This window comes from Streptomyces sp. NPDC051041 (assembly GCF_044456065.1).
Lineage (GTDB): Bacteria > Actinomycetota > Actinomycetes > Streptomycetales > Streptomycetaceae > Streptomyces > Streptomyces glaucus.
In genome coordinates, this window is sequence record NZ_JBITFM010000001.1 from 235,827 (window position 1) to 291,875 (window position 56,049).

50 protein-coding genes and 1 pseudogene (2 of these 51 running past the window's edge) are annotated in these 56,049 nt (G+C 74.3%); 19 read left to right on the forward strand and 32 right to left on the reverse strand.

The window, feature by feature from the left end:
• On the forward strand, nt 1-333 hold the end of the coding sequence (locus ACIBAI_RS01080; RefSeq protein WP_399030297.1) for an MFS transporter. 1,119 nt of this gene lie to the left of the window's left edge; only the last 333 of its 1,452 coding nucleotides appear in the window; its start codon lies beyond the left edge, outside the window; it ends in the stop codon at nt 331-333.
• 121 nt (nt 334-454) lie between these two features.
• On the opposite strand, the gene ACIBAI_RS01085 is transcribed toward ACIBAI_RS01080, so the two are convergent.
• From ACIBAI_RS01085 to ACIBAI_RS01100, 4 genes are all read right to left on the reverse strand, one after another.
• Nucleotides 455-4,822: an HAD-IC family P-type ATPase gene (locus ACIBAI_RS01085; protein WP_399030298.1), complete on the reverse strand. Its 4,368-nt coding sequence runs from the start codon at nt 4,820-4,822 to the stop codon at nt 455-457.
• A 231-nt stretch (nt 4,823-5,053) separates the two neighbouring features.
• A complete protein-coding gene (locus ACIBAI_RS01090; protein ID WP_399030299.1) occupies nt 5,054-5,641 on the reverse strand; it encodes a TetR/AcrR family transcriptional regulator in 588 nt (195 codons plus the stop codon).
• A 25-nt stretch (nt 5,642-5,666) separates the two neighbouring features.
• Complete coding sequence (locus ACIBAI_RS01095) at nt 5,667-6,665, reverse strand: aldo/keto reductase (RefSeq protein WP_399030301.1); 999 nt, start codon at nt 6,663-6,665, stop codon at nt 5,667-5,669.
• Nucleotides 6,666-6,861: 196 nt separating this feature from the next.
• The gene (locus tag ACIBAI_RS01100) at nt 6,862-8,244 is read right to left on the reverse strand and encodes a glycine--tRNA ligase (RefSeq protein ID WP_399030302.1); all 1,383 of its coding nucleotides are present in this window, start codon (nt 8,242-8,244) and stop codon (nt 6,862-6,864) included.
• Nucleotides 8,245-8,404: 160 nt separating this feature from the next.
• Between ACIBAI_RS01100 and ACIBAI_RS01105 the strand changes: the two genes are divergently transcribed.
• From ACIBAI_RS01105 to ACIBAI_RS01120, 4 genes are read left to right on the forward strand one after another with little or no spacing between them, the layout of a single operon-like run.
• Nucleotides 8,405-9,421 carry a zinc ABC transporter substrate-binding protein gene (locus ACIBAI_RS01105; protein WP_399030304.1) on the forward strand — a complete coding sequence of 339 codons (1,017 nt, stop codon included), beginning with the start codon at nt 8,405-8,407 and terminating at the stop codon, nt 9,419-9,421.
• 19 nt (nt 9,422-9,440) lie between these two features.
• On the forward strand, nt 9,441-10,208 hold the full coding sequence (locus ACIBAI_RS01110; protein WP_399030305.1) for a metal ABC transporter ATP-binding protein: 768 nt from the start codon (nt 9,441-9,443) through the stop codon (nt 10,206-10,208).
• Nucleotides 10,208-11,110: a metal ABC transporter permease gene (locus tag ACIBAI_RS01115; RefSeq protein WP_399030306.1), complete on the forward strand. Its 903-nt coding sequence runs from the start codon at nt 10,208-10,210 to the stop codon at nt 11,108-11,110. The genes ACIBAI_RS01110 and ACIBAI_RS01115 overlap by 1 nt, the downstream gene beginning before the upstream one ends.
• A gap of 49 nt (nt 11,111-11,159) precedes the next feature.
• Complete coding sequence (locus ACIBAI_RS01120) at nt 11,160-11,573, forward strand: Fur family transcriptional regulator (RefSeq protein ID WP_344601927.1); 414 nt, start codon at nt 11,160-11,162, stop codon at nt 11,571-11,573.
• Nucleotides 11,574-11,621: 48 nt separating this feature from the next.
• Here ACIBAI_RS01120 and ACIBAI_RS01125 read toward each other — a convergent pair whose 3' ends face one another.
• The 4 genes from ACIBAI_RS01125 to ACIBAI_RS01140 all read right to left on the reverse strand — a co-directional run bounded on the left by ACIBAI_RS01125 (nt 11,622) and on the right by ACIBAI_RS01140 (nt 13,727).
• Nucleotides 11,622-12,455 (reverse strand): isoprenyl transferase, encoded by an 834-nt coding sequence (locus ACIBAI_RS01125; protein ID WP_344601929.1) that lies wholly within the window; start codon nt 12,453-12,455, stop codon nt 11,622-11,624.
• Nucleotides 12,456-12,480: 25 nt separating this feature from the next.
• Nucleotides 12,481-13,227 carry a DNA repair protein RecO gene (gene recO, locus ACIBAI_RS01130; protein WP_344601931.1) on the reverse strand — a complete coding sequence of 249 codons (747 nt, stop codon included), beginning with the start codon at nt 13,225-13,227 and terminating at the stop codon, nt 12,481-12,483.
• An 81-nt stretch (nt 13,228-13,308) separates the two neighbouring features.
• Nucleotides 13,309-13,524: a hypothetical protein gene (locus ACIBAI_RS01135; RefSeq protein ID WP_344601933.1), complete on the reverse strand. Its 216-nt coding sequence runs from the start codon at nt 13,522-13,524 to the stop codon at nt 13,309-13,311.
• Complete coding sequence (locus ACIBAI_RS01140) at nt 13,521-13,727, reverse strand: hypothetical protein (RefSeq protein ID WP_399030307.1); 207 nt, start codon at nt 13,725-13,727, stop codon at nt 13,521-13,523. The genes ACIBAI_RS01135 and ACIBAI_RS01140 overlap by 4 nt, the downstream gene beginning before the upstream one ends.
• A 115-nt stretch (nt 13,728-13,842) precedes the next feature.
• Here ACIBAI_RS01140 and ACIBAI_RS01145 point away from each other — a divergent pair, with 115 nt between their 5' ends.
• Both ACIBAI_RS01145 and ACIBAI_RS01150 read left to right on the forward strand, forming a co-directional pair.
• Complete coding sequence (locus ACIBAI_RS01145) at nt 13,843-14,460, forward strand: Scr1 family TA system antitoxin-like transcriptional regulator (RefSeq protein ID WP_399030308.1); 618 nt, start codon at nt 13,843-13,845, stop codon at nt 14,458-14,460.
• 91 nt (nt 14,461-14,551) lie between these two features.
• Nucleotides 14,552-14,830: pseudogene (locus tag ACIBAI_RS01150) on the forward strand (DUF397 domain-containing protein); the annotation flags it as partial.
• 198 nt (nt 14,831-15,028) lie between these two features.
• On the opposite strand, the gene ACIBAI_RS01155 reads toward ACIBAI_RS01150, so the two are convergent.
• Entirely contained in the window at nt 15,029-15,967 is a 939-nt protein-coding gene (locus tag ACIBAI_RS01155; RefSeq protein ID WP_399030309.1) for a calcium-binding protein, read from the reverse strand.
• A gap of 573 nt (nt 15,968-16,540) precedes the next feature.
• Here ACIBAI_RS01155 and ACIBAI_RS01160 point away from each other — a divergent pair.
• On the forward strand, nt 16,541-18,037 hold the full coding sequence (locus ACIBAI_RS01160) for an alpha/beta hydrolase (RefSeq protein ID WP_399030310.1): 1,497 nt from the start codon (nt 16,541-16,543) through the stop codon (nt 18,035-18,037).
• Between the two features lie 236 nt (nt 18,038-18,273).
• Here ACIBAI_RS01160 and ACIBAI_RS01165 read toward each other — a convergent pair whose 3' ends face one another.
• Nucleotides 18,274-18,993, reverse strand: a complete 720-nt coding sequence (locus tag ACIBAI_RS01165; protein WP_399030714.1) for a FadR/GntR family transcriptional regulator — start codon at nt 18,991-18,993, stop codon at nt 18,274-18,276.
• A gap of 267 nt (nt 18,994-19,260) precedes the next feature.
• On the opposite strand from ACIBAI_RS01165, the gene ACIBAI_RS01170 reads away from it, so the two are divergent.
• From ACIBAI_RS01170 to ACIBAI_RS01190, 5 genes are read left to right on the forward strand one after another with little or no spacing between them, the layout of a single operon-like run.
• A complete protein-coding gene (locus ACIBAI_RS01170) occupies nt 19,261-20,889 on the forward strand; it encodes an ABC transporter substrate-binding protein (protein ID WP_399030311.1) in 1,629 nt (542 codons plus the stop codon).
• A 10-nt stretch (nt 20,890-20,899) separates the two neighbouring features.
• A complete protein-coding gene (locus ACIBAI_RS01175; RefSeq protein ID WP_399030313.1) occupies nt 20,900-21,862 on the forward strand; it encodes an ABC transporter permease in 963 nt (320 codons plus the stop codon).
• Complete coding sequence (locus ACIBAI_RS01180; protein ID WP_399030314.1) at nt 21,859-23,832, forward strand: dipeptide/oligopeptide/nickel ABC transporter permease/ATP-binding protein; 1,974 nt, start codon at nt 21,859-21,861, stop codon at nt 23,830-23,832. Before ACIBAI_RS01175 ends, ACIBAI_RS01180 begins: the two co-directional genes overlap by 4 nt.
• The gene (locus tag ACIBAI_RS01185) at nt 23,829-24,881 is read left to right on the forward strand and encodes an oligopeptide/dipeptide ABC transporter ATP-binding protein (protein ID WP_399030315.1); all 1,053 of its coding nucleotides are present in this window, start codon (nt 23,829-23,831) and stop codon (nt 24,879-24,881) included. The genes ACIBAI_RS01180 and ACIBAI_RS01185 overlap by 4 nt, the downstream gene beginning before the upstream one ends.
• Nucleotides 24,881-25,816 carry a dihydrodipicolinate synthase family protein gene (locus ACIBAI_RS01190; RefSeq protein ID WP_399030316.1) on the forward strand — a complete coding sequence of 312 codons (936 nt, stop codon included), beginning with the start codon at nt 24,881-24,883 and terminating at the stop codon, nt 25,814-25,816. The genes ACIBAI_RS01185 and ACIBAI_RS01190 overlap by 1 nt, the downstream gene beginning before the upstream one ends.
• Nucleotides 25,817-25,918: 102 nt before the next feature.
• Here ACIBAI_RS01190 and ACIBAI_RS01195 read toward each other — a convergent pair whose 3' ends face one another.
• The 3 genes from ACIBAI_RS01195 to leuA all read right to left on the reverse strand — a co-directional run bounded on the left by ACIBAI_RS01195 (nt 25,919) and on the right by leuA (nt 29,842).
• Nucleotides 25,919-27,124, reverse strand: a complete 1,206-nt coding sequence (locus ACIBAI_RS01195) for an exo-alpha-sialidase (protein ID WP_399030317.1) — start codon at nt 27,122-27,124, stop codon at nt 25,919-25,921.
• Nucleotides 27,125-27,241: 117 nt separating this feature from the next.
• Nucleotides 27,242-27,937, reverse strand: a complete 696-nt coding sequence (locus tag ACIBAI_RS01200) for a TerB family tellurite resistance protein (protein WP_399030319.1) — start codon at nt 27,935-27,937, stop codon at nt 27,242-27,244.
• Between the two features lie 183 nt (nt 27,938-28,120).
• Nucleotides 28,121-29,842, reverse strand: a complete 1,722-nt coding sequence (gene leuA / locus ACIBAI_RS01205) for a 2-isopropylmalate synthase (RefSeq protein WP_399030320.1) — start codon at nt 29,840-29,842, stop codon at nt 28,121-28,123.
• Nucleotides 29,843-30,179: 337 nt separating this feature from the next.
• Here leuA and ACIBAI_RS01210 point away from each other — a divergent pair, with 337 nt between their 5' ends.
• Both ACIBAI_RS01210 and ACIBAI_RS01215 read left to right on the forward strand, forming a co-directional pair.
• Nucleotides 30,180-31,247 (forward strand): M4 family metallopeptidase, encoded by a 1,068-nt coding sequence (locus ACIBAI_RS01210; RefSeq protein ID WP_399030321.1) that lies wholly within the window; start codon nt 30,180-30,182, stop codon nt 31,245-31,247.
• Nucleotides 31,248-31,268: 21 nt separating this feature from the next.
• Entirely contained in the window at nt 31,269-31,535 is a 267-nt protein-coding gene (locus ACIBAI_RS01215) for a protealysin inhibitor emfourin (protein WP_399030322.1), read from the forward strand.
• 124 nt (nt 31,536-31,659) lie between these two features.
• Here ACIBAI_RS01215 and era read toward each other — a convergent pair whose 3' ends face one another.
• The 10 genes from era to ACIBAI_RS01265 all read right to left on the reverse strand — a co-directional run bounded on the left by era (nt 31,660) and on the right by ACIBAI_RS01265 (nt 41,586).
• Nucleotides 31,660-32,613, reverse strand: a complete 954-nt coding sequence (era, locus tag ACIBAI_RS01220) for a GTPase Era (RefSeq protein WP_399030323.1) — start codon at nt 32,611-32,613, stop codon at nt 31,660-31,662.
• 85 nt (nt 32,614-32,698) lie between these two features.
• On the reverse strand, nt 32,699-33,052 hold the full coding sequence (locus ACIBAI_RS01225) for a cytidine deaminase (protein ID WP_344601965.1): 354 nt from the start codon (nt 33,050-33,052) through the stop codon (nt 32,699-32,701).
• Between the two features lie 26 nt (nt 33,053-33,078).
• Entirely contained in the window at nt 33,079-33,438 is a 360-nt protein-coding gene (locus tag ACIBAI_RS01230; RefSeq protein WP_399030325.1) for an MmcQ/YjbR family DNA-binding protein, read from the reverse strand.
• Nucleotides 33,435-34,742 carry a hemolysin family protein gene (locus ACIBAI_RS01235; RefSeq protein WP_399030326.1) on the reverse strand — a complete coding sequence of 436 codons (1,308 nt, stop codon included), beginning with the start codon at nt 34,740-34,742 and terminating at the stop codon, nt 33,435-33,437. The genes ACIBAI_RS01230 and ACIBAI_RS01235 overlap by 4 nt, the downstream gene beginning before the upstream one ends.
• Complete coding sequence (ybeY, locus tag ACIBAI_RS01240; protein ID WP_344601971.1) at nt 34,739-35,236, reverse strand: rRNA maturation RNase YbeY; 498 nt, start codon at nt 35,234-35,236, stop codon at nt 34,739-34,741. The genes ACIBAI_RS01235 and ybeY overlap by 4 nt, the downstream gene beginning before the upstream one ends.
• A gap of 13 nt (nt 35,237-35,249) precedes the next feature.
• On the reverse strand, nt 35,250-36,320 hold the full coding sequence (locus ACIBAI_RS01245; RefSeq protein ID WP_399030327.1) for a PhoH family protein: 1,071 nt from the start codon (nt 36,318-36,320) through the stop codon (nt 35,250-35,252).
• Between the two features lie 257 nt (nt 36,321-36,577).
• Nucleotides 36,578-37,729, reverse strand: a complete 1,152-nt coding sequence (locus ACIBAI_RS01250) for a carbohydrate kinase family protein (protein WP_399030328.1) — start codon at nt 37,727-37,729, stop codon at nt 36,578-36,580.
• A 102-nt stretch (nt 37,730-37,831) separates the two neighbouring features.
• Complete coding sequence (locus tag ACIBAI_RS01255; protein ID WP_399030329.1) at nt 37,832-39,235, reverse strand: MFS transporter; 1,404 nt, start codon at nt 39,233-39,235, stop codon at nt 37,832-37,834.
• 78 nt (nt 39,236-39,313) lie between these two features.
• Nucleotides 39,314-40,648 carry a glucarate dehydratase family protein gene (locus ACIBAI_RS01260; protein ID WP_399030330.1) on the reverse strand — a complete coding sequence of 445 codons (1,335 nt, stop codon included), beginning with the start codon at nt 40,646-40,648 and terminating at the stop codon, nt 39,314-39,316.
• Nucleotides 40,645-41,586 carry a 5-dehydro-4-deoxyglucarate dehydratase gene (locus tag ACIBAI_RS01265; protein ID WP_399030331.1) on the reverse strand — a complete coding sequence of 314 codons (942 nt, stop codon included), beginning with the start codon at nt 41,584-41,586 and terminating at the stop codon, nt 40,645-40,647. The genes ACIBAI_RS01260 and ACIBAI_RS01265 overlap by 4 nt, the downstream gene beginning before the upstream one ends.
• 103 nt (nt 41,587-41,689) lie before the next feature.
• Here ACIBAI_RS01265 and ACIBAI_RS01270 point away from each other — a divergent pair, with 103 nt between their 5' ends.
• Nucleotides 41,690-42,496, forward strand: coding sequence for an IclR family transcriptional regulator (locus tag ACIBAI_RS01270; protein ID WP_399030332.1), 807 nt, complete (start codon nt 41,690-41,692; stop codon nt 42,494-42,496).
• Nucleotides 42,497-42,675: 179 nt separating this feature from the next.
• Complete coding sequence (locus ACIBAI_RS01275; protein ID WP_399030333.1) at nt 42,676-43,896, forward strand: MFS transporter; 1,221 nt, start codon at nt 42,676-42,678, stop codon at nt 43,894-43,896.
• 32 nt (nt 43,897-43,928) lie between these two features.
• On the opposite strand, the gene ACIBAI_RS01280 is transcribed toward ACIBAI_RS01275, so the two are convergent.
• From ACIBAI_RS01280 to hrcA, 9 genes are all read right to left on the reverse strand, one after another.
• Nucleotides 43,929-44,921 carry an adenosine deaminase gene (locus ACIBAI_RS01280; protein WP_399030334.1) on the reverse strand — a complete coding sequence of 331 codons (993 nt, stop codon included), beginning with the start codon at nt 44,919-44,921 and terminating at the stop codon, nt 43,929-43,931.
• A 20-nt stretch (nt 44,922-44,941) separates the two neighbouring features.
• The gene (locus ACIBAI_RS01285; RefSeq protein ID WP_399030335.1) at nt 44,942-45,847 is read right to left on the reverse strand and encodes a ribonuclease Z; all 906 of its coding nucleotides are present in this window, start codon (nt 45,845-45,847) and stop codon (nt 44,942-44,944) included.
• A 6-nt stretch (nt 45,848-45,853) separates the two neighbouring features.
• Nucleotides 45,854-46,207, reverse strand: coding sequence for a histidine triad nucleotide-binding protein (locus ACIBAI_RS01290; protein ID WP_399030336.1), 354 nt, complete (start codon nt 46,205-46,207; stop codon nt 45,854-45,856).
• Nucleotides 46,208-46,284: 77 nt separating this feature from the next.
• Nucleotides 46,285-49,524 (reverse strand): S41 family peptidase, encoded by a 3,240-nt coding sequence (locus tag ACIBAI_RS01295; protein ID WP_399030337.1) that lies wholly within the window; start codon nt 49,522-49,524, stop codon nt 46,285-46,287.
• A gap of 85 nt (nt 49,525-49,609) precedes the next feature.
• Nucleotides 49,610-50,161, reverse strand: a complete 552-nt coding sequence (locus tag ACIBAI_RS01300) for a hypothetical protein (RefSeq protein ID WP_399030338.1) — start codon at nt 50,159-50,161, stop codon at nt 49,610-49,612.
• A gap of 117 nt (nt 50,162-50,278) precedes the next feature.
• A complete protein-coding gene (locus ACIBAI_RS01305; protein ID WP_399030339.1) occupies nt 50,279-51,019 on the reverse strand; it encodes a 16S rRNA (uracil(1498)-N(3))-methyltransferase in 741 nt (246 codons plus the stop codon).
• Nucleotides 51,016-52,146: a nitronate monooxygenase gene (locus ACIBAI_RS01310; protein ID WP_399030340.1), complete on the reverse strand. Its 1,131-nt coding sequence runs from the start codon at nt 52,144-52,146 to the stop codon at nt 51,016-51,018. Before ACIBAI_RS01310 ends, ACIBAI_RS01305 begins: the two co-directional genes overlap by 4 nt.
• Before the next feature lie 99 nt (nt 52,147-52,245).
• The gene (gene dnaJ, locus ACIBAI_RS01315; RefSeq protein ID WP_399030341.1) at nt 52,246-53,382 is read right to left on the reverse strand and encodes a molecular chaperone DnaJ; all 1,137 of its coding nucleotides are present in this window, start codon (nt 53,380-53,382) and stop codon (nt 52,246-52,248) included.
• Nucleotides 53,383-54,399, reverse strand: a complete 1,017-nt coding sequence (gene hrcA, locus ACIBAI_RS01320; RefSeq protein ID WP_399030342.1) for a heat-inducible transcriptional repressor HrcA — start codon at nt 54,397-54,399, stop codon at nt 53,383-53,385.
• A 174-nt stretch (nt 54,400-54,573) separates the two neighbouring features.
• Between hrcA and ACIBAI_RS01325 the strand changes: the two genes are divergently transcribed.
• Together ACIBAI_RS01325 and ACIBAI_RS01330 are read left to right on the forward strand one after the other, a co-directional pair.
• Nucleotides 54,574-55,305, forward strand: coding sequence for an MBL fold metallo-hydrolase (locus tag ACIBAI_RS01325; protein WP_399030343.1), 732 nt, complete (start codon nt 54,574-54,576; stop codon nt 55,303-55,305).
• A gap of 31 nt (nt 55,306-55,336) precedes the next feature.
• Nucleotides 55,337-56,049, forward strand: the 5' portion of a protein-coding gene (locus tag ACIBAI_RS01330) for a DUF3097 domain-containing protein (protein ID WP_399030345.1). It continues 94 nt past the right edge of the window; the window shows 713 of its 807 coding nt (coding positions 1-713); the start codon lies at nt 55,337-55,339; the stop codon falls past the right edge of the window.

The window sequence follows — 56,049 nt, forward strand, 5'->3', positions numbered from 1 at the left end:
CCCGTCACCGACACCGCCGTCTCCGGCATGCCCCGCGCGCAGGCCGGGGTCGCCGCCGCCGTCGCCTCCACCAGCCGCCAGCTCGGCCAGACCCTCGGCGTCGCGGTGGTCGGCGCGGTGCTGGCGGCGGGGGTCGGCTCGTCCTCCTACCGGGACGTCTTCGTCGCCGCCGCCCGCCCCGGCTGGTGGATCCTCGCCGGGTGCGGCCTGGCCGTCCTCGTCCTGGGCGTCCTGACGACCGGCCCGTGGGCCCGCCGCACCGCGGAGCGCGCCGCCGAGCGCCTGCGGCCGGCGGAGGTGCGCGAGGCGGCGGGCGCAGGCTCCTCCTCCTGACCCGTACGGCGGCTTCCCGGCCCGTACGGCGGACTCCCGGCCCCACGGCGGGCTCCCGGCCCCACGACGGAGGGGAGGACCGGCGGTCCGGTCCTCCCCTCGGTTCCGTCCGCCCCGGAGGTCACCGCCCCGGCACGGGCATCGCGTCGGCCACCTTCGGCCAGCGCTTCATGACGGCTCCCTCCACGTACGGCAGGGCCCGCTGGCCGGCCAGGGCCAGGGCGATGGCCGCGGCCACGCCCACCCAGGCGAGGGGGCCGAGCGGGGTGCAGCCGAACAGGCGGCTCGCCCCGGGCGTCTGCACCAGGGCGACCAGCGCGGCGGCCGAGCCCAGCGAGGTGGCCCGCACCAGGTTGCTGCCGCGGCGGTCGGCGAGCGTCTGGGCGAGCTGCGTGCCGACCACGGCGCACAGGGCCATCGTCGTCGAGCGGCGTGCCGTGCCGGGCGTGAACCGGCCGAACAGCCAGGCGGCGGTCGCGCCGAGGCAGGTCGTCAGCGCCCGGTGCCGGATCTGCCGGATCAGCGGCTCGCCCAGGACCGCCGTGCCCAGGGGTTCGTCCGTGCCGGCGGCCGCCGTGCTCTCGCCGTCCTCCGTCTCCCCGGCCTCCTGGGGCGTCACCGCCACCGCCATCGCCGGGAACAGGTCCGTGAACAGGTTCACCAGCAGCATCTGCCGGGTGGACAGCGGCGCGGCGCCGGACAGCACGGTGCCGACGATGCCGAAGCCGACCTCGCCCGCGTTGCCGCCGATCAGGATGGCGATGGCGTCGGCGACGCTGTGCCACAGGGCGCGGCCCTCCTGGACCGCGTCCACCAGCACCAGCAGGTCGTCCCCGGTGACGACGAGGTCGGCGGCGTTGCGCGCGGCGGCCGAGCCGCGGGCGTGGATGCCGACGCCGATGTCGGCGGCGCGGATGGCCGCGGCGTCGTTGGCGCCGTCGCCCACCATGCCGACCACCCGGCCCGCGTCCCGCAGCGACTCCACGACCTGGAGCTTCTGCTCGGGCGCGACCCGGGCGACGACGTCGGCGTCGCGCAGCATCCGGGAGCGCGCCGACCGGTCCGCGGCGGCGAGTTCGTCGCCGGTGACCACGTTCGCGTCCTCCGGCCAGCCCAGCTCGGCGGCGATGGCGCGGGCGGTCTGCGGGTGGTCGCCGGTCAGCACCACCGGCCGCACGCCCGCCTCGCGCAGTCCGCGCACCAGGTCCGGGGACGTCTCCCGGGCCACGTCCGCCAGCGCGAGCAGCCCGGCGAACCCCAGCTCCAGCTCCTCCAGGGGCCGTTCCAGGACCTCCGCCGGGTTCTCGTCCGGCCGCAGCGGGCGCTCGGCCACCGCGAGCACGCGCAGGCCGTCGGCGGCCAGCGCGTGCGCCGTGTCGGAGGCGTGGGAGGGCAGGCCGGCGCAGGCGGGCAGCACCGTCTCCGGGGCCCCCTTGACCACGAGGACCGGGGAGCCGTCCCCGGCGCGGCCCACGGCGGCGGCGTACCCGCGGGAGGTCTCGAACGGCAGGCCCTCGTCCTGGGTCCACCGCGGGTCGGGTCCGGCGGCGTCCAGCACCGCCTCGTCGGTGGCGTGCGTCGGCCGGGTGGCGGAGTCGCCGTTCAGCCGCGGGCAGGCGCGCGCCGCGGCCCGTACGACGTCGGCGATCTCGGGGGCGTCCACCGGGTGGACCGTGCCCCCGGTGTCGGAGACCCGCACCAGGCGCAGCCGGTTCTCGGTGAGGGTGCCGGTCTTGTCGAAGCAGATGGTGTCCATGCGGCCCAGCGCCTCCAGGGTGCGCGGGGTGCGCACCAGGGCGCCGCGGCGGCCGAGCCGGCGGGCCGCCGCGAGCTGCGCCACCGTCGCCACCAGCGGCAGTCCCTCGGGGACGGCGGCCACCGCGACCGCCACGCCGCCGCTGACCGCCTCCCGGATGGGCGTGCCGCGCAGCAGCGAGATCCCGGTCACCGCGGCCCCGCCCGCCAGGGTCAGCGGCAGTGCCTTGCGGGTGAGCTCCTGGAGCCTGGCCTGGACCCCGGCGGCCGACGGCGTGCGCGCGGCGAGGGAGACGGCGCGGGCGGCCTCGGTGCGCTCGCCGGTGTCCACGACGACGGCCCGGGCGCGGCCGGCGACCACGGTCGTGCCCTCGAAGACCATGCAGTGCCGCTCGGCCACGGGCGCGGACGGCGTCGGGTCGGTGCACTTGTCCACCGGCAGGGACTCGCCGGTCAGCGCGGACTCGTCGACCTCCAGGCCGTCCTCCCACAGCAGCCGGGCGTCGGCGGGCACGACGTCGTCCGTCTTCAGCTCGATGATGTCGCCGGGGCTGAGCTTGGCGGCGTCCACGAGGTGCGGCTCGCCGGGGGCGTCCGGCGCCGCCTCGTCGGTGACCCGGGCCTTCTGCTTCTGCTGGGCCAGCAGCCCGGCCAGCGCCCGCTCGGCCCGCAGCCGTTGCACGCCGCCGACCAGCGCGTTCAGGTCGAGCGCGCCGACCACCAGCAGGGCGTCCACGACGGAGCCGAGGATGGCCTCCGCGGCCGAGCCGACCGCGAGGACCGGGGTGAGCGGGTCGTCGAGTTCGTTGCGCACGGCCCGCGCCAGGTCGACCGCGCCCTTGACCGGTTTCAGCGCGGGCACCCGGCCGGCCCGGCCGGCCAGCGCGCGCAGCCGCGCGGTCGCCTGCTCGGCGTAGGACGGCTCGTGCTCCTGCGCCGTCTCGTGGGCCAGTCGCTCGCGCACGTCCTCGGGGTCCAGCTCGTGCCAGGCCACCCGGGCCCGGGGGTGCGGGGGGCGGGCGAACGCCACGCCGAGGGCCGCGCGCGCCCCGGACAGCAGGGCCGCCGCGGCGGCCACGTCGACCGGCGCGTGCCGCAGCCCGGGCAGCGGTGTGCCGTCGCGCCGCCGGGACTCGCCGACGGCCACGAGCAGTCCGGACAGCGCGGCGCCCGAGCGGGCCAGGACCTGCGACCGGCGTCCGACCCCGCGGGCCGCCGGCACCGCCCGCAGCAGCCGCCACACGTCGGCCAGGCCGTTCGGCGCGAGCACGTCCGCGCTCCACGCCACCGGGCAGGTCCCGTCGGCCAGGGCGATGGCCACGTCGCCGGCGAGCAGCCCGGACAGCGTCTCGCCGTCGTCGCCCGGCAGGGGCCGTACGACGGTGACGACGCCGCCGCCCTCCTCGCGCAGCTCGCGCACCACCTCGGCGAGCGGCCGGTCCGCGCCGGCCATCTGGTCGGCGAGCCCGCTGAAGTCGGCCAGTGCCGGGTCCTCCACCATCACCACGCGCAGCCCGGCGCGGCGCGCCGCGTCCAGGACGGGCTCGGCCCACGGGTCGGCGCCCGCGCCGGGGGTGCGCAGCGCGCTCGGGTGCAGGACGACGGTGCCGGCCATCTCCAGCTGCCGCAGCCGTTCCGGGGCGCGCACCAGCATGCCCGTGCGGGACAGCGCGCCGCTGAGGACGGCGTGGAAGGCGGCGGGCCCGTACCGGGCGGCCTTGGGCGAGCCGGCGAGCACCGCCTCGGCCGCCTCGGCCACCTCGTGCTTGACGAGCAGCGTCGCCACCGCGCCCAGCACACTGCCGGTCGAGGCGTGGGCGGCGTACTCCTGTGCGGGGGAGGTGCGCAGCGGCGGGCGCAGGGCGGGGTCGCCGGCCAGGCTGTCCCGGTCCGGTGCGCACAGCCGGTCGTGCACCACTTCGAACTCGGCCGAACGGGCCACCGCGTCCGCCAGCTGGCAGGTGCGCAGGGCCGCGTCCAGCACCAGCGAGGTCGGGCTCTGCCCGGCGCCGTGCACGACCGCGTTGGCGGCGGCCAGCACCAGTTCCATCCGGGTGTCGCCGAGCCGGGCGCGCAGCCAGGCCCGGAAGGCGGGGTTCTCCCGCAGCAGCGTCACCACGGCGGTCACCAGCCGCGGCGTCGCCGGCAGGCGCAGCGCGGACGCGGCCGTCGCCGCCGCGGTGCCCAGCGCGTCGGCCGCGAACGCCGCCACGGCCGTGCGCACCGCGGTCGGGTCGCCCGGGTGGACGAGTCCCTCGACGTCGTCGGCCGCGTCGGCCCGCACCAGCCCGTGCCGTTCGGCCAGCGCGGTGGCCCGCTCCACCACCCGGTCGCCGAGCGCCTCCTCGGTCGCGGTCACCACCAGCCGGGACAGTCCGCTGTCCCAGTACGCGAGCGCCACGTCCGGGTGTTCGGCCAGCGCCGCCGCCACCCGCCGCGCCGTCTTCTCCAGCCCGTCCGCGCCCCGTGCCCGGTCGTTCCCGGCGGCCGGCCCGAGGGCGAGGTGGGCCCGCGCCCCGGCCCGCCAGTCCCGGGTGCCGCCCGGCAGCGCGGCGCGGGCGACCCGCGCCGCGCGCGCCGCGAAGTCCGCGCCGCGCACTCCGGCCCGCGCCGTCCCGGCCACCGCCCCGGCGGCCATGCCCGCCGCGGGCGCGGCGCCGCGTGCGAGCAGCCGGGGCCCGGCCAGCACGAACCCGGCCGCGGAGTCCCGCGTCAGCGTCAGAAGTCCGCCCATCTCTCGCCCTCAGCCTGTCTTCCGGGAACCTCACCCTGCGGAGCACCACTCTCCGGAAGGTTCGTGTTCCCGCACCGGGGAGGGTCATCCCGCCGATGCGGCAGTCCTTTCCGACGCGATCGCGCGCGGCCGCCGCAGCCGTTCCCCGGTCCCCTCGTCGGCCGGCGCGTACGTCGCCGTCCGCGGGCCCGCCCCGGGCGACGGGCCGGGGCCGGCGGGCGGGGGCGCCCCCTACGCCCGCAGCCCCCGCACGATCAGGTCCACCACGGCCGCGAACTCCGCCTCGGCCGCCGGCCGCTCCCACTCCCGCGCGTGGCAGGGGTCGTGGAAGCGGACGGTGGCCTGGAAGACCGCGCCGGCCGCGGCGGCCGGGTCGGCGGCGGCGAAGGTGCCGTCCGCCGTGCCCGCCTCGATGATCCGGGTCAGCTGCGCGGTCAGGTCGGCGAGGTGCTCGCCGACCGCCGTGCCGCTCTCGGCGGTCAGCACCGAGTAGGTGGCGAACAGCTCCGGGTCGTCGCCCGCCTTGCGGCGCTTGGCGTCGAACAGGGCGGCGAGCCAGTCCCGCAGCCGGCTCTCCGCGTCGCGGTCCGCGGCGGCGATCCCGGACAGCGCCTCGGAGGTCCGGTCCAGCCACCGTTTGGTGACCGCCTCCCGCAGCGCCGCCTTCGTGCGGAAGTGCCGGTAGACGCTGCCGTGGCTGACGCCGAGCGCGCGGGCCACGTCCACCACGGTGGCCTTGGCCGGTCCGTGGCGGCGCAGCACCTCCTCGGTCGCTTCGAGGATGCGCTCGGCGGTCAGGGTCTCGGAGGTCGGTGCCATGCCAAGACCGTACCCAACGGCCGGATCAGCGTTCGACCTGCGCCAGCTGGGCGGCGGCGTAGCGCTCGCCGGCCGCTGCGCCGGGCGGCACGGCCTCCTCGACGGCGGCGAGGTCGGCCTCGTCCAGCGTCACGTCCAGCGCGCCCAGCGCCTCGGCGAGCCGGTCGCGGCGCCGGGCGCCCACGAGCGGCACGATGTCCTCGCCGCGCGACAGCACCCAGGCGATGGCGATCTGCGCGACGGTGACGCCCTTGCCCTCGGCGACCTTGCGCAGCGCCTCGACGAGGCTCAGGTTGTGCCGCAGGTTCTCGCCCTGGAAGCGCGGCGAGTGGGCCCGGAAGTCGTTCGGCGCGAGCTGCCGGTCCTGGGCGAAGTGCCCGGAGATCAGCCCGCGGGACAGGACGCCGTACGCGGTGATGCCGATGCCCAGTTCGCGGGTGGCCGGCAGGATCTCGTCCTCGATGCCGCGGGAGATCAGGCTGTACTCGATCTGGAGGTCGGCGATCGGGGCGGTGGCGGCGGCCCGGCGGATCGTCCGCGCGCCGACCTCGCTCAGGCCGATGTGGCGCACGTACCCCTTCTCGACCAGTTCCGCGATCGCGCCGACCGTCTCCTCGATCGGCACGTCGGGGTCGAGCCGGGCGAGCCGGTAGACGTCGATGTGGTCCACGCCCAGGCGCTGGAGCGAGTAGGCGGCGAAGTTCTTCACCGCGGCGGGGCGGCCGTCGTATCCCGACCAGCCGCCGTCCGGGTCGCGCAGGGCGCCGAACTTCACGCTGACCAGGGCCTGTTCGCGGCGGGCGGCGGGCGCGGTGCGCAGGGCCTCGCCGATCAGCAGTTCGTTGTGGCCCATGGCGTAGAAGTCGCCGGTGTCGAGCAGGGTGACGCCGGCCTCCAGCGCGGCGTGGACGGTGGCGATCGACTCGGCGCGGTCCGCCTCGCCGTACAGCGCGGACATGCCCATGCAGCCGAGGCCGAGGGCGGAGACCTGGGGGCCGGTGGTTCCGAGGGAACGGGTTTGCATGAGGACTCCTGGGGATGCCGTGAAGGTGACCTGCTTCCCAGCCTGGCACGACAGCTGACAGATTTCAATATCTGTCAGCTGTTACTTGTCATCCCTCGTCCGCGGTCCGCCGCCGCGCCGTTCCCGGACGCGCGAAGGCCCCCGGCGCGGATCCACGGGGTGGGTCCGTACCGGGGGCCTGTCGGCGCGGGACCGGCTAGCAGCCGATCAGGCGGCTGGCGAGGTAGCCCTCGATCTGGTCCAGCGACACGCGCTCCTGCTTCATCGAGTCCCGCTCGCGCACGGTCACGGCGTTGTCGTCCAGCGTGTCGAAGTCGACGGTCACGCAGTACGGCGTGCCGATCTCGTCCTGGCGGCGGTAGCGGCGGCCGATCGCGCCGGCGTCGTCGAACTCGATGTTCCAGTGCTGGCGCAGGGCCTGCGCGAGGCCCTTGGCCTTCGGCGACAGCTCCGCGTTGCGGGACAGCGGGAGCACCGCGACCTTCACCGGGGCGAGGCGGTGGTCGAGCCGCAGCACGGTCCGCTTCTCCAGCTTGCCCTTGGCGTTGGGCGCCTCGTCCTCGACGTAGGCGTCGAGCAGGAAGGCGAGCATGGTGCGGCCGACACCGGCCGCGGGCTCGATGACGTACGGAGTCCAGCGCTCGCCGGCCTCCTGGTCGAAGTAGGACAGGTCCTGGCCGGAGGCCTTGGCGTGGGACGACAGGTCGTAGTCGGTGCGGTTGGCGACGCCCTCCAGCTCGCCCCACTCGCTGCCGCCGAACTGGAAGCGGTACTCGATGTCGGCGGTGCGCTTGGAGTAGTGGGAGAGCTTCTCCTTGGGGTGCTCGTACCAGCGCATGTTCTCCTCACGGAGACCCAGGCCGGTGTACCAGTTCCAGCGCTGCTCCATCCAGTACTCGTGCCACTTCTCGTCCTCGCCCGGCTTGACGAAGAACTCCATCTCCATCTGCTCGAACTCGCGGGTGCGGAAGATGAAGTTGCCGGGCGTGATCTCGTTGCGGAACGACTTGCCCATCTGGGCGATGCCGAACGGCGGCTTGCGGCGCGAGGTGGTCTGCACCTGGGCGAAGTTGGTGAAGATGCCCTGCGCGGTCTCGGGGCGCAGGTAGGCGATGGAGCCGGAGTCCTGCGTCGGGCCGAGGTGGGTGGACAGCAGGCCGGAGAACTGCTTGGGCTCGGTGAACTGGCCCTTGGTGCCGCAGTTGGGGCAGTTGATGTCGGCCAGGCCGTGCTCGGGGGCGCGGCCCTTCTTCTCCTCGTAGGCCTCTTCCAGGTGGTCGGCGCGGAACCGCTTGTGGCAGGAGGTGCACTCGGTGAGCGGGTCGGTGAAGGTGGCGACGTGGCCGGAGGCGACCCAGACCTCGGGGGCCAGGATCACGGACGAGTCGATACCGACCACGTCCTCGCGCGACGTCACCATGTAGCGCCACCACTGGCGCTTGATGTTCTCCTTGAGCTCGACACCCAGCGGACCGTAGTCCCAGGCGGCGCGCTGACCGCCGTAGATCTCACTACAGGGGAATACGAAGCCACGGCGCTTGCTCAGGCTGACGATGGTGTCGATCTTGTCGGCGGCCACGGTGCTCTCTTCATTACGACGACGGGCGTTGAAGCGAGACGCTTCACAGCGAATGCCTCAGCGTACCGGCGGGAACTGGCCCGCTTCCAAATCGGTCCGCCCCATGGGCCCCCGGGCCCTTTGTTGACAACGGTTTCCACATTTGTTGAAAATGACTGTCATGAACGTACGACGACGCCAGATATCCGGCATAGCGGTCACCGCCGCCGCCACCCTCGCCCTCGGAACCCTCACCGCCTGCTCCGGCGACAGCTCGGCGGCGGGCGGCGCGGGCAACACGGACAAGTTCGACGTCGTCGCGTCGTTCTACCCGATGCAGTTCCTCGCCGAGCGGATCGGCGGGGACCACGTGCACGTCACCACCCTCACCGAACCCGGCCAGGAGCCGCACGACCTGGAGCTGAGCACCAGGCAGACCGCCGAACTCGGCGAGGCCGACGCGGTGCTGTACCTCAAGAGCCTCCAGCCGGCCGTCGACGAGGCCGTCGCCCAGTCCGGGGTCGGGACGAAGATCGACGCCGCCGCCCTGACCACCCTGGAGGACCACGGCGACGTCGAGCACAGCCACGAGGGCGAGGAGGCCCACGCCGAGGAGGGGCACGCCGAGGAGCACTCCGAGGAGGCCCACGCCGAGGAGCACTCCGAGGAGGAGCACGCCCTCGACCCGCACGTCTGGCTCGACCCGGTGAAGTACGCCGAGATCGCCGAGGGCGTCGCCGAGGCCTTCCAGAAGGCCGACCCGGACCACGCCGCGGACTACCGGAAGAACGCCGCCGCCCTCACCCGCGAGCTGGACGAGCTCGACACCCGCTACGCGGACGGCCTGAAGAACACGAAGACCAAGGTCTTCTTCACCAACCACGCCGCCTTCGGCTACCTCGCCGAGCGCTACGGCCTGACCCAGGAGGCCATCTCCGGCCTCGACCCGGAGAGCGAGCCCAGCCCGGCCCGGATCAAGGAGCTCCAGGAGGAGGCCAGGGCCGACGGCGTCACCACCGTCTTCTACGAGACACTGGTGTCCGACAAGACCGCGAAGACCCTCGCCCGGGACGCGGACCTGAAGACGGATGTCCTCGACCCGCTGGAGGGCATCACCGACAAGTCCGAGGGCGACGACTACTTCCAGGTCATGGAATCGAACCTCGAGGCGCTCCAGCAGGCCCTGGGAGCCAAGTGACCGACCATCGGAGGGCGGCATGACCGAGCCCGTCATATCCCTGCGCGGCGTCCGCGCCGAGCTGGGTTCGCGCCCCGTCCTGCGCGGCATCGACCTCACCGTGCACCGCGGCGAGGTCGTCGCGCTGCTCGGCGCGAACGGCTCCGGCAAGTCGACGGCCGTGCGCAGCGTCATCGGGCAGGTGCCGGTCAGCGCCGGCGAGATCGAGTTGTTCGGCACGCCCCGCAGGCGCTTTCGCGACTGGGCGCGCGTGGGCTACGTCCCGCAGCGCACCACCGCCGCGGGCGGCGTGCCCGCCACGGTGAACGAGGTGGTCTCCTCGGGCCGCCTCTCGCGCACCCGCTTCGGCGTCTTCCGCAAGGCCGACCGCGCGGCCGTGCGCCGCGCCCTGGACCTGGTCGGCATGGCGGACCGGGCGAAGGACTCGGTGGGCGCCCTGTCCGGCGGCCAGCACCAGCGTGTGCTGATCGCCCGCGCGCTCGCCCCCGAGCCCGAGCTGCTGATCATGGACGAGCCGATGGCGGGCGTCGACCTGGCCAGCCAGGAGGTGCTCGCGGACACCCTGCGCGAGCAGGTCGCCCAGGGCGCGACCGTCCTGCTGGTCCTGCACGAGCTGGGTCCCCTGGAGCCCCTGATCGACCGGGCGGTCGTCCTGCGCGACGGCTGCGTGCTGCACGACGGCCCGCCCCCGAAGGCCGTCGGCCAGCACGCGCTGCCCGGCCACGACCACGTGCACCCGCACGCACCGGCGGGCGCCGAACCGATCCGCACGGGACTGCTGAGCTGATGGAGATCCTGAACTACGCCTTCATGCAGCGGGCCCTGCTCGCCGCCGTCCTGGTCGGCGTCACGGCCCCCGCCGTCGGCGTCTACCTGGTCCAGCGCCGCCAGGCCCTGATGGGCGACGGCATCGGCCATGTGGCGATGACCGGCGTCGGCCTCGGCTTCCTGCTGTCCTGGTCCCCGGTGTGGATGGCGACGCTGGTCTCCGTCCTCGGCGCGGTCCTCATGGAGCTGATCCGCTGGTACGGCCGCACCCGCGGCGACATCGCCCTCGCGATGCTCTTCTACGGCGGCATGGCCGGCGGCGTGATGTTCATCAACCTGGCGCCCACCGGCTCCAACGCGAACCTCACGTCGTACCTGTTCGGCTCCCTGTCGACGGTGAGCGAGTCGGACGTGACGGCGATCTGCCTGCTGGCCGCCTTCGTGGTCCTGGTCACCCTGGGCCTGCGCCGCCAGCTGTTCGCGGTCAGCCAGGACGAGGAGTTCGCGCGGGTGACCGGCCTGCCGGTGCGCGCCCTGAACCTGCTGACGGCGGTGACGGCGGCGGTGACGGTGACGGTCGCGATGCGCGTCGTCGGCCTGCTGCTGGTCTCGGCGCTGATGGTGGTCCCGGTGGCGGCGGCCCAGCAGCTGAGCCGCAGCTTCGCGGCCACGTTCGCGATCGCCGTCGCCATCGGCGTGACCGTGACCCTCAGCGGCACGATCACCTCGTACTACCAGGACGTGCCGCCCGGTGCGACGATCGTGCTGCTGACCATCGGCGCCTTCGTCCTGCTGACCGCGCTGGCCGCCCCGCTGGCCCGCCGGCGCGCGCGGGCGCTGGCCGCCGCCCAGCCCCCCGGCGACCCCGCGGAGTGCGCGATTCCGGCCAGCCGCGGGGCCGAGCGCGGGGCCGGTGTCTGACCGGGCTGGCACAATGGCCCGGCAGGACGCAGACGTGAGGAGGCAACCGGTGACGACCGCTGGACCGTCCGTGAAGGGCCGCGCCACCCGGCAGCGCGCCGCCGTGGCGGCGGCCCTCGAAGAGGTCGACGAGTTCCGCAGCGCGCAGGAACTCCACGACATGCTCAAGCACAAGGGCGACGCGGTCGGGCTCACCACCGTCTACCGCACGCTCCAGTCCCTCGCCGAGGCCGGCGAGGTCGACGTCCTGCGCACCTCCGACGGCGAGTCCGTCTACCGCCGCTGCTCCACCGGCGAGCACCACCACCACCTGGTCTGCCGCGGCTGCGGCAAGGCGGTCGAGGTGGCGGGCCCGGCCGTGGAGAAGTGGGCCGAGGCCATCGCCGCCGAGCACGGGTACGTGAACGTGGCGCACACGGTGGAGATCTTCGGCACGTGCGCGGAGTGCGCGGCGAAGTCGTAGCGCCCGGCGGACGCCGGGGGGCGCGGGCCCCCCGGGGTTCCCCTCCCCCTACTGCTGCCTGCCCTCCATCGCCAGCAACTCCTCGTTCGGGACGGCCCCGCCGAACCGCCGGTCGCGGGAGGCGAACTCGACACAGGCCCGCCACAGGTCGCGCCGGTCGAAGTCGGGCCACAGCACGTCCTGGAAGACCATCTCGGCGTACGCGCTCTGCCACAGCAGGTAGTTCGAGGTGCGCTGCTCCCCGCTCGGCCGCAGGAACAGGTCCACGTCCGGCATGTCCGGGTAGTACAGGTACTTGGCGAAGGTCTTCTCCGTGACCTTCGACGGGTCGAGCCGCCCCGCCCGCACGTCCTCGGCGATGGCCTGCGCGGCGTCCGCGATCTCCGCCCGGCCGCCGTAGTTCATGCAGAAGTACAGGGTGAGCCGGTCGTTGTCCTTGGTCTGCTCCTGGGCGACCTGGAGCTCCTTGGCCACCGACTTCCACAGCTTGGGCATCCGCCCCACCCAGCGCACCCGCACGCCCAGCTCGTCAAGCTGGTCGCGGGTCTTGCGGATGAAGTCCCGGTTGAAGTTCATCAGGAAGCGCACCTCGTCCGGGGACCGCTTCCAGTTCTCGGTGGAGAAGGCGTACAGGGAGATCGCCCCGACGCCCATCTCGATCGCGCCCTGCAGCACGTCCAGCACCCGCTCGGCGCCGACCTTGTGCCCCTCGGTGCGCGGCAGCCCGCGCTCCTTGGCCCACCGTCCGTTGCCGTCCATGACGATCGCCACATGGCTCGGGATCAGCTCCCCGGGGAGCTTCGGGGGCCGCGCGCCGGACGGGTGCGGCTCCGGCGTCCTGTACTCCCGGCGCTGACGCCCCAGGAACCCGCGTACGGCCATGTGCTTCTCGTCTCCTCAGACTCGCTTACTTTTCCACGTACCGAAGGGAGCGCAGACCGCGCTCCAGGTGCCAGTGCAGGTAGGCGGACACCAGCCCGCTGCCCTCCCGGACGTACCGCGGCTCGCACGCGTCCGCGGTCTCCCAGTCTCCCGTCAGCAGCGCCCCGAGCAGTTCCAGGGCCTGCGGCGACGGCACGACGCTGCCGGGCACCCGGCAGTCGACGCAGACCGAGCCGCCGGACGCCACCGAGAAGAACCGATTCGGCCCCGGCATGCCGCACCGGGCGCAGTCACCGAAGCTCGGGGCGTACCCGTTGACGGCGAGGGAGCGCAGCAGGAAGGCGTCCAGGACGAGGTGCGGGGCGTGCTCGCCGCGGGCGAGCGTGCGCAGCGCCCCGACCAGCAGCAGGTACTGCTGGACCGCCGGCTCCCCCTCGTGGTCGGTGAACCGCTCGGCGGTCTCCAGCATGGCCGTCCCGGCGGTGTAGCGGGCGTAGTCGGTCACGATCCCGCCCCCGTACGGGGCGATGGTCTCGCTCTGCGTGCACAGCGGCAGCCCGCGCCCGACCAGTTCGCTGCCCTTGGCGAAGAACTGCACGTCGACGTGGGAGAAGGGCTCCAGTCGCGCCCCGAACTTCGACTTGGTGCGCCGCACGCCCCGCGCCACGGCGCGTACCCGTCCGTGACCGCGGGTGAGCAGCGTGATGATCCGGTCCGCCTCGCCCAGCTTCTGGGTGCGCAGCACGATGCCGTCGTCGCGGAACAGACTCATGGCCCCATTCTCCCGCACGCCGGGCGTGCGCCGGGCCGCGCCCCGGGGACGGGCCCGGGGCGCGCGGCCTCGGCGCGGGAATCACGGGACCTCACCGCGGCTGCGGGCGTTCTCGTAGGCCGTCGCCGCGCTGAGCCGCTCGGCGAGGGTGGCGCGGCGCACGGCGCGCGGCTCCGCGTCCCACTCCTTTCCGCCTCCGTGCGGACGCAATTGCACATAGGGCCCCTCGTGGCCCATGACGATGCCGACCCGGCCCGTACACGTGTCCACGACGTACGCTCCGACGGGCGGCCTCATCGCAGCACCGCCGCGAGCCGCCGGGCGGTGTCCACCGAGCACCGGCCCAATTCGACGAGCGGACAGGGCGCCTCCCGCGCAAGACTCACCGGGTCCAACCCGAGCGACGGCAGAGTAATTCCGGCCTTCGCCAACGCTGTCCGCAATTCTTTCACCGTTTCCTCCGCTTCTTCGACGCGGTGCACCGAGTGCTGTGCCGTCACCGTGCTCCCCTTCCTTTTCCATTCTCATTCTTCCCGCCCCTGGAGTGCCGTCTCACTTCTACACTCAGCAGGCGCCCGCGCCCTACAAGTGCAAAGTTCAACAAGGGAGTTGCCCATGGCCAACGCTTCACGAATGGCGGCGTGGGAGCTCTTCGGAACGGAACCGAAACGCCGGCGCGAGAATGCGGGACTCGCCCGGGCCGGGCCAGGAGCACGGGTATTCGCGCCCGGCGGCCGCATCGGCCATTTCGAACAGGCGATTCGGAAGCCTCGGGTGGATGCGGCGCAGCGGATCGACGGGATACAGCAAACCGACGGTATTTTCGAGCGGCTGCGCCGCAAGCCGATTGTCGACCGGCGATACGCGGATTACTTCGCTCCGACGGCGAAGCCGGAGCGACTCGCGGTCAGGATCGGCGAGTTCGCGCCCGCGCTGATTCCCGGACCGCTGCGGACGGATACGTATGCGAGAGCCGCCACGGCGGCGATGAACCCGTGCGCGCCGGACGGGTCCGCCGAGGACGAGGTGTCCGGCCGCCCGGAGCGCGCGGACGTCCTCGAGGACGCTGCACGCCCCGTGCATCGGGTGTTCCTGCGCGAGGACGTACCGCGCATCCCGGTCGGCGGTCCGGCCGTCACGGCCGGGCGGTCGCAGCACGTCGCGGCACCGGCCAGGGAGCGGACGGTGTCGGCGCGGGCGCTGCCGTACGCGGCGGGGCGTCCTCCGGCATGACCGGTGACCTGCGGATCACGGGATTCGAGACGCGCCGCCAACGGCCCCCGCGGAAGCGGTGTATTCGGGGAATCCGCTGGACGATCCGACCGTGGGGGGCGCGGGCACGGTCGGCATACGATCCGCCCCGGGCCGCCGCGCCGTCGCCGGAGGCGTCCCTGGCCCCGGCCGGGTCGGCGGCGGAGGACTTCAGACGACGCGCGCGTACGCCCTGAGCAGCGCTCGCCGGCGCAGGAGCACCTACGGCGACGGAAACGGCGGCAACTGCGTCGAGGTCGCCGCCGGAGTCCCCGGCGCCGTCCCGGTCCGGGGCGGCAAGGCGGCCGCCGGTCCGGTGCCGGTGACCGGACCGGCGGCCCGGACGGAGTTCGTACGCGCCGTCGGCGCCCCCGTCCGCCGAGCGGTGGCTCGGGGCGGGGGCGGACGGTATGCCCCCACCCCGTCGGAGCGGTCCGGCCTGCCCGGAAGGCGCGGACGCGGTCCGGTGGGCGGACGCCGCGCTCCCGCGGAGAACGCCCCGGAGCCACCGGACGGCTCCTCCGCCGGCCGCCGGGCGGCCGGCTCGCCGTCAGTCCTGGCGGACGACGTTCGTGCCGGGGCCGCCGGAGAGGGTGTCCGTGCCGGGCCCCCCGTACAGCTCGTCGTTGCCGCTGTTGCCGTAGATCGTGTCGTTGCCGCTGTTGCCGTACAGGACGTCGTTGCCCGTGCCGCCGTAGAGGAAGTCGTTGCCCCGGCCGCCGTACAGGCGGTCGTCGTCGGCCTCGCCGTAGATCGTGTCGCTGCCGTCGCCGCCGGACAGGTCCTGGTCCCCCGCGCCGCCGTGGATCACGTCGTCGTCGGCGCCGCCGTCGACGGAGCCGCCCTCGCCGTCCGAGAAGATCACGTCGTCGCCGTCGCCGCCCTGCGCGATGGTGCCGTCGGCGGCGTGGATCATGTCGACGCCTTCGTCGCCGTACACGACTCCGGCGCTGCCGACCGTCAGATCGTCGTCGCCCGCCCCGCCCGAGACGGTGTTGCCGTCGGTGCTGCCGGCGTGGGTCGCCGTGTCGTTGCCGTCGCCCAGTTCGATCCGGGCGTGGTAGTAGGTCTGGCCGGTGGCGTTGCGGTAGGCGAGGGTGTCGTCGCCGTCGCCGAGTATCACGTCTAAGGTCGGGTACGGGTCCTGGCTCTCCGGGGTGGCGATCGTGCAGGAGACCTTGGTGCGGTCCGCGTCGTCCGGGTGGGCGCAGCCGTCCCCCGCGTCGATCGGCACCTCGTCGTCGATCACGTAGGTGATCTCGGTGCGTCCCTCGCTCGCCGACGCGTCGACGGTCACCTTGTTGGCCTGGCCCGGGGCGGCCGTGTAGACGATCGCCTGATCGTACGGGCGCAGAGCGGCGGTCGCCGACGGCGTCCCGGCGCCGGCCTGGCCCGCCAGGACGAGCGGAACGGCCAGCCCCGCGCCGAGAGCGAGCGTCAGCGCCGCCGCGGTACGGGATCCCCGGCGGCTGGCGTGGTGGGAGAACATGACACGGCCTCCATGAGGTGAACGGGTTCCTTACACCCGCATGTGACTGCCGGAGCGGACCGTCGGTTGCGTTCCGGCTCACCCGGGAACACGGCGGCGGCCCCCCGGCGCGGACCGCGGCGAAAGCGCTGACTAGGGGTGTTGACCCGGCCCTGCACGATGCGCCATCCGCCCGCAAGACGCCGTTCGACGTGAATTCACCGGAATGGGACGGATGTTCACCGAGGAGGGTCCGGAGTCGTGAGCGGCCGGCGCGCCGGGCGGGGAGAGGACCGGCGCGGCGCTGTTTCCGGGGCCCCTGGTCGTGGCGGTCCGTGCGCGGGACACGCACGGAGGGGGACACGTACGGAGGGGGACGGGCGCGGAGGGGGACGGGCGCGGGTGGGGACGGGCTGCGCGACGGTCCGGGGCGCGCGGAACCCGCCCGGGAGGGGGCGGCCGCGTCACCGGCAGGAGCGGAGCGGGCCCGGATCCGTGGTCCCCACCCCTACGGGACCCCTGTGGGGCAGACCCCCGCCCGGCACGGCCGCCGGCCGGATGGGCCCGGCCCCGGCGGTCCGGGAGGCTCCTCCCATGAAGCCGATCACGAGAACCGTCGCCCTCGCCTCCGCCTCCGCCGCCTTACTCGCCCTCGCCGCACCCCTGAACGCCTCCGGCGCGCCCGGCCCGTCCCGAGCCGCCGCCGCACCGCCCCTGTCCTGGGGGGCCTGCGAAGGCTCCGGCCTCGACCCCCGGCAGCGGTGCGCCACCGTCGAGGTGCCCCTGGACCACGCCCACCCGGACGGGCGGACCGTCGGCATCGCCGTCTCCCGGATCCCCGCCGAGAATCCCGGCGCCCGCCGCGGCGCGCTGCTGCTGATCCCCGGCGGTCCCGGCGGCAGCAGTCTGAACGACCCGTCGGGCAAGGGGCGGAAGCTGCCGCAGGAGGTGCGGGACGCCTACGACCTGATCGGGTTCGCGCCCCGCGGCAACGCCCCGTCCACCCCCGTCGACTGCGGGCTCGACCGCGCCGACCTCGCCCTGTCCAAGCTGCGGCCCTGGCCCGCCCCGGACGGGTCCGTCGACGAGAACATGGCCGTCGCCCGGCGCGTGTCCGCGGCCTGCGCGCGCAACGGCGGTGAGCTGGTCAAGCACATCAGCACCCCGGTCAACGCCCGCGACATCGACCGCATCCGGGCCGCCCTCGGCGAGCGGAGGATCTCCGCGTGGGGCGTGTCGTACGGCACGTACGTCGGCGCCGTCTACGCCCAGCTGTTCCCGCACCGCACCGACCGCATCGTGCTGGACAGCAACGACAACCCCGACCCGGTGCGGGTGCAGCGCGCCTGGCTCGCCGCGTACGAGACCGGTGTCGAGGACGTCTTCCCCCACTTCGCCGCCTGGGCGTCGGCGCCCGGCAACCCGGACCGGATCGCCGGGACGGCCGCCGAGGTCCGGCCGCTGTTCCTGGACCTCGCCGCCCGCCTGGACCGCGAGCCGATCCCCTGGCCGGGCGCCAACCCCGAGGAGCTGAACGGCAACGTGCTGCGCCAGACCATGCTGGACAGCCTGTACCGGCCCAGCGGCTACCCCACCCTGGCGAAACTGATCCGGGCGGCCCGCAGGGGCACCGTGCCGCCCGCCCCCCAGACCCCGCCGGAGGCGGCCCTGCAGAACGTCACCGCGGTCAGCGTCGCCACCGTCTGCAACGACGCCGCGTGGCCCGCGTCGGCCGCCGCCTACGAGCAGGACGTCGCCAGGAGCCGGGTCACCCACCCGCTCACCGCGGGCATGCCCCGCAACGCCCTGGTCTGCGCCGCCTGGCCGTACCCGCCGAAGGAGACGCCCGTGCGGATCACCGACCGGGGGCCGTCCGACGTCCTGCTCGTCCAGAACGAGCGGGACGTGGCCACCCCGCTGAGCGGCGCCCGGAAACTCCGCGCGGCGCTCGGCCGGCGTGCCGTCATGGTGACCGTGGACTCCACCGGCCACGGCGCCTACCTCGCCCACGGCAACGCCTGCGGCGACCGCGCCGTCTCCCGCTTCCTGGCCACCGGCGAGCGGCCCGCCGCGGACGTCCGCTGCCGCTGAGCGACGCTCCGTGACCGGACCGCGGCGCGCCCGCCGGCCCGCTCGTCCCCGTCGCCCGGCGAGGACGGGGCCGCGCGGGCGGGCGCGGTGGAAATCGCGCAACAGGGCGATCCCGGCGCCGTGGTGCGGCCCCCCCCGGTCGGCCCACCGCACGATGCCGGCGAACGGCTCCCCCGGGTCGCTGCCGTGCGGGCGGGTGCGGTACCCCACGGCGTCCAGCGCGGCGTCGTCGACGCTCAGCAGCGCCTTCCGCCGGGCCGCGGCCCCCGCGCCGCCCGCGCCGCGATCCCGCGGAAGTGGACCGCCATCGCGCGCTGGGCCGCCTCGACGTCCCGGGCGCGCAGGGCGCCGACGATGGCGCGGTGACGGCGGACGGTGACCTCGGCGGGCGGGTCGGGCCGGCCGCGGGTGCCGGCGACCCGGCGGAAGACGGCCCAGAACGCGCCGAGCAGCTGCGGCACCAGCGCGTTGCCGAGCGGCGCGTACAGCAACTCGTGGAACTCCCGGTCCAGTTCGGGAAAGGGCCGGCCGGTGCGGCCCGCCCGCTCCATGCGGTCCACCACCGCCTCCAGCCGGTCGAGGTCGGCGTCGGTGAGGACGCGCGCGCTCCGCCGGATCAGGCCCTCCTCCAGCACCTCCCGGACCTGGAGGATCTCGGCGAGGGCGGCGGTGTCGTCGTCGTGCCGGGCCAGGGCGCGGAAGGTCAGGCCGTCGACGAGCGGGGTCAGCGAGGCCTGGCCGACGTAGGTGCCGTAGCCGTGCCGGATGTCGACGATGTCGAGGGCCTGGAGCGCCTTGAGGGCCTCGCGGACGGAGTTGCGGCTGGCGCCGAAGGCCGCCATCAGCTCCGTCTCCGTGGGCAGCGGGGCGCCGGCGCCGAGCCTGCGGTCGAGGATGAGCTGCACGACCTGGCGCTGTATCCGGCTGCTCCGGGGCTCCTCGGCCATGCGCCGCATCGTACGCGCCCGGGACGTCGGACGTCCCACCTCCGACCGCATCCGGGAGAGCGCCGGGACCGGCGGGGCGCCGATTCGGCCATCGGGCTGCGTCATTGGTCCGACCTGTGGCGGTTGCGCCATTCGTGCGCGATCCCTTGACCGCCCCCACGGCCCCTCCTATGGTCGCGCTGTCCGCAGGACGTAGGACGTCGTACCTCCTCTCTCACCGCGTGCTCCGCCTTCCCACGAGTTCTCTGCCCGCCCCCTCTCCCCGCAGGAGGAACCGTGCGCGACGTGATCCGTGACGTGCCGGCGCCGCGCCGCCGGACGTTCCTGAAGCACACCGGCGCGCTGGGCGCGGCGGCCGCCGTGACGGCGTCGCTGGGGGCCTGCGGCGGGCCGGAGTCCACCAACGACACCGGCGGCGGGGAGGGCGGCCCGGACCGGACGCTGACGGCGGTCATCGGGTACGGCAACGACGGCAGCTGGGACCCGACGCAGACCGCGTCCGCGTTCTGCATGGCCGCCAACCACCACATCTACGAGGGGCTGCTCGACACCGACCCGATCTCCCGCGAGCCGTACGCGGCGCTGGCGACGCGGGTGCCCGAGAACCCGGACGGCACCTCGTGGCGGTTCACGCTGCGGGCGGGCGCGACGTTCCACGACGGCAAGCCGGTCACCGCCGACGACGTGGTGTTCGTCTTCGACCGGATCCTCGACCCGGACACCCAGACCCTCGCCAAGGGGTTCTTCGCGAGCTGGCTGGAGGAGGTCCGGAAGGTCGACGCGCGGACCGTGGAGCTGGTGCTGAAGTTCCCCTTCCCGGACGGGCTGTCGCGGCTGACGCTGGCGAAGATCATGCCGAAGCACGTGTTCTCCCGGCCGGGCGCGTGGAACGAGGCGATCAAGGGGCTGGCGGTCGGCTCGGGGCCGTACCGGCAGACCGCGCACCACCCGAAGTCCAACACCACCTTCGAGGCGTTCGACGGCTACAACGGCCCGCGCAAGCCCGCCTTCAAGCGGATGAACTGGCTGACGATCGTGGACGCCGCGCCGCGCGTCGCGAAGATCTCCGGGGGCGGGGCGGACGCGCAGATCGCCGACAACATCCCGTACGCCAACATCGGCCGGCTGGAGAGCAGCGGGCTGACGGTCGCGGGCGGGGCCGGGATGAACAACCTGTTCCTGATGTTCAACACCCGGCGCAAGCCCTTCGACGACGTGCGGGTGCGGCAGGCGCTGCGCTACGCCATCGACACCGAGAAGATGGTCGAGGTGGCGCTCAAGGGGCACGGGACGCCGTCCACGTCGTTCCTGGACGAGGCCAACCCCTGCCACCGGCGGGCGAAGACCGTCTACGACCACGACCCCGAGCGGGCGAAGGCGCTGCTGCGCCAGGCCGGGGTCAGCGGGCTGGAGATCGACCTCCTCGCGGTGAACGTGAGCTGGATCGCCGACTGCCTGCCGACCGTCAAGTCCTCCTGGGACGCGATCGGCGTGCGCACCACCCTGTCGCCGCAGGAGACCACGGCCGTCTTCACCAAACTGGACCAGAAGCAGGACTACCAGGTCGTCGCCGCCGCCTCCAACCCCAACCAGTTCGGCCTGGACGCCGACCTGATCATGCGTTACAATTATGGGCCCGGCAACCTGTGGATGCAGTACACGCGCTGGGCCGGGCACCCCGTCGCCGAGCGGCTGTTCCGGGACATGGACGCCGCGACCCGGGAGGCGGACCCGGAGCGGAAGAAGGCGATGATCCAGGACTACATCGACGTCGTCGCCGAGCAGGCCGTGCTCTACCCGGTCGTCCACAACGAGCTGATGACGGCCTGGGACCCCGACCAGCTCACCGGGATAAGGGCCCAGCCCTACCCCGGCATCAACCTCCTCCAGGCCAAGTGGGCCTGAGGGGTCCCCGGTGATCGCCGTCGCCCGGATCCTGCTCCGCCGCCTCGCCCTGCTGGTGCCGCTGCTGCTCGGCATCGTGCTGTTCGTGTTCCTGGTGATGCGGTTCTCGGACGTAGACCCGGCGTCCGCGTTCTTCCAGGGCGCCAACCCGACGCCCGAGCAGCTGCACGACTTCCGCGAGGAGCACGGCCTGCTCGACCCGCTCCCCGTCCGCTACCTGCACTTCGTCGGCGACCTGCTCCACGGCGACCTGGGCACCAGCGCCCTGACCCGCGCCCCGGTCGTCGACCAGGTCACCACCGCGCTGCCGCTCACCCTCCAGCTGACCTTCCTCGGGCTCGGCATCGCGGTGGTGCTGGCGCTGGCCGGCGGGGTGACGGCCGCGATCCACCGGGACCGGCTGCCCGACCAGATCATCCGCGTGGTGTCGCTGACCGGGGTCGCCGCGCCCGGTTTCTGGCTGGCGCTGCTGATGATCCAGTACCTGGCGGTGGACCTGGGCTGGTTCCCCACGGGCGGCTACGTCAACCCGGCGGACTCCGTCACGGGCTGGCTGCGGACGATGACGCTGCCCGCCCTGGCCCTGTCGCTGCCCGTCGCCGCCCAGCTCACCCGGATCGTGCGGACGGCGGTGGTGGAGGAGCTGGACAAGGACTACGTCCGCACGGCGATCGGCAGCGGGCTGCCGCCGCACGTGGTGGTGGGGCGGAACGTGCTGCGGAACGCGCTGATCAACCCGCTCACCGTGCTCGGCCTGCGCGTCGGCTACCTGCTGGGCGGCGCGGTCGTCATCGAGACGATCTTCTCCCTGCCCGGCATGGGCAAGCTGATGATCGACGCCGTGAAGAACGGCGACCCGGCCGTCGTCCAGGGCGTCGTGCTGACCACGGCGGCCGGCTTCGTCGTCGTCAACCTCGTCATCGACATCCTCCACCTGCTGGTCAACCCACGACTGAGGGACACGACCGCATGATCACGCGCAACAGGCTCACCGAGGCGCTCGCCCGGCCCGGCATCCGGCTGCGCGGTCCGCGCCGGCTGCCGCCGCTGTCGAAGGCCGCCGTCTGCTTCCTCGCCGTCGTCGTCCTCATGGCGCTGCTGGCGCCGCTGCTCGCGCCGCACGACCCGCTCGACCAGCAGCCGCCGGTCGACGGCACCGGACGCCCCTCGGCGGAGCACTGGATGGGGCAGGACAGCCTCGGCCGGGACATCCTCAGCCGGCTGATGTACGGGGCCCGCTGGTCCCTGGCCATCGGGCTCGGCGCCACCGCGCTCGCCCTCGTCGCCGGCGCCCTGCTCGGCGCGGTCGCGGCCACCTCCCGCAAGGCGGTCGACGAGACGCTGATGCGCTGCCTGGACGTGGTGATGGCGTTCCCCGGCATCGCGCTGGCGGCCGTCCTGGTCGCCGTGTTCGGCGGCGGGATCACCGTGCTGATCTGCGCGATCGCCTTCCTGTTCACCCCGCCGGTGGCCCGCGTCGTCCGGGCGAACGTGCTCGACCAGTACGGCGAGGACTACGTGACGGCGGAACGGGTGATCGGCGCGCGGACGCCGTACATCGTCGTCCGGCACGTGGCGGTCAACTGCGCCGCGCCGGTGCTGGTGTTCTGCACCGTCCAGGTCGCCGAGGCTGTCGTCTTCGAGGCGTCGCTGTCCTTCATCGGGGCCGGGGTCCGGCCGCCCGACCCCTCCTGGGGCAGCGTCATCGCGGACGGCAAGAACATGGTGCTGACCGGCGGCTGGTGGGCGACCGTCTTCCCCGGGCTGCTGATGCTGCTCACCGTGCTGTCGCTGAACGTCCTGTCCGAGGGCGTCTCCGACGCGTGGGCGGCGCCCTCGGCGCGCGAGGTCGACGTCCGCGACGGCGACCGGCTGGAGGCGCCCGAGCCGGGCAGCGGCCGGGTGCTGCCGCTGCCCGGCCTCGCGGCGGCGGCCCGGCGGCTGCGCTCCCGGGCCCGCGCGGTGCCCCGCGACGGGCAGCCGGTGCTGGCGGTGGAGAACCTCGCCATCGGCTTCGACCACCGCCACGGCGGCGTGGACGTCGTCGACGGCATCGGCTTCGAGGTGCACCCCGGGGAGGTCGTCGGACTGGTCGGCGAGTCGGGCTGCGGCAAGTCGCTGACCGCGCTCGCGATCATGGGCCTGGAGCCGAAGGGGGCGCGGGTGCGCGGGCAGGTCCGCTTCGGCGGGCGGGACCTGCTGGCCGAGCCGATGCGCGTGCGCCGCCGGCTCCTCGGCCACGAGATGGCGATGATCTACCAGGACGCCCTGTCGTCGCTGAACCCGGCCATGACCATCCAGGCCCAGCTCAGGCAGGTCGTGCGGCGCGGGGGCCGGCGCAGCCCGCACGAGCTGCTGGCGATGGTCGGCCTGGACCCCGCGCGCACCCTGCGCAGCTACCCGCACGAGCTGTCCGGCGGGCAGCGCCAGCGCGTCCTGATCGCCATGGCGCTCTCCCGCGACCCGCGGCTGATCGTCGCCGACGAGCCGACGACCGCGCTGGACGTGACCGTGCAGGCGCAGGTGATGGAGCTGCTGCTGAGGCTGCGGGAGGAGCTGGGCTTCGCGCTGATCCTGGTCTCGCACGACCTGGCGCTGGTCGCGGACGTCACCGACCGGGTGGTGGTGATGTACGGCGGGCAGATCGTGGAGACCGGCGTGACCGCCGACCTGGTGGCGGCGCCCGCCCACCACTACACGCGCGGCCTGCTCGGCAGCGTGCTGTCGCTGGAGTCGGCCGCGGAGCGGATGACGCAGATCAAGGGGGTCGTGCCGGCCCCCGCCGACTTCCCGGCCGGCTGCCGGTTCGCCGACCGGTGCCCGCTGGCGAGCGAGGTCTGCCGCACGACCGCGCCCGGCCCGCGGGGCACCCCGGCGCACACGGCGGCCTGTCACCACCCGGCCGTCGACCTGGCCGCGACCGGAAGCGAGGTGGTCCCGTGACCGCGCCGGCGGACCCGCAGCGGGGCGGCGCCGCGCCCGCGCTGGTGGAACTGGTGGACGCGCACGTCGTGCACAGGGCCCGCAGCGGCGGCCTGTTCACCCGGGACCGGGTGTACGCCCTCACCGGCGCCGATCTCGCGATCGCGCCCGGCGAGACGGTCGGCGTGGTCGGCGAGTCCGGCTGCGGCAAGTCCACGCTGGCGAAGGTGCTGGTGGGCGTGGAGCGGCCGACGTCCGGGCGGGTGCTGTTCCGGGGCCGCGACCTGTGGGCGATGCCGGCGGCCGAACGCCGCGCGGCCGTCGGCGGCAGCACCGGCATGATCTTCCAGGACCCGTCGACGGCCCTGAACCGCCGGCTGACCGTCCGCCGGATCCTGCGCGACCCGCTGGACGTGCACGGCCGGGGCACGACGGCGCAGCGGGAGGAGCGGGTGCGGGAACTGATGTCCCTGGTCGGCCTCCCCCGCGCCCTCGCCGACGCGCTGCCCGGCCGGCTGTCGGGCGGCCAGCGCCAGCGCGTCGCCATCGCCCGCGCGCTGGCGCTCGACCCGGACCTGGTGGTGGCGGACGAGCCGACCAGCGCCCTGGACGTGTCCGTGCGGGCCCAGATCCTCAACCTCCTGCTGGACCTGAAGGAGCGCCTCGGCCTGGCCCTGGTCTTCGTCTCGCACGACATCCAGACCGTGCGGCGGATGAGCGACCGCGTGATCACCATGTACCTCGGCCGGATCGTCGAGGAGACCCCGGCCGGCCGGGTCACCGACCGGTCCCGGCACCCGTACACCCGCGCCCTGTTCTCCGCCACGCCCGGCCTGCTCGACCCGATCGAGCCGATCCCGCTCACCGGCCCCGTGCCCTCGGCGACGCGCCCGCCGAGCGGCTGCCCCTTCCGCACCCGCTGCTGGAAGGCGGACGGCGTGTGCGCCGACACGATGCCCGGGTTCTCCGCCGCGTCCACGCCGGAGCACCGCTTCCGCTGCCACCATCCTGTGCAGGAGGACGAGTCGACCCGCGACCTCGTACGCCAGAGCAGACCGATGGAGCCCTGATGACGATCCCCGCCCCGCTCACCGGTGTCGTTCCGCCCGTGTGCACGCCCCTGACACCGGAGGGCGAGGTGGACGTCCCCTCGCTGCTCGGCCTGCTCGACCACCTGGTGGCGGGCGGGGTGCACGGTCTGTTCGTGCTCGGTTCGACCTCGGAGGCCGCCCACCTGACGGACCGGCAGCGCCGGCTGGTCGTGGAGACCACCGCGGCCCACCTCGGCGGTCAGCTCCCGGTCCTGGCGGGCGCGATCGACATGACGACGCCCCGGGTGCTGGAGCACGCCGCGTCCGCCGCCGCGGCGGGCGCGGACGCCGTCGTCGTCACCGCCCCGTTCTACGTCCGCACCCACCCGGCCGAGATCGCCCGCCACTACCGGCGGATCGCCGCCGCCTGCCCGGTCCCGGTCCTCGCCTACGACATCCCGTCCGCCGTGCACACCAAGCTGCCCGCCGGCCTGGTGCTGGAGCTGGCCGCCGACGGGGTGCTGGCCGGGCTGAAGGACTCCAGCGGCGACCTGGGCGGCTTCCGCGAGGTCGTCACCGGCGTCCGCGCCCGCCCCGGCGTCACCGGCTTCAGCGTCCTGACCGGCTCGGAGCTGATCGTCGACGCGGCGCTCGCGGTCGGCGCCGACGGGGCGGTGCCCGGCCTCGCCAACGTCGACCCGCACGGCTACGTCCGCCTGGACCGCCTGCACCGGTCCGGCGACCGGGACGGGGCGCGGGCCGAGCAGGAACGGCTGTGCGCCCTGTTCGGCCTGGTGGACGTCGGCGACCCGGCCCGGATGGGCGGCGCGTCCTCGGCAATCGGCGCCTTCAAGGCCGCGCTGCACCTGCGGGGCGTCATCGCCTGCCCGGCCACGGCCGAACCGCAGGTGCCGCTGTCGCCGGACGAGGTGGCGCGGGTGGGCAAGTACCTCGCCGGGGCGGGGCTGCTGTAGGGCCCTTCGCCGGATCCCCGTGGCGTCGCGGGGCCCGGCCCGCACGGCCGGCGCACGCGCCGGGCGCCGCTCCTTCCGCCACGGGGATCCGCCCGGGGGGTCCTAACGCGCGCCGAGTTCGCCGGCCGGCACCCGGCGGAACTCGATCGTCTCGTACGCCCCGGCCGTCCCCGTCTCGTACAGGATCCCGACCGTGTCCCGGCCGGCCGGCACCAGGTCGGAGTAGGCGGCCCGCCGCTCGGACAGCGTCAGCGCCTTGGTGAAGGTGGCCCCGCCGTCCGTGCTGCGCCAGATCGCCATCGCCCGGCGGGCGGTGGGCACCGACGGCCCGGAGAACAGCAGCGGGCCGCCGCGGCCCGGTGACTGCAGGACGCTGCCCTGGACGACCGGCACGTCGTTCAGCGCGGGCTGCACGGCGTAGGGGCGCTCCAGGCTCTCGCCGCCGTCGCGGGAGCGGGTGTCGAGGCGGTTGCCGGGGCTGCTGCCGTGCTGGTCGCGGGCGTTGAAGTAGAGGGTTCCGTCGGGCAGTTGGGCGGCGGTGGACTCGTTGGCGTTGTCGTGGCCGTCGTAGGAGTCGTCGGTGAAGCCGATCCGCCAGGTGCGGCCGCCGTCGTCGCTGAGCAGGGCGTGGGCGCCGTAGTACCGGGGTTCCTGGCCGGTGTCGGGGGAACCGGCGGGCGGGGCGGCCGAGTGGTTGGCGGGAATCACCAGCCGGCCCCGGTGCGGGCCGTGGGTGAGGGCGACCGCGTGGCCGGGGCCGGTGGCGTACCAGCGCCAGCCGGGCCGCTTCACCGCGGCGGTGATCTCGCGCGGGGGCGTGAAGCGCCGGCCGTCGTCCCGGCTGCGCTGCACGAACACCCGGCGGCTCTGCTCCGCCGTGACCTCGCCGCGCATGATCTGCGCCTCCGTCACCCGGCCGCTGTTGTAGGAGGTGACGAGCACGACCGCGCCGGTGCGCGGGTCGACGACGGGGGCCGGGTTGCCCCGGGTGTCGCCGTTCCCGGCGGCGACGACGGCGATCGGGCCCCAGGTGCAGCCGCCGTCGGCGGAGCGTCTGAGGACGACGTCGATGTCGCCGGAGTCGCCCGCGCCGGCCCGCCGGCCCTCGGCGAAGGCGAGGATCGTACCGGCGCGGGTGCGGACCGCGGCGGGGATGCGGTAGGTGTCGTAGCCGCCCTCGCCCGAGACGTACGGCACGGAGGAGACGCAGCCGGGGGCGGCGAAGGCGGGGGCGGCGGCCGGCGGGCCGAGGAGCACGGCGGCGGCGAGGAGGACCGGTACGAGAAGGGCGCGGCTCGGAGGTGTCATCCCTCTCCCTGGGGGCGGCGGCCGGTGTCGGTCACGTGCCCGCCGGAGTCGACGGCGCCGGCCGGTGCGCCGTGACGGGCGGCTGCGCGGTCACCGGGCGGCCCGCGGCGGCCCGTCCTACGAGGGCGTCCGCGCCGCCTCCAGCAGCCGCTTCACGTCCTGGGCGCAGATGGTCAGCGCCGCCCCCACGGTCGCGAGGACGTCCCGCTCGGCGGGCGTGTAGGGGCCGTCGGCCAGGGCGATGCGGGCGCCCCGGAGGAGGACCGCCTCCCGGCCGGCGGGGGCGAGGTGCGGGGCCAGCGGGTCCAGCGCCTCGTGCAGCTCTATGGCCAGGCCCGCCCCGCAGGGCTCGCCGTGGACCCGTCCGGTGTCCGCCGCCAGCGCCTCGACCAGGGCGGCCAGCTGCTCCTCGGTGCAGCCGTCGAACCCGGCCGCGCGCACGGCGGCCGCGGCCGTCTCCAGCGCCGCGCGGGAGCAGGTGTCGCCGGCGGCCAGCACCGCGAGGGCGACGGTGTGGACGGCGTCGCGGAGCATCGCGGAGAAGCGGACGGTGGTCGGATGGTCGAGGACGTCGGTGCCGAAGTGGCGGCGGCAGGCCGCGCACTCGACGACCGGCCCGGTCCCGCCGCGCGGCAGCACCGGCACGCCGACGAGGGTGAGGCGGCGGCGGCCGGTGAGGCGCTGGTAGTTGCGGTCACCCCCGCAGCCGGGGCAGAAGAACTCGCCGTCGCCGACGCACGTCCACGCGGTGCGGACGCCCAGAACGCGCGCAAGCCCGGCGGCACGGCCGTTTCGTCCCCGTACTGGCAGCACGTCGCACCTCCGTAACCCCGCGGCATCATCGCCGCGTGGCGTGATGTTAGCCACATCACGCAGGCGGAGTCAGTACCCGGGAGGAGACCTTTCCGTGACCTGGCCGAGGAATGGCCGGTATGTGACGGGGCCCCGCCCGCCGGGGCGCGGCGGGCGGGGCCCGGAAAGACCCGTTCGGGCTGGTCAGCGGGATGCCCGGTTGACGGCGGAGACGACCGCCTTCAGCGAGGCGCGGGTGGTGTTCGCGTCGATCCCGATGCCCCACAGGACCTTGTCGCCGACGGCGCACTCGATGTAGGAGGCGGCCTGCGCCGAGGCGCCCTCGCTCATCGTGTGCTCCTGGTAGTCCAGCAGGCGCACGTCGACGCCGATGGACTGCAGCGCGTCGAAGAAGGCCGAGATGGGGCCGTTGCCGCTGCCGGTGAGGACGGTGTCCGCGCCGTCGACGGTGGCCTCGACGGTGAGCGTGTCCACGCCGTCGCGGTCGGTCGTCGACTGGCCGTTCCTCACCTGGATGCGGCCCCAGGGGTTGTCCGGGTTGGGCAGGTACTCGTCCTGGAAGACCTCCCAGATCTCCTTCGGCGTGATCTCGCCGCCCTCGGCGTCCGTCTTCGCCTGGATGATCCGGGAGAACTCGATCTGCATCCGCCGCGGCAGGTCCAGCTTGTGGTCGTTCTTCAGGACGTAGGCGATGCCGCCCTTGCCGGACTGCGAGTTGACGCGGATGACGGCCTCGTAGGACCGGCCGACGTCCTTGGGGTCGATCGGCAGGTACGGCACCGCCCACTCCAGGTCGTCGACCGTGACGCCCCGGGCGGCCGCGTCGGCCTCCATCGCGTCGAAGCCCTTCTTGATGGCGTCCTGGTGGGAGCCGGAGAAGGACGTGTAGACCAGGTCGCCCACGTACGGGTGGCGCGGGTGGACCTCCATCTGGTTGCAGTACTCCCAGGTACGGCGGATCTCGTCGATGTCGGAGAAGTCGATCTGCGGGTCGACGCCCTGGGAGAACAGGTTCATGCCCAGGGTGACCAGGTCGACGTTGCCGGTGCGCTCGCCCTGCCCGAACAGGCAGCCCTCGACGCGGTCGGCGCCGGCCATCAGCGCCAGCTCGGCCGCCGCGACGGCCGTGCCGCGGTCGTTGTGCGGGTGGACGGACAGGCAGACGTACTCGCGGCGGGACAGGTGACGGCCCATCCACTCGAAGCGGTCGGCGTGCGTGGACGGCGTCGAACGCTCCACGGTGGCGGGCAGGTTGAGGATGATCTCGCGGTCCGGGCCGGGCTGCCAGACGTCCATCACCGACTCGCAGACCTCCAGCGCGAAGTCCAGCTCGGTGTCGGTGAAGATCTCGGGGCTGTACTGGTAGCCGAACTCGGTCTCGTCGCCCAGCAGTTTCTCCGCGTACTCCATCACCAGGCGGGTGCCGTCGACGGCGATCTGCCGGATGTCGTCCCTCGAACCGCGGAAGACGACCCGGCGGAAGACCGGGGCGGTGGCGTTGTAGAGGTGGACCGTGGCGCGGCGGGCGCCGCGCAGGGACTCCACCGTGCGCTCGATCAGGTCCTCGCGGGCCTGGGTGAGGACGGAGATCGTGACGTCCTCGGGGATCGCGCCCTCCTCCTCGATGATGGAGCGCACGAAGTCGTAGTCGGTCTGCCCGGAGGCCGGGAAGCCGATCTCGATCTCCTTGTAGCCCATCTTGACCAGCAGGTCGAACATCGCGCGCTTGCGCGCGGGCGACATCGGGTCGATCAGGGCCTGGTTGCCGTCGCGCAGGTCGGTGGAGAGCCAGCGGGGGGCCTTGGTGATCCGCCGGTTCGGCCAGGTGCGGTCGGGGAGGTCGACCTGCTCGTACCCGCGGTACTTGTGGATCGGCAGGGAACTGGGCTGCTGGCGGTTGACCATGGTCGCGTGGGCTCCTAAGGGTGTCCGCGATGTCCGCGTGTGCGGGGATACGGCCGACGACGCAACACCAAGCTCCGCGGGGAGGGGGTCGGCCTCGACTACAGGCCCTCGCCGCGGCAGCTAAGGAGAAGCAGCCCGAAATGCATGATGCTCCGCAGCCTAGCCGAGCCACGCCGGACGCGCGGGCCTGTTCCAGTATGCGGGACCGTGGAGAAATACTGGACAAAGAGTGCCGTATACCACTTCGTGCACGGCAGCAGGCCTCTCTGTCACGGTATTTCACCGATGGCGGTGGCTGATGGTGACATCGAGGTGACACAGTGCAAGGGTTCCGGACATGACCATCCACGGGGGCTTCGAGCCCGTCTTCTGCACCATCGTGCCGCCCCACGTCCTCGACGCACTCGCCCGGTCCGGGGACCCGGCCCTCGCCCGCCCCGCGCGCCGCACCCTGGAGCGCGACGCCTTCGAGCGCACCCACCGCCGGCTGACCACGGTCCTCGGCGCCCCGGCCGCGGCCCGGCCCGCCGCCGGGCCCGGCACGCCGCACCGCACCGTCTACGACGCCCGGCACGGCACCGACCTGCCCGGCCACAAGGTGCGCGGCGAGGGCGACGACCCCGGCCAGGACGCCTCCGTCAACCGCGCCTACGCCGGCCTCGGCGCCACCTTCGAGCTGTTCCTCACGGCGTACGGGCGCGACTCCATCGACGGCGCCGGGCTGCCGCTGGACGCGACGGTGCACTACGACCGGGATTACAACAACGCCTTCTGGAACGGCGAGCAGATGGTCTTCGGCGACGGGGACGGGGAGATCTTCCTCGACTTCACCCTCCCCGTCGACGTCATCGGCCACGAACTCGCCCACGGCGTCACGCAGTACACCGCCAACCTGACCTACTTCGGCCAGTCCGGCGCCCTCAACGAGTCGGTGTCGGACGTCTTCGGCGCCCTCATCAAGCAGTACACGCTGGGTCAGACCGCCGCCGAGGCCGACTGGCTGATCGGCGCCGGCCTGCTCGCCCCGCGCGTCACCGGCAAGGCGCTGCGCTCGATGAAGGAGCCGGGCACGGCCTACGACGACGACGTCCTCGGCAAGGACCCGCAGCCGGCGACGATGGACGACTACGTCCGCACCGGCAGCGACAACGGCGGCGTGCACATCAACTCCGGCATCCCCAACCGCGCCTTCTACCTCGCGGCCACCGCGCTGGGCGGCCACGCCTGGGAGCGCGCCGGGCAGATCTGGTACGACGTGCTGACCGGCGGCGAACTCGAACAGGACGCCCGGTTCACGGACTTCGCGACGCTCACGGTGTCGGCGGCGCGGGCGCGTTACGGGGACGGCGAGGAGCGCGAGGCGGTGGCGAAGGCCTGGCAGCAGGTCGGGGTGCGCACCCGGTAGTTCCGTACTAGACAGGGAGCCATGCGTATTCAGGTGAGGTGCACGGGCGGGTTCGCGGGCATCGAGCGCCGTGCCGAGGTGGACACGTCGGGGCGCGCGGACGCGCACGAGTGGCGTGCCCTGGCCGAGCGGGCGGTCGCCGCCGGCCGGGGCACGCCGCCGGCCGGGGTGCCGGACGGGTTCGGCTACCAGATCACCGTGGACGGCAGGACGGTGTACTGCGCGGACCCCCGGCTGACGGACGAACAGCGCGAGCTGATCTCGCGGGTGCTGAAGGAGGGCGCGTGACCCCCGTGCCGGTGCGGGGGATCGGCGTCGGCCGCCGCCCGCGCGGACGGTCCGCGTCCCGCGGTTCCCGGCCGGCTTCCGGCGGGCGTGCCGGCCCCGGCGCACCGGGCCGGGGGCGGCCGGGCTAGAAGCCCAGCCGGCGCAGCTGCTTGGGGTCCCGCTGCCAGTCCTTGGCCACCTTCACGTGCAGGTCCAGGAAGACCGGGGTCCCCAGCAGGGCCTCGATCTGCTTGCGGGACTTGATGCCGACCTCCTTCAGGCGCCTGCCCTTGGGGCCGATGATGATGCCCTTCTGGCTGGGGCGCTCGATGTAGACGTTGGCGTGGATGTCGAGGAGGGGCTTGTCGGCGGGGCGGTCCTCGCGCGGCAGCATCTCCTCCACGACCACCGCGATGGAGTGCGGGAGCTCGTCCCGTACGCCCTCCAGCGCCGCCTCGCGGATCAGTTCCGCGACCATGACCTGCTCGGGCTCGTCGGTCAGGTCGCCCTCCGGGTAGAGGGCCGGGCCCTCGGGCAGCAGCGGGATCAGCAGGTCCGCCAGCAGGTCCACCTGCTTGTTCGCGGTCGCCGACACCGGCACGATCTCCGCCCAGGTGATGCCGAGCTCCTTGCCGAGCTGGTCCACCGCGATCAGCTGCTCCGCCAGGGCCTTGGAGTCGACCAGGTCCGTCTTGGTGACGACGGCGACCTTAGGGGTGCGCTTGATCCCGGCCAGCTCCTTGGCGATGAAGCGGTCGCCGGGGCCGATCTTCTGGTCCGCGGGCAGGCAGAAGCCGATCACGTCGACCTCGGCCCAGGTGGTGCGGACCACGTCGTTCAGCCGCTCGCCGAGCAGCGTGCGCGGCTTGTGCAGCCCCGGGGTGTCGACCAGGATCAGCTGGGCGTCCGGGCGGTGCACGATGCCGCGCACGGTGTGCCGGGTGGTCTGCGGCCGGTTGGAGGTGATCGCCACCTTCTGCCCGACCAGAGCGTTCGTGAGGGTGGACTTGCCCGCGTTGGGCCGCCCGACGAAGCAGGCGAAACCGGCCCGGTGCAGGGCCTCGACCGGTTGCTCGGATGACTGGGTACGAACGCTCATGCCGCCCATTCTCCCTGATCCCCGAAGCCGTGCCGCACCATCGGGCGTGCCCCGCGGGCCGGGGCGGCACCGGCTCCGTACGCCGTCAGCCCGCCGGGACCGTCAGCCGGACCTCGCCGTCCGTCCCGGCCACCAGCACCGGCGTGTCCGGCCCGCCCAGGTCCCGCACGGCGGCCCGGTCCTCGTCCGCGACCTCCTCGGCCTCGGTCACCACGGCCGCCGCCTCCAGGGACTTCGCCCCGGACGCCACCGCCATCGCCACCGCCGTCCGCAGGGCGCTGAGCTGCAGCGAGTCGAGGGCGACGGTCCCGGCGACGTACGTACGGCCCGTCTCGTCGCGTACGGCGGCACCCTCGGGCACGCCGTTGCGGGCCCGCGCGGAACGGGCCAGGGTGACGATCTTGCGGTCCTCGGGGGTGAGCGCGCTGGTGTCGGTCATGATCCGAGCATACGAGGCGGTGCTCGTCACGGGCGGTCCAGGCGGAGCCGGTCGGCGCGCGGCAGGCCGGCGACGACCAGGTCGTAGGAGTCCTCGACGAGTTCCCGGACCAGGCGGTCCGGGAGGCCGCCGTCGGCGGTGACCGTGTTCCAGTGCCTCTTGTTCATGTGGTAGCCGGGGACGATCAGGCCCGGGTGCCGCGCGCGGAGCCGCAGGGCGTCCTCCGGGTCGCACTTGAGGTTGACCGTGAGCGGGCGGGCGTCCAGGTCCACCAGGGCGAACATCTTGCCCAGGACCTTGAAGACCGAGGTCCGGGGGTCGAAGGGGAAGTCCTCCACCGCGGCGTTGAAGGACAGGCAGTACGCGCGCAGCTCCTTCGGGCTCACTCCGGCTCCTTCTCCTCCTCCGGGGGCCTGGCCGGGCCCACCGGCTCCGCCAGCACGGTCACGATCTTGTTCCGGCGGCCGGCGGCGGCCTCCGCGGTCAGCCGCAACTCCCGCCCGTCCGGCAGCTCCACCACGGACGACGCGCCGGCGATCGGGACCCGGCCGAGCGCCTTCGCGAGCAGGCCGCCGACGGTCTCCACGTCCTCGTCGTCGTAGGACTCCAGGCCGTACAGCTCGCCGAGGTCGCCGATGCCGAGGCGGGCGGTGACCCGGTAGCGGTCCTCGCCCAGTTCCTCGACGGGCGGGAGTTCCCGGTCGTACTCGTCGGTGATCTCGCCGACGATCTCCTCCAGGATGTCCTCGATGGTGACGATGCCCGCCGTGCCGCCGTACTCGTCGATGACGACGGCGACGTGGTTGCGCTCCTTCTGCATCTCGCGCAGCAGGTCGCCGGCGTTCTTGGTGTCGGGCACGAAGAAGGCGGGCCGCATGGCGGTGGAGACCAGCTCGCTCTCCGCGTCGCGGCTGATGTGCGTCTTGCGGGCCAGGTCCTTCAGGTACACGATCCCGACGATGTCGTCCTCGCTCTCGCCGGTCACCGGGATGCGGGAGAAACCGGAGCGCAGCGCGAGGGTGAGGGCCTGGCGGATCGTCTTGAAGCGCTCGATGACCACCAGGTCGGTGCGCGGGACCATGACCTCCCGGACGAGGGTGTCGCCCAGCTCGAAGACCGAGTGCACCATGCGGCGCTCCTCCGCCTCGATCAGCGACTCCTTCTCCGCGAGGTCGACCAGCGCGCGCAGCTCCGCCTCGGAGGCGAAGGGGCCGCGGCGGAAGCCCTTGCCGGGGGTGAGCGCGTTGCCGATGAGGATCAGCAGGGAGGGGACGGGGCCCATGATCCTGGCCAGCGGCACCAGGGCGTACGCCGCCGCCGTCGCCGTGTTCAGCGGGTGCTGGCGGCCGATGGTGCGCGGGGAGACGCCGACGGCGACGTACGACACGAGGACCATGACCGCGATGGCGATCGCCAGGGCCTCGCCGGTGTGGTCGAACTCCCGCAGGCAGGCGTGGGTGACCAGCGCGGCGGCGGCCATCTCGCAGGCGACGCGGACCAGCAGCGCCACGTTGAGGTAGCGGGTCGGGTCGGCGGCGACCTGGGCGAGCTTGGCGCTGCCGCGCCGCCCGGAACGCACGGCTTCCTCGGCGCGGAAGCTGGAGACGCGCGCCAGACCCGCCTCCGCGCAGGCGGCGAGCCAGGCGACGACGACCAGGGCGACGGCGCCGGAGACGAGCGGGAGGCTCATGACACGGTCGGAGCCGGGGACGGGCCGGTCAGGCCCCTCTCCGCGCGCCAGCCGTCCACGATGGCCGCCTGCAGGCCGAACATCTCGGCCTTCTCGTCGGGTTCCTCGTGGTCGTAGCCGAGCAGGTGCAGCACACCGTGGACGGTGAGCAGCTGCAGCTCCTCGTCCATGGTGTGCCGCGTCGGCGCCTCGGCGCCCTGCCGGGCGGCGACCTCGGGGCACAGCACGATGTCGCCGAGCAGCCCCTGCGGCGGTTCGTCGTCGTCCTTCGACGGCGGGCGCAGCTCGTCCATCGGGAAGGACATCACGTCCGTCGGGCCCGGCAGGTCCATCCACTGGACGTGGAGCTGCTCCATGGCGTCGGCGTCCACGATGATCACCGAGAGTTCGGAGAGCGGGTGGATGCGCATCCGGGCCAGCGCGTAGCGGGCGATGTCGAGGATCGCCTGCTCGTCGACCTCGGTTCCGGACTCGTTGTTGACGTCGATCGACATGTGTGGCGCTTGTCTACTTCCCCTTGTGCCCGGACTTGCCCCGGCCGCCCTTGTGGGCGCCGTTCTCGGTGCCGTGCTTGCTGTCGTACTGCTCGTACGCGTCGACGATACGGCCCACCAGCTTGTGCCGGACGACGTCGTGCGAGGACAGCCGGGAGAAGTGGACGTCCTCGACGCCCTCCAGGATCTCCTGGACCTGGCGCAGTCCGGACTTCTGGCCGTCGGGGAGGTCGACCTGCGTCACGTCACCCGTGATCACGATCTTCGAGTCGAAGCCGAGGCGGGTGAGGAACATCTTCATCTGCTCGGGGCTCGTGTTCTGGGCCTCGTCGAGGATGATGAAGGCGTCGTTGAGCGTGCGGCCCCGCATGTAGGCGAGCGGCGCGACCTCGATCGTGCCCGCGGCCATGAGCCTCGGGATCGAGTCGGGGTCGAGCATGTCGTGCAGCGCGTCGTACAGCGGGCGCAGGTACGGGTCGATCTTCTCGTACAGCGTGCCGGGCAGGAAGCCGAGGCGTTCGCCCGCCTCGACCGCCGGGCGGGTCAGGATGATGCGGTTGACCTGCTTGGACTGCAGGGCCTGCACCGCCTTGGCCATCGCCAGGTACGTCTTGCCGGTACCGGCGGGGCCGATGCCGAAGACGATCGTGTGCTTGTCGATCGCGTCCACGTACCGCTTCTGGTTGAGGGTCTTGGGACGGATCGTGCGGCCGCGCGAGGACAGGATGTTCTGGGTGAGCACCTGGGCCGGGGTCTCCGGTCCGTCGCTCTCCCCGCTTCCGCTCGCCTTCAGCATGGCGATCGAACGTTCCACGGCGTCCTCCGTCATCGGCTGCCCGGTGCGGAGCACGAGCATCATCTCCTCGAACACGCGCGAGACGAGGGCGACCTCCGCCGGATCGCCGACCGCGCTGATCTCGTTGCCCCGGACGTGGATGTCGGCCGCCGGGAAGGCCTTCTCGATCACACGCAGGAGGGAGTCCCCGGAACCCAGAACGGTCACCATGGGGTGCTGGGCGGGAACGGTGAACTGCACTTTCGCCTGCCCCTGCGCGGGGGTGTGAGCTGTGGGTGTCTCAGTCATGGGCCGGCGCTTAAGGCCTGCGGTTCCTCCTCGTCACGGCCGCGTAGCTGAGGGCGGCCTCGCGCTACCAAGGGTACGACGGGGGCGTGACAACACCGTAGGACTTTTCGGGGCCGGGGTTCCGCGGAGGCCGGGCGGGCCGGACGGGCCGGGAGCGCCGGCGGGAGCCGCCCGGCGTGTCCCGGCCGGGGGCGCCGTGCCCGGACCGGTGCCGCGTCGCGCCGGGCGGGGCCGCACCGGACCCCGGCGGGGCCGTGTCACGCCGGGCGGCGGAAGCCGATCGTCGGGACCGCCCGCCGCAGCGGCCACGGCCTGATCGGGTCGTCCGGGACCAGGTCCGCCAGGAACGCGTACCGCCGCAGGGCCGCCGGGTCCTGGCCCGCCACCGACCGGACCCTGCGCCACCATCCCGCGATCTCCGACCAGCCCGGCGCCGACAGCGACCCGCCGAACTCCTGGACCGAGAGCGCGGCCGTCAGGCCCGCGAAGGCGAGGCGGTCGGCCAGCGGCCAGCCGGCCAGCGTGCCGGTGACGAAGCCGGCGACGAAGACGTCCCCGGCGCCGGTCGGGTCGAGGGCCTCGACGGCGATGGCGGGCACCTCGGCGGTCTCCCCCGTGCGCCGGTCCACGGCGTACGCGCCCTCCGCGCCCAGGGTGACCACGGCGAGCGGCACGTGCTCGGTGAGCGCGTGCGCGGCGGCGCGCGGGCAGGTGGCGCCGGTGTAGCGCATGGCCTCCTCGGCGTTCGGCAGGAACGCCTCGCAGTGGGCCAGGTCGGCGAGGCCCGCCAGGTCCCACGCGCCGGTGTCGTCCCAGCCGACGTCGGCGAAGACGCGGGTGCCCCGGGCGGCGGCCTGCGCGATCCAGGGGGCCCGCCTGCCGGGCGTGAGGGAGGCGATGGCGGCACGCGCGCGGGGCGGGCGGTCGGGGGCGGGTTCCTCCGGGGGCGGTTCGTGGCCGTGGGAGACCATCGTGCGCTCCCCCTCGTAGGCCATCGAGACCGTCACCGGCGAGTGCCAGCCGGGCACCCTGCGCGACGGGGTCAGGTCGATGCCCTCGCCCTGCTCCAGGGCGTCCCAGCAGTAGTCGCCGTAGTGGTCGTCGCCGAACGCGGCGGCGAGGGAGGTCCGCAGGCCGAGGCGAGCCAGCGCGGTCGCCATGTTCGCCACGCCGCCCGGGCTCGATCCCATTCCGCGCGCCCAGGACTCGGTCCCGCGCACCGGGGCGGAGTCGAGCCCGGTGAAGACGATGTCGAGGAAGACGGTGCCCGTGAGGTAGACGTCCCAGGGCGGGTCGCCGGGCGCGCGCAGGGCGGCGAGCGGGTCGACCTGCGTCCGGCGGTGCTGTCCCTCTCCGGTGCGGTGCCGTCCCTCTCCGGTGGGGACGACGGAGGCGGTGGACGGTGTCACGGTGCGCTCCCTGACATGGTGCGGATCAGGCCAGTGTGCACCACGGCACCGGCATCGCGGCGGCCGTCACGCCGTCACCGCCCCGGGTGGCGCCGCCTGCCGTCAGGCCGTCGCGGACCCGGGGAGCGCGGTGCGGGCCGTGCCCGGTGCCGCCTCCGGCCCGGTGGCGTCGGGGGCCTTGGCCGGGCGCGCGCGGACCCGGTCGTTGCGTCCGCCGCCGCGCACCAGCAGCACGCTCAGCGCGGCGAGGAAGCCGACGACGGTCAGCCCGACCAGACCGCCCCTGGTGGAGCCGGTGGCGTCCTCGATGAGCCCGAAGGCGGTGGGGGCGACGAATCCGCCGAGGTTGCCGATGGAGTTGATCAGCGCGATGCCGGGGGCGGCGGCGCGGGCGTCGAGATAGCTCTGCGGGATCGTCCAGAACACCGGGGAGGCGGGCTTGAAGCCCATCGCGGCCAGGCACAGCGCGCCCAGGCCCGCCCAGGGCGAGACGAAGACGGCGAGCAGCGTGCCGCAGCCGCCGAGCACCAGCAGGACGGCCAGGACCGGGCGCCGCTTGCCGAGGCGGTCCGAGACCCGCCCGCTGACGTACACGGCGGCGATCGCGCACAGCCACGGCACCGAGGTCAGCAGTCCCACCTGGAAGTCGCCGAGTCCGCCGATGTCGTCCACGATCGACGGCAGCCAGAAGGTGACCGCGTACAGGGCGACGTTGATCGCGAAGTAGATCCACAGGAAGAGCAGCATCTGCGGGTCGGCGAGCAGCCTCCAGCGGGAGGCGTGGGCGCCGGTGCCGCGCCGGGCGTCGCGTTCCTCCTGCTCGGCGTCGATGACCGCGACGAGACCGGTCTTCTCCTCCTCGGTGAGCCAGTCGGCGGTCTCGACGCCGGAGTCGAGGAAGCGGTAGACGACGAAGCCGAGCACGACGGAGAAGACGCCCTCGATGAAGAACATCCACTGCCAGCCGGCGTGGCCCCACACGCCGTGCATCTCCATCAGCGCCCCGGAGACCGGGCCGACGATGACGGTGGCGGTGCCGGAGCCCATCAGGAAGACCGAGGTGGCCCGGCCGCGGTGGGAGTCGGGCAGCCAGCGGGAGAAGTAGTAGATGACGGCCGGGAAGAAGCCCGCTTCCGCGACGCCGAGCAGGAAGCGCAGGGCGTAGAACATCTCCACGCTGTTCACGAAGGCCATGGCGGTGGCGACGACACCCCAGCTGATCATGATGCGGGTGAGCCACACCTTCGGCCCGTAGCGCTCCATCAGGATGTTGGAGGGGACCTCGAAGAGGGCGTACGCGATGAAGAAGATGCCGGCCCCGAGGCCGAAGGCGGCGGCGGACAGGCCGACGTCGGCACGGAGTTCGTCCTGGGCGAAGCCCAGGTTCACGCGGTCCATGTAGTTCGCGACGAACATGACGAAGAACAGCGGGACCACCCGGCGGAAGATCTTGCGGACGGCCGACTGGACGGCGGGCGAGTGCGCTTCGGGGGGGACTGCGGACACGAGCGGCTCCGATCGTGGCAGGTGGAGGGAGGGGGAGGCGCGGGGCCGGGCGGCACTGGCTCCCGGCCCCGCGCGCGGTCACCAGCGCGGGACCGCCGGTGTGACCCACGCGGGGTCGGCGACGCGCATCGCCGCCGCGTCGTCGCGGTCGCGGAGCGCGCCGTCGTCGTCGAGCCACCGCCGGTGCAGGCGGTCCAGCCGGTCGCGGTCGAGTTCGACGCCGAGGCCGGGCGCGTCGGGGACCCGTACGGTGCCGCCGTCGAAGGCGATCCGCTCGGTGAGGACGTCCTCGGACTGCCAGGGGTAGTGGGAGTCGCAGGCGTGGTGGAGGTCGGGGACGGTGGCCGCGACGTGGGTCATGGCGGCGAGGCTGATGCCCAGGTGGGTGTTGGAGTGCATGGACACCCCGACGCCGAAGGCGCGGCAGATCGCGGCGAGGTGCTGGGTGTTGCGCAGCCCGCCCCAGTAGTGGTGGTCGGAGAGGACGACCTGCACGGCGCCCCGGGTGAACGCCTCCTCGATCTCGGCGAAGGTCGTCACGCACATGTTGGTGGCGAGCGGCACGCCCGCCCGCCGCCCGCCGGCGCCCCGGCCCGGGGCGTCCCGCAGCCGGGCGGCGACCTCGGCCATGGCGGGCGTGCCCAGCGCCGGGTCCTCCAGGTACTCCAGGACGTCCCCGAGTTCCTCCGCCACCCTCAGCGAGGTCTCCACGGACCAGGCGCCGTTGGGGTCCAGCCGCAGGGGGTGCCCGGGGAACGCCTCGGCCAGGGCGCGTACGGCGGCGATCTCCTCGTCCGGCGGGAAGACCCCGCCCTTGAGCTTGAAGGAGCCGAAGCCGTACCGCTCCTTGAAGACGCGGGCCTGCGCCACGATCCCGGCCGGGTCGAGGGCGGCGCCCCAGTCGTCCTTCTCGGCCGGCACGCCCTCGGGGTGGCCGGCCCACTTGTAGAACAGGTAGGCGCTGTACTCGACGGCGTCCCGCACCTTCCCGCCGAGCAGCGCGTGCACGGGCAGGCCGAGCGCCCTGCCGAGGGCGTCCAGGCAGGCGACCTCGAAGGCGGAGACCACGGACAGGCGCAGCTTGTCGGCGGTCTGCACGCCCCGCAGCCCGCCGACGTCGACCTGGCCGGAGACCCGGGAGGCGTCGACGGCGACCTCCTGCGCGACCGTGAACAGCCCGTTCAGGTCGCTCACCCGGCGGCCCACCAGCCGGTCGGCGAAGGGCCGGGCCAGTTCCAGGTACTTGGTGTCGCCGTAGGTCTCGCCGAGGCCGGTCGTGCCGTCGGCCGTCACCACCTCCACGATCAGGCGGGGCGTGTACGGCTGGTGGACGCCCTGGGTGTTGAGCAGCGGCGGGTCGGCGACGAGGATCGGCGTCAGCCGGACCTCGGCGATGGTCAGGTCACGGGTCACAGGGCGGCTCCTACGAGGTCGAGTCCGGTGGCGAGCAGGGTCTTCAGGGCGGCCAGGTCGGCGGCCGAGGGGTCGGTGAGCGGGGCGCGCACGGGTCCCACCGGGCGGCCGCGCAGCCGGGCCGCCGCCTTCACCAGCGACACGGCGTATCCGGGGACGCGGTCGCGCAGTTCGACGAGGGGGAGGTAGAAGCCGCGCAGCAGCGTGGCGGCCGCGGCCTCGTCGCCGTCGCGCAGGGCGGCGAAGAAGGCGTCCGCGATCTCGGGGGCGAAGGCGTGGACGGCGGAGGAGTAGGCGGGGACGCCGACGGCGGCGTAGGCGCGGGCCTGGATCTCGGCGGTGGCGGCGCCGTTGAAGAACAGGAAGCCCTCGGGGGCGGCGAGGGTGAGGCGCTGGAGGCGGTCGAGGTCGCTGTGGCCGTCCTTGAGGCCGATGACGCCGGGGATCCGCGTGACGCGCCGGAACGCCTCGGCGCCGAAGGCGACCTGGCCGCGCTGGTAGGCGATGAGCGGCAGCCGGGTGCGGGCGGCGATCTCCTCCAGCTGGGCGACCAGGCCGTCCTGCGGGGCGGCGACGAGGTAGTGCGGCAGGACGAGCAGGGCGTCGGCGCCCGCGTCCTCGGCGATGCGGGCGAAGCGGACGGCCTGCGCCCAGCCGTAGCCGACGCCGGCCACGACCGGCGTCCGCCCGGCCGCCTCCTGGACGGCGATCGTGACGACGCGCCGGTACTCGTCCTCGTCCAGGGAGAAGAACTCGCCGGTGCCGCAGGCGGGGAAGAGGGCGCCGGGGCCGGTGGCGAGCTGGGCGGCGACGTAGTCGCGGTAGCCGTCGGGGTCGAGGGACCCGTCGGCGCGGAAGCTGGTCAGCGGGAACGACAGCACGCCGTTCGCCATGCCCTTCGCGAGCCGTGCCGCCACGGTGCCGGTGTCGAGACTCACCCTCGCCATCTCCCTATGTAGACGTCATCCATGTATGGAGATGGAGGTTAGATACGCGAACACGGCCCGTCAATGGTCCGGAGCCGGCGATTACGATCGGCTCATGCCGGGGACGGGGAGCGGGACAGGGAGCGCGGCGGGCGGCGTCCGCGAGGTGAAGTCCGCGGCGCGCACGGTGGAGCTGCTGGAGCTGCTGGCCGCGCGCGGGGACCGCCCGGCACGGCTGCAGGAGCTCGCGGACGAGCTGGGCGTGCCGCGCAGTTCGATGTACGCGCTGCTGCAGACGCTGATCTCGCGCGGCTGGGTGCGCACCGACGTCACCGGCTCCCTGTACGGCATCGGCATCCACGCCCTGCTCACCGGCACCAGCTATCTCGACTCCGACCCCCGGGTGCGGGCGGTGCGGCCGTACCTCGACGAGGCGTCGGAGGCGCTCGGCGAGACGATCCACCTGGGGCGGCTGGACGGCCGGGACGTGGCCTACCTGGCGACGCGGGAGTCGCACGAGTACCTCAGGACGATCAGCCGCGTGGGGCGCCGGCTGCCGGCGCACGCGGGCGCGCTGGGCAAGGCGCTGCTGGCGGAGCGGCCCGACGAGCAGGTGCCCGAGGGGCCGTACGAGGCGCTGACGCCCCACACGCACACCGGCCGGGAGTCCCTGCTGGCCGATCTGGCGCGGGTGCGGGAGCGCGGCTACTCCGTGGACCGGGAGGAGGGCGTGCTCGGCATCGTCGGGTTCGGGTTCGCGCTGCGGTACGACACGCCCGCGCAGGACGCGATCAGCTGCTCGGTGCCGGTGGCGCGGCTGACGCCGGAGCACGAGCGGCGGATCGTCGCGGTGATGCGGGAGATCCGGACGAAGGCGGAGGCGTCGGTCCCGGCCGGGGGCGGGTCCGTCCACTGGCGGTGACGCGCTCTTCTACCCGGCTTCTCCCGCCGCAAACACCCACGTGCTCAGCATCACACCCGCGCGCCTCCCTCGGCCCTGCCCTCGCTTGATACAAATTGCCCGCGCGTTCCTGTCCGTCGACGGGCGTCGCTCTCTCCCCCTCCGCCGAGCCGCTCCTTCCGCACGCCCTGGGAACGCCCGTGTCCGCCCCCCGCACCACCCCCCGGTCCCTCGTCGCCCTGTTCACGGCCGGGTACCTCGCCTCGTATCTGCTCCCCACCACCGTCGGCAGACTCGACGCCGGCCTTCCGCTCACCGCCACGCAGGCCGGTGCCGTCGGCAGCGCCCTGCTGCTGAGTTCGGCGTCGGCGGGTTTCCTGCTCGCCTCCCGGGTCGACCGGATCGGGCCGCGCGTCCTGGCGCGGCTCGGCCTCGGCCTCGCGGTCCTCGGCTACGGCGGCGCCGCGCTCACCACCGCCGTCCCGGCCGTCGTGGCCGGCGCGGTCGTCGGCGGCTTCGGCTCCGGCACCGCCACGACGGTCGCCGCGAGCGGCATCGCCGCGCAGCGGGACCCGCACCGCGCCTCCGCGCTGGGCCTGCTGACGGTCTCCGCGCTGGCGGGCACGGTGTACCTGACCGTCCCGCACCTCGGCCCGGGACACGGGCTGCCGCTGGCCGCGATCGCGCTCACCGCGCTCGCCGTGTGGCCGCTGACCGGCCGGCTGCCCGCCGCCGCGCCCGCCGCCCGCCACCGGGGCCCCGGCGCCCCGCTCCCCCACCGCCGCCGCGGGCTGGTCCTCGCCGCCGCGATGCTCGGCTGGGCCCTCGCCCAGAACTCCCTGTGGGGCGTCAGCAGCCGGATCGGGCTGACCCAGGCGCATCTGACCGAGGCCGCCCTCGGGGTGGTCCTCGCCGCGGCGCTCGGCGCGGGCCTGCTCGGGGTGCTCGGCGCGGGCGCGCTGGGGCCGCGGTTCGGGCGGGCGGTGCCGATCGGGGCGGGGACGGCGGTCATCGCCGGCTGCGTCGCGCTGAGCGCGTCCGCGACCGGCCCGGCGGGCTTCGCGGCCGGCGAGATCGCCTGGAACGCGCTCTACCCGGTCGTGCTGTCGTACGTGATCGGCCTCGCCGCCTCGCTGGACGCGCGCGGCCGGTGGGCCGTGCTGGTGGGCTCGGCGTCCTCGCTGGGCACGGCGGCGGGGCCGCTGGCCGGCAGCGTGCTGTCCGCGCGGGCCGGCTTCCCGGCCATGGGCGCGGTCCTCGGCCTCGTCCTGCTGGCGGTCGCCGTGCCGATGACCGCCGTCGCCCTGCGCGCCGACCGGCGCCGGCCGCCGGTCGTCGAGATCCCCGTGGACACCCCGGCCCTCCCCGCCCGCCGCGCCTACGACACGGCGGCGGCCGGCCCGGCCCCCGGGACCGGCTGACGGCCGGCGGCGGCCCGCAGGCGTGCGCCCCGCTACCCGAAGGCGTACGCCTCCACCTCGGCCAGGTACCGCGCCCGCCGCTCCTCGTCGTGCTCCAGGAAGGAGGCGAGGAAGGAGTTGCGGGCGAGTTCCCGCAGCCGCTCCTCGGTCAGGCCGAGCGTGTCGCGGACGGCGTCGAAGTTGTCCCCCGCGTAGCCGCCGAAGTAGGCCGGGTCGTCGGAGTTGACCGTGCACAGCAGGCCCGCGTCCAGCATCGCGGGCAGCGGGTGGTCGGCGAGGGTGTCCACCGTGCGCAGCCGCACGTTCGACAGCGGGCACAGCGTCAGCGGCACCCGCTCGCGCACCAGCCGCTCCACCAGGGCGGGGTCCTCCAGGCACCGCAGCCCGTGGTCGATCCGCTCGACGCCCAGCACGTCCAGGGCCTCGGCGATGTACTCCGGCGGCCCCTCCTCACCGGCGTGCGCCACCCGGCGCAGCCCGAGGGCGGCGGCGGCCTCGTAGACCCGGCGGAACTTCGCCGGCGGGTGTCCGACCTCGGCGGAGTCCAGGCCGACGCCCGTGATCCGGTCGAGGTACGGCTCGGCGGCCCGCAGCGTCCCGAGCGCCGCCTCGGCGGACTCGTCCCGCAGGAAGCACAGGATCAGCTGCGTGGACACGCCGTGGTTCTGCTCGCTCTTGCCCAGCGCCCGCCACAGCCCCTCGACGACCGTGCCCATGCCGACGCCGCGCGCCAGGTGCGCCTGCGGGTCGAAGAAGATCTCCGCGTGCCGCACGCCCTGCGCGGCGGCGCGGGCGAGGTAGGCGTTCGCGAGGTCCTCGAAGTCCTGCTCGGTGCGCAGGACGGTCATGAGCTCGTAGTACAGGTCCAGGAAGGACTGCAGATCCTCGAACCGGTACGCCGCGCGCAGCGCGTCGGTGTCGGCGTACGGCAGCTCGACGCCGTTGCGCGCGGCCAGGGCGAAGGCCAGCTCGGGCTCCAGCGTGCCTTCGATGTGAAGGTGCAGTTCGGCTTTGGGGAGGGGCATCGAAGTATCGTACGGGTGTTTCACCGACGCTTCGGGACCGGCACCCGCTGCAGGTCCTGCGCCACGGTCAGCTCCCCCTCGAACCCGGCGGCCCGCGCCTGCCGTTCGAACTCGTCCGGGTCCGGGTAGCGCTGGCTGAAGTGGGTGAGCACCAGGTGCCGTACGCCCGCGTCCCGCGCCGCCCGGGCCGCCTGCCCGGCGGTGAGGTGACCGTGCTCGGCGGCGAGCGCGGCGTCCTCGTCGAGGAAGGTGGACTCGATGACGAGCAGGTCGCAGTCCTCGGCGAGCGCGTGCACCCCGTCGCAGAGCCGGGTGTCCATGACGAACGCGAACCGCTGGCCGCGCCGCACCTCGCTGACGGCCTCCAGCGGGACGCCGTCCAGCACGCCCTCGTGCTGGATCCGGCCCACGTCCGGGCCCTTGATGCCGTGCGCGGCCAGCCGCTCGGGCAGCATCCGCCGCCCGTCGGGCTCGACCAGGCGGTAGCCGTACGACTCGACCGGGTGGGACAGCCGGTGCGCCTGCAGCGTGTAGGCGGGGGTGGCGGCGAGGACGCCGTCGGCGGCGACCGGCGCCTCGGTCAGCCGGACCGTCTCCCGGTAGGCGGTGGCGTACCGCAGCCGGTCGAAGAAACGCTGCCCGGAACGCGGGTAGTGCGCGGTGACGTCGTGCGGCACCCGGTCGAGGTTGATGCGCTGGATCACTCCGGCCAGGCCCAGGCAGTGGTCGCCGTGGAAGTGCGTGACGCAGATCCGGTTCAGGTCGTGCGCGGCGACCCCGGCGCGCAGCATCTGGCGCTGCGTGCCCTCGCCGGGGTCGAACAGGATGCCCTCGCCGTCCCAGCGCAGCAGGTAGCCGTTGTGGTTGCGGTGCCGGGTGGGAACCTGGCTGGCGGTGCCGAGGACGACCAGTTCACGTACGGACACGGCCGCTCACCCCGGGGGCCACTGCAGGCCGCGGCCGCCGAGGACGTGGGCGTGGGTGTGGAAGACGGTCTGGCCGGCGCCGGTGCCCGTGTTGAACACGATGCGGTAGCTCTCCAGCTTCTCCTCCTCCGCGACGGCCCCGGTCTCGCGCAGGACGTCCGCCGCGAGCTCCGGCGCGGCGGCGGCGAGGGCGGCGGCGTCCGGGTAGTGCGCCTTGGGGATCACCAGGACGTGGGTGGGCGCCTGGGGGTTGATGTCCCGGAACGCCACGGTCGTCTCCGTCTCGCGGACGATCGTCGCCGGGATCGTGCCCGCGACGATCTTGCAGAACAGGCAGTCGTCCTGCGGTTCCCCTGCCATGCGGTCTCCTCGGGAGGTGATCGGGTACGGGGGCATCGTAGCGAGCGGCGCGCGCCGGGCGTCCGGCGCGCCCGCGGTCACGGCAGCCGCGGCGGCGTCCTGGCGGGGGTGGTCTCCAGGGCCTGGAGGGCCAGCCGGATCGCCTCGTCCAGCTGGGTGTCGCGGCCCGCCGCGTGGTCCTGGGGCCGCTGGACCACCTCGACGTCGGGGTCGACGCCGTGGTTCTCCACGCCCCACTCGTGGCCCTCCAGCCAGAACGCGTACTTCGGCTGGGTGACCAGCGTGCCGTCGACCAGGCGGTAGCGGCTGTCGATGCCGATGACGCCGCCCCAGGTGCGGGTGCCGACCACCGGGCCGAGGCCGAGCGCCTTGATCGCCGCGTTGACGATGTCGCCGTCGGAGCCGGAGAACTCGTTGGCGACCGCCACGACCGGGCCGCGCGGCGCGTCCTGCGGGTAGCTGTAGGGCCGCATGCCGCGCGGCACGCCCCAGCCGACGACGCGCCGCGCCAGCTTCTCCACGACCAGCTGGGAGGTGTGCCCGCCGCGGTTCTCCCGCAGGTCCACGACCAGGCCCTCCCGGGCGACCTCCACCCGCAGGTCGCGATGGATCTGGGCCCAGCCGGGCGCCTGCATGTCGGGCACGTGCAGATAGCCGAGCCGGCCGCCGGACCGCTCGTGGACGTGGGCCCGCCGGCCGGCGACCCAGGCGTGGTAGCGCAGCGGCTCCTCGTCGGCGACGGGGACGACCACGACGTGCCGCGGTTCGCCGCCGCCGGCCGGGAGGACCGTCAGCTCCACCGGTCTGCCCGCGGTGCCGACCAGCAGCGGGCCGGGCCCGGTGACCGGGTCGACGGGCCGCCCGGCGACCGCGACGATCGCGTCGCCGGGCCGCACCGCGACGCCGGGCGCGGCGAGCGGGGAGCGGGCGTCCGGGTCGGAGGTCTCCGAGGGCAGGATCCGGTCGACGCGCCAGCCGCCGTCCGCGTGGCGGGACAGGTCGGCGCCGAGCAACCCCTGCCGGGCGCCGCCGTGCCCGCCGCGCGGTACGACGTACGCGTGCGAGGTGCCGAGCTCGCCCTGCACCTCCCACAGCAGGTCCACCAGGTCGTCGTGGGTGGCGACGCGGTCCAGGACGGGCCGGTAGCGGTCCAGGACGCCGTCCCAGTCGACGCCGTTCATGTCGGGCCGCCAGAAGTGGTCCCGCATGACGCGGCCGGCCTCCTCGTACATCTGCCGCCACTCCGCCGCCGGGTCGACGGTCTGCCGTACGCGGCCGAGGTCGACGGTGACGTTGGTGTCGCTGTCGTCGTCGTTCGAGGCGCGCCGGTCGCTGGGGACCACCTTCAGCCGGCCGTCGGTCCACAGCAGGACCCGCTTGCCGTCGCCGCTGACCTCGAAGTGGTCGGCGTCGGCGGCCAGGTGCTCGACGCGCTGCTGGGCGAGGTCGTAGCGCTCCAGCTCGCTGCCGGGGTCGGGGGCGTCGGGCGCGGCCCGGGAGGCGCCGAGCACGCCGGTCACCGGGTGGCGCAGCCACAGCACGCCGTCCTTCGCGGCCCGCAGGCCGGAGTAGCGGGCGGCCTCGACGGGGAAGGGCACGATCCGGTCGGCGAGCCCCTCGAGGTCGATCCGGGTGGCGGGGACGCCCTCGCCGTCGGGGGTCTCGTCCCGGTCGGGCGTCTCGAAGGGGCGGCCGTGCCGCTGCGGCCCGAAGGGGGACGGGGTGGTCGCGGCGAGCGTGATCAGGTGCGGGCGGGCGCCCTCGACGAAGGCCAGGTCGAAGACGTGCTCGTCGTAGACGGGGTCGAAGGCGCGGGTGGACAGGAACGCGAGGTGCTTGCCGTCGAGGGTGAACGCCGGGGCGTAGTCCTGGAACCTGAGCGGGGTCGCCTCGGTGACCGACAGGTCGGTGGTGTGGGCGAGCTTCAGCTGGCTCAGGGGGCGCGGGCCGGGGTGCGACCAGGCGAGCCAGGCGGAGTCGGGCGAGAAGACCAGTCCGGACACCTCCCCGTCCGCGCTGCGGTCCACCTCCCGGACCTCGCCCGTCTCCCGCTCGACGAGCAGCAGCCGCCCGTCGTGCGCGGCGACCGCGGCACGGCTGCCGTCGGGCGCCATGGCGAGTTCCAGCACCCGGCCGAGCCGCCCGGCGGCCAGGCGGCGCGGGGTGGCGCCGGGCGCCAGGCCGGTGGCGGGCGCGAACTCCAGCGCGTCGGCGCCCTCGGCGTCCGTCACCCACACCGCCCACTCCTCGCCGTCCACGCGGAAGGCGCGCGGCAGCCGGGCCCGTACGCCGGGCTCGGCGGCCAGCGCGCGGGCCGGCCCGGAGCGGTGGGTGACCCAGTGCACCGCGCCGCGGACGCCGACGGCGCTGCCGCGCGCGGTGTGGTCGGGGGCGGCGGAGCCCAGCCAGCGGGCGGCGTTCACCGGGTAGGGCTGGAGGTCGACGCGCGGCCCGCCGAGCCGGATGCCGAGGCGGCGCGGCTCGGCGCCGTCCAGGTCGTCCAGCAGCCACAGCTCACCGGCCGAGGAGTACACGACGCGGGTGCCGTCGGTGGCGGCGTGCCGGGCGTAGAAACCGTCGATCGGGGTGTGCCGGCGCAGGTCGGAGCCGTCGGCGAGGGAGGAGTACAGCGCTCCGGTGCCCTCGTGGTCGGAGAGGAAGGCGATGCGCTCCCCCACCCAGCACGGACACTCGATGTTGCCGTCGATTCCCTCGTGGAGCCGTACGAACTCCCCGGCGTCCCCGGCGCCCGCCCCGTCGCGGGCGCCCCGGTCGATCCACAGCTTGCCCGCCGTGCCGCCCCGGTACCGCTTCCACCAGGCGGCCTCGCGGCTCATCGTCGCGGACAGCAGCACCGTGGCCGGTCCGAACGCCACGTCGCCGACGGGCCCGTGGGGCAGGGTGTCGGCGGGGCCGCCGTCGAGCGGGACGGCGCGGGCCCAGGTGCGGCGCAGGCCGGCCCGGCCGTGGGCGCTGAGGGCCAGCACCCGGCCGTCCGGGGTCCAGCCGCGCACCCGTGTCTGCCCGTTGCCCCAGTACGTCAGGCGCCGGGCGGGGCCGCCCTCGACCGGGGCGACGTGCACCTCGGGGGCGCCGTCGCGGGTGGAGGTCCAGGCGAGGGCGGTGCCGTCGGGCGACAGGCGCGGGTGGGTCACCGGCACGTTGTCGGCGCTGACCCGCCAGGCCCGCCCGCCGTCGAGGGGCGCGAGCCACACGTCGTCCTCGGCCGTGAAGGCGACCAACTCGCCGTGCAGATGCGGAAAACGGAGGTACCCCGGGGAGACGGCGGGGGCGGGGGAGGCCGCGGACTGTGTCACCCGATCACCCTACGCAGGGGCGGCGTCACGGAACAGGGGTTGCGGACGCTCGCCGGGCGCCTCACCGGCCGCCCGCCCGCCCCGGTCACTTGCCCTGCGGCCAGCATCCGGGGTCCTCCCGGCACCAGACGGTCCTGGTGACGGTCACCGTCGTGGTGGGGCCGGGCTGCCCGGCGGTGGGGCCGCCGGCGGGCGGGGCGCCGGTGGCGTCGCAGTTCCCGAGCCCGTCGACGCGGAACACCACCTTGCCGTCCACCTTCGCGGTGAGGTCGCCGCGCACGCAGGCGCCGTCCACGGCGTGGGTGATCCTCCCGGTGACGGTGATCTCCTCGCCGTCGTCGGTGGCGCCCTCGCAGTCGACGGTGGCGACGGTGTCCTCGCTCGCGGACGGCGACGCGCCGCCGCCGTCGTCCCCGTAGGAGGCGGTGCACGTGAGCCAGCGCACGTTCGCCTTCCGCCGGTCCAGTTCCTCCGTCACGGCCTCGTCGGTCGTGTACGCCACGGACGCCGAGCTCAACGCGCCCGGCTCGCAGGCCACGACTCCGCCCACGGCGACGACCGCGAGCCCCGCAACGGCCGCCGCCCTCGTCCCGCGCCGTCCCCGCCGCCGATCGGTGATCCGCCTCAACGCCCCCATGGACGGCAGCCTGCCACCGACGCGGGCGGCGCGGTAGAGCGCATACGGACAGTCGACGCGCCGTGCTCCAGCCGTGCGACGCGGCCGTTCCCGCAGTGCCGCCGGGTCTCCCCGGGGTCAGGACCAGCGGCCGGTGCGGCCGAGCAGCAGGGCGGCGGCCGCCGTGCCGGCGGTCGACGTGCGCAGCACGGTACGGCCGAGCACGTAGGCCTTCGCGCCCGCCTCCTCGAACAGCGCCAGCTCCTCGGGGGCGACCCCGCCCTCGGGGCCGACGACGAGCACGATGTCGCCCTCGGCGGGCAGCCCGGCCGTCGCCAGCGGCTCGTCGCCGCTCTCGTGGAGCACGGCGGCGAAGTCGGCCCGGGCGAGAAGCGCGGCGACCTGCCTGGTGGTCGCCGCGTCCGCGACCTCGGGGAAGCGGACCCGGCGGGACTGCTTGCCGGCCTCCCGGGCCGTGGCCCGCCACTTGGCGAGGGACTTCAGCCCCCGCTCGCCGCGCCACTGCGTGACGCAGCGCCCCGCCTGCCACGGCACGATCGCGTCGACGCCGACCTCGGTCATCGTCTCGACGGCGAGTTCGCCCCGGTCGCCCTTGGGCAGCGCCTGGACGACGGTGATGCGGGGCTGCTCCGGCGGCTCCTCGCACACCGGGCCGAGCCGGACGATCAGCCGGTCCTTGCCCTCGGTGCCGAGCACCACGCAGTCCGCCCGGCGTCCGGCCCCGTCGGTGAGGACCACGTCCTCGCCGGGCCGCAGCCGCTTCACGGCGACGGCGTGCCGCCCCTCCGGGCCGTCGAGCACGTACCGTCCGCCGTCGTCCGCGTCGAAGTGCTCCACGACGAACACCGGCGCGGTCATCGGCCCGCACCCCCCGCCGCGGCTCCCGGCAACGCCGTCCTGGCGGCGGCGAGCTCATCCGCCAGCACCTCCACCAGCCGTCCCGCGGGCAGCTCGCGCGCCATGCGGTGTCCCTGCCCGGCCCACAGCGCCATGCCCTGCGCGTCGCCCGCCCGGGCGGCGGCCTTGCGCAGCGGCGCGGTCAGGTGGTGGACCTCCGGGTAGGCGGCGGGCGCGTAGGGGCCGTGCTCGCGCAGGAAGCGGTTGACCAGGCCGCGGGCCGGGCGTCCGGAGAAGGCGCGGGTCAGCTCCGTACGGACGAACAGCGGGTTGGTCAGCGCCTGCTTGTGCAGGGCGTGGGCGCCGGACTCGTGAGTGGCGAGGAACGCCGTGCCCAGCTGGGCCGCGCCGGCGCCGGCCGCGAGCACGGCGGCGATCTGGCCGCCACGCATGATGCCCCCGGCGGCGACGATCGGCAGGCTCACCGCCTCACGGACCTGGGCGACCAGCGACAGCAGGCCGATCCCGCGGCCGTCCGTCTCCGGGACGTCCCGGTGGGTGCCCTGGTGGCCGCCCGCCTCGACGCCCTGCGCGATCACCGCGTCCGCGCCCGCCCGCTCCACGGCCACGGCCTCCTCGGGGGTGGTCGCGGTGGCGAGCGTGAAGGTGCCGACGCGGTGCAGGGAGTCGATCACCTCGCGGGCCGGCACGCCGAAGTGGAAGGAGACCACCGGCACCGGGTTGTCGAGCAGGACGGCCAGCTTGGCGTCGTAACCGTCGTCACGGCCGCCGTCGGGGTCGCCTAGCTCGGTCTCGTACCAGGAGGCCTCGCCGGCCAGCTGGTGGGCGTAGAGGTCGACGGCGGCCGCGTGGGAGGCCGCCCCGCCGGCCGTCCCGGCGGCGCCCGTTCCGGCACCGGGGTGCTCGGGCTGCGGCACGAACACGTTGACGCCGAAGGGCCTGCCGGTCAGGCTCCGCAGCTGTTTGATCTCCTGGTACATGCCGTCGGCGGTCTTGTACCCGGCGGCGAGGAAACCGAGCCCGCCCGCCTCGCACACGGCGGCGGCGAGCTGCGGCACGGAGACGCCGCCCGCCATCGGGGCCTGCACGATCGGATGCGGGAAGAGATCGGTCAGTGCGGAGGACATGACCGCATGGTGTCACGTCCCCCGACCGAGTCCGAATCCGGCCTTCCGGCGGGCGCGGGCCGGCGGCGCACCCGGCGCCGCGGCCCCGGAACGCTCGTGTCAGCGCCCGTTGAACGCGTCCTTCAGCCGCGAGAAGAGGCCCTGCTGGCCGGGCTGGAACTGCCCCTGCGGGCGCTCCTCGCCGCGCAGCTTGGCCAGCTCCCGCAGCAGCCGTTCCTGCTCCGGGTCGAGCTTCGTCGGCGTCTGCACCTCGACATGCACCACCAGGTCGCCCCGGCCGCCGCCGCGCAGGTGGGTGACGCCGCGGCCGTGCAGGGGGATCGACTGCCCGGACTGGGTGCCGGGGCGGATGTCGACCTCCTCCATGCCGTCCAGCGTCTCCAGCGGCACCTTGGTGCCCAGGGCCGCCGCCGTCATCGGGATCGTCACCGTGCAGTGCAGGTCGTCGCCGCGCCGCTGGAACGTCGGGTGCGGCAGCTCGTGGATCTCGACGTAGAGGTCGCCGGCCGGGCCGCCGCCGGGGCCGACCTCGCCCTCGCCGGCGAGCTGGATGCGGGTGCCGTTGTCGACACCGGCCGGGATCTTGACGGTGAGGGTGCGGCGGGACCGCACGCGGCCGTCGCCGGCGCACTCCGGGCACGGGGTGGGCACGACCGTGCCGAAGCCCTGGCACTGCGGGCAGGGGCGGGAGGTCATGACCTGGCCCAGGAAGGACCGCGTGACCTGCGAGACCTCACCGCGGCCCCGGCACATGTCGCACGTCTGCGCCGAGGTGCCCGGCGCCGCGCCCTCGCCGTTGCAGGTGGTGCACACGACGGCCGTGTCGACCTGGAGGTCCTTCGTCGTGCCGAAGGCGGCCTCGTCGAGCTCGACCTCGATGCGGATCATCGCGTCCTGGCCGCGGCGGGTGCGCGAGCGCGGCCCGCGCTGCGACGCCGTGCCGAAGAACGCGTCCATGATGTCGGAGAAGTTCCCGAAGCCGCCGGCCCCGAAGCCGCCCGCGCCGGCGCCGCCGGACTGCGAGAGCGGGTCGCCGCCGAGGTCGTAGACCTGCTTCTTCTGCGGGTCCGACAGCACCTCGTAGGCGGCGTTGATCTCCTTGAACCGCTCCTGGGTCTTCGGATCGGGGTTGACGTCCGGATGCAGCTCGCGCGCGAGCCGCCGGAAGGCCTTCTTGATCTCTTCCTGCGACGCGTCGCGGCGCACGCCGAGTACGGCGTAGTAGTCCGTGGCCACCTACGACTCCGCCAGGATCTGTCCGACGTACCGTGCCACTGCGCGTACCGCTCCCATCGTTCCCGGGTAGTCCATGCGGGTCGGTCCGACCACGCCGAGCTTGGCGACAGCCTCGCCGCCCGAACCGTAGCCGACCGACACGACGGACGTGGAGTTGAGTCCTTCGTGGGCGTTCTCGTGACCGATGCGGACGGTCACTCCCGGATCCTTGGCCTCGCCGAGCAGCTTCAGGAGGACGACCTGCTCCTCCAGCGCCTCCAGCACCGGCCGGATCGTGAGGGGGAAGTCGTGCGCGAAGCGGGTCAGGTTGGCGGTGCCGCCGATCATCAGCCGCTCCTCGTTCTCCTCGACGAGTGTCTCCAGGAGAGTGGAGAGCACCGTCGAGACCGTACCGCGGTCCTCGACCTCGAAGGCCTCGGGCAGGTCCTCCACCAGGCTCGGCACGTCCGTGAAACGGCGGCCCGCGACCCGGCTGTTGAGCCGTGCCCGCAGATCCGCCAGCGACGTCTCGCCGAAGGGCGCCGGGCAGTCGATCACACGCTGCTCGACCCGCCCGGTGTCCGTGATCAGGACGAGCATCACGCGCGCGGGAGCGAGCGGGAGCAGCTCCACATGGCGCACCGTCGACCGGGTCAGCGACGGGTACTGCACGACGGCGACCTGCCGGGTCAGCTGCGCGAGCAGCCGCACGGTGCGCGCCACCACGTCGTCGAGGTCGACGGCGCCCTCGAGGAAGTTCTGGATCGCGCGCCGCTCGGGCGGGCTCATCGGCTTCACGCCGGCCAGCTTGTCCACGAACAGGCGGTAGCCCTTGTCGGTGGGGATGCGCCCGGCGCTGGTGTGCGGCTGGGCGATGTACCCCTCCTCCTCCAGGGCCGCCATGTCGTTGCGGACGGTGGCCGGGGAGACGCCGAGGTTGTGCCGCTCGGTGAGCGCCTTCGAACCGACGGGCTCCTCGGTGCCGACGTAGTCCTGGACGATGGCGCGCAACACCTGAAGCCTGCGTTCACTGAGCATCCGCGCACACCTCCAGAAGTCGTCCGACCGCTCGGTCCTCTTCCCTGGTCCCTGGCACTCGGCGCGTGCGAGTGCCAGACTTCCCCGGCCAAGTGTACGGCCGTGGGGTACGCCCCGGGCAAGGCCGGGGCGTACCGCCGTGCCGGGAGGGCACGCCACCGCTAGCGTCGCCGTATGACGGTGACTTGGGAAGAGGCGGGGTGGGAGCGGGTGGCCGCCGGGGTGGGACGGCGCCGGCTGCCGGTGTGGGACTGCACCGCGGGGCTCGTCGTCGGCGCGGACGCGGTCCTGCTGATCGACGCCGGGTCGAGCCTGGCGGAGGGGGCGCGGCTGCGGGCCGAGGCGCGGCGGCTCGCCGGCCGGGATGTGACGCATCTCGCGCTGACCCATCCCCATTTCGACCATGTCTTCGGGGCGGCGGCGTTCGCGGGCGCGGAGGTGTTCGCGGCGGCCGGCGCGGACGGGGTGCTCACGCGCCGGCGCGGCCGCGAGGAGCTGCGCGCGGACGCGGTCCGCAACGGCCTGGACGCCCGGTCGGCCGAGGAGGCGGCGGAGCTGCTGGCCGCGCCGCGCCACCCGGTGCGCGGGGAGCGGGTCCTCGACCTGGGCGGCGGCCGCCGGGCGGTGCTGGCGGACGTGGGACCGGGGCACACCGCGCACGACCTGGCCGTGCTGGTGCCGGGCGACCCGGGGGTGGTGTTCTGCGGCGACCTGGTGGAGGAGTCCGGCGAACCCCAGGCCGGCCCGGACGCCGTGCCGTCCCGGTGGCCCGCCGCCCTCGACCGGCTGCTGGCCCTGGGCGGCGAGGACGCGCGGTACGTGCCCGGTCACGGAGCGGTGGTGGACGCGGCGTTCGTCCGGGCGCAACGGGACGCGCTGGCGGCGCGGTTCGGCGTGTCTGCGTGATCGCCCGCCGGCTTCTCCTATCGTCGTTCGAATGCGACAGTACTCGCCCGATCTGACCCCGCCGTGGAAGAAGTCGCAGCCGGCCCCGGAGGTCCCCGCGGATCCCGGCCTGGTCGTCGAGGAGGCGGGCACCGGCTTCTGCGGCGCGGTGATCCGCTGCGAGGCGGGCACGGTGACGCTGGAGGACCGCTTCGGCAAGCACCGCGTGTTCCCGTTGCAGCCGCGCGGCTTCCTGCTGGAGGGCCGGGTGGTGACGCTGGTCCGGCCGGCCGCGAAGGCGCCGGCCCGGCCCGCCCGCACCGCCTCCGGCTCGGTGGCCGTCCCCGGTGCCCGCGCGCGCGTGGCCCGGGCCGGGCGGATCTACGTGGAGGGCCGGCACGACGCGGAGCTGGTCGAGAAGGTCTGGGGCGACGACCTGCGCGTCGAGGGCGTGGTCGTGGAGTACCTGGAGGGCGTGGACGACCTGCCGTCGGTCGTGGAGTCCTTCGCGCCGGGGCCGGACGCGCGGCTGGGCGTGCTCGTGGACCATCTCGTGCCGGGCACGAAGGAGTGGCGCATCGCGGAGTCGGTGACGAGCGAGCACGCCCTGGTGGTGGGCCACCCGTTCGTCGACATCTGGGCGGCGGTGAAACCCTCGTCGCTCGGCATCGGGGCGTGGCCGCGGGTGCCGCGCGGGCAGGACTGGAAGACGGGGGTGTGCCGGGCGCTGGGGTGGCCGGAGAACACCGGGGCCGCCTGGCAGCG

Bases quoted from the DNA above. Each gene is read 5' to 3' on its own strand.
- ACIBAI_RS01145 (WP_399030308.1), top strand. From the start codon at position 13,843: ATGGCCAACGCTTCACGAATGGCGGCGTGGGAGCTCTTCGGAACGGAA.
- ACIBAI_RS01135 (WP_344601933.1), bottom strand. From the start codon at position 13,524: ATGAGGCCGCCCGTCGGAGCGTACGTCGTGGACACGTGTACGGGCCGG.
- ACIBAI_RS01190 (WP_399030316.1), top strand. From the start codon at position 24,881: ATGACGATCCCCGCCCCGCTCACCGGTGTCGTTCCGCCCGTGTGCACG.
- recO (WP_344601931.1), bottom strand. From the start codon at position 13,227: ATGAGTCTGTTCCGCGACGACGGCATCGTGCTGCGCACCCAGAAGCTG.
- ACIBAI_RS01225 (WP_344601965.1), bottom strand. From the start codon at position 33,052: ATGACCGACACCAGCGCGCTCACCCCCGAGGACCGCAAGATCGTCACC.
- ACIBAI_RS01165 (WP_399030714.1), bottom strand. From the start codon at position 18,993: ATGCGGCGCATGGCCGAGGAGCCCCGGAGCAGCCGGATACAGCGCCAG.
- ACIBAI_RS01085 (WP_399030298.1), bottom strand. From the start codon at position 4,822: ATGGGCGGACTTCTGACGCTGACGCGGGACTCCGCGGCCGGGTTCGTG.
- ACIBAI_RS01270 (WP_399030332.1), top strand. From the start codon at position 41,690: ATGCCGGGGACGGGGAGCGGGACAGGGAGCGCGGCGGGCGGCGTCCGC.
- ACIBAI_RS01290 (WP_399030336.1), bottom strand. From the start codon at position 46,207: ATGGCAGGGGAACCGCAGGACGACTGCCTGTTCTGCAAGATCGTCGCG.
- ACIBAI_RS01280 (WP_399030334.1), bottom strand. From the start codon at position 44,921: ATGCCCCTCCCCAAAGCCGAACTGCACCTTCACATCGAAGGCACGCTG.
- ACIBAI_RS01210 (WP_399030321.1), top strand. From the start codon at position 30,180: ATGACCATCCACGGGGGCTTCGAGCCCGTCTTCTGCACCATCGTGCCG.
- ACIBAI_RS01125 (WP_344601929.1), bottom strand. From the start codon at position 12,455: ATGGCCGTACGCGGGTTCCTGGGGCGTCAGCGCCGGGAGTACAGGACG.
- ACIBAI_RS01180 (WP_399030314.1), top strand. From the start codon at position 21,859: ATGATCACGCGCAACAGGCTCACCGAGGCGCTCGCCCGGCCCGGCATC.
- ACIBAI_RS01105 (WP_399030304.1), top strand. From the start codon at position 8,405: ATGAACGTACGACGACGCCAGATATCCGGCATAGCGGTCACCGCCGCC.
- ACIBAI_RS01235 (WP_399030326.1), bottom strand. From the start codon at position 34,742: ATGAGCCTCCCGCTCGTCTCCGGCGCCGTCGCCCTGGTCGTCGTCGCC.
- ACIBAI_RS01325 (WP_399030343.1), top strand. From the start codon at position 54,574: ATGACGGTGACTTGGGAAGAGGCGGGGTGGGAGCGGGTGGCCGCCGGG.
- ACIBAI_RS01215 (WP_399030322.1), top strand. From the start codon at position 31,269: ATGCGTATTCAGGTGAGGTGCACGGGCGGGTTCGCGGGCATCGAGCGC.
- ACIBAI_RS01095 (WP_399030301.1), bottom strand. From the start codon at position 6,665: ATGCAAACCCGTTCCCTCGGAACCACCGGCCCCCAGGTCTCCGCCCTC.
- ACIBAI_RS01090 (WP_399030299.1), bottom strand. From the start codon at position 5,641: ATGGCACCGACCTCCGAGACCCTGACCGCCGAGCGCATCCTCGAAGCG.
- ACIBAI_RS01155 (WP_399030309.1), bottom strand. From the start codon at position 15,967: ATGTTCTCCCACCACGCCAGCCGCCGGGGATCCCGTACCGCGGCGGCG.
- ACIBAI_RS01195 (WP_399030317.1), bottom strand. From the start codon at position 27,124: ATGACACCTCCGAGCCGCGCCCTTCTCGTACCGGTCCTCCTCGCCGCC.
- era (WP_399030323.1), bottom strand. From the start codon at position 32,613: ATGAGCGTTCGTACCCAGTCATCCGAGCAACCGGTCGAGGCCCTGCAC.
- ACIBAI_RS01305 (WP_399030339.1), bottom strand. From the start codon at position 51,019: ATGACCGCGCCGGTGTTCGTCGTGGAGCACTTCGACGCGGACGACGGC.
- ACIBAI_RS01115 (WP_399030306.1), top strand. From the start codon at position 10,208: ATGGAGATCCTGAACTACGCCTTCATGCAGCGGGCCCTGCTCGCCGCC.
- ACIBAI_RS01110 (WP_399030305.1), top strand. From the start codon at position 9,441: ATGACCGAGCCCGTCATATCCCTGCGCGGCGTCCGCGCCGAGCTGGGT.
- ybeY (WP_344601971.1), bottom strand. From the start codon at position 35,236: ATGTCGATCGACGTCAACAACGAGTCCGGAACCGAGGTCGACGAGCAG.
- ACIBAI_RS01160 (WP_399030310.1), top strand. From the start codon at position 16,541: ATGAAGCCGATCACGAGAACCGTCGCCCTCGCCTCCGCCTCCGCCGCC.
- leuA (WP_399030320.1), bottom strand. From the start codon at position 29,842: ATGGTCAACCGCCAGCAGCCCAGTTCCCTGCCGATCCACAAGTACCGC.
- ACIBAI_RS01245 (WP_399030327.1), bottom strand. From the start codon at position 36,320: ATGACTGAGACACCCACAGCTCACACCCCCGCGCAGGGGCAGGCGAAA.
- ACIBAI_RS01310 (WP_399030340.1), bottom strand. From the start codon at position 52,146: ATGTCCTCCGCACTGACCGATCTCTTCCCGCATCCGATCGTGCAGGCC.
- ACIBAI_RS01300 (WP_399030338.1), bottom strand. From the start codon at position 50,161: ATGGGGGCGTTGAGGCGGATCACCGATCGGCGGCGGGGACGGCGCGGG.
- hrcA (WP_399030342.1), bottom strand. From the start codon at position 54,399: ATGCTCAGTGAACGCAGGCTTCAGGTGTTGCGCGCCATCGTCCAGGAC.